The sequence below is a fragment of the Metabacillus sp. 113a genome (assembly GCF_050107635.1).
In the GTDB taxonomy this organism is placed as follows: Bacteria; Bacillota; Bacilli; order Bacillales; family Bacillaceae; genus Metabacillus_B.
This window is the reverse complement of sequence record NZ_JBNILJ010000001.1, coordinates 171,414-227,904: the sequence shown is the minus strand read 5'-3', so window position 1 is coordinate 227,904 and position 56,491 is coordinate 171,414. Positions and strand designations below refer to the sequence as shown.

Below are 56,491 nucleotides of genomic sequence, written 5' to 3'. Positions count from 1 at the left end.
GTGAATCCTGCATGCTCCTTTTTTTGTTCAGCAGATACACGGCAAGCTTTAATGAAAAAGAGATGGAGGCTGCGCTGAGAACAATAAAGCAAGGAATGATCAGCACATTCTGCGGCAGGATGGAGACGAATGAAAGAACAAATCCATTCCAGCCCATTTGGTTCACGAGAAACCCGACAGTAAAGCCTACGACCATGCCTTTAAGAAACAGCATAATTAAAATGATTGGGAGCCCGATAATCGATATGCCGAGGATCCAAATCAACCCGAGATATTTTATATTGTGCATAAAGCTCTGCTGAAACATTTCGCCTGCGTCTGCTACTTTTCCGTCCGTAACCTGGCCAAAAAATCTGCTCAAATAGAAGAAAAGGTCTTCCTTTTGTGAAAAGGTCATACTGTTCACAATAATTGCTCCGAAAATAACTCCCATCATAAAAAGCACACATACAAACAGATAAATGGAAGAATGGTTTTTTATATGGTTTGCCATCATTGCTTTAACCGGCGGCCTTTTCACTGGCATGTCCCTCCCGAAATTCCAATTACTAGATTGTATGCGGGAGAGGACAAGATATTCATTAAAGGTTGATTCTTCAGCTTCCCTTCTCCCGATCCACTCAGGAGTAAGTCAGCGTATGCATTTATTCAGGTCCTATCCTTTTGGACTTTTCCGTATATTCCGCCGCCTCCGCTTGAGACAGGAAGCTTCCCGCTCCTAGCATCTGCGATCATACCGGCCACTTTACCGGAGACGGCTGTTTCCAAATCACTTCTTGAGACCCGGTGCAGAATATCCATCTCCGTTCCGAATCGTTCTTTTAGCTTTTGCAAGGTTATTGGGCCAATTCCCGGAATAAACTGAAGCGGTACCTGATGGATGTATGGCGGCCTTCCCCTCACCCCGTTTTCAGTGTCAGCCAGCTCTCTAAGTCTTTCGCTGACTCCTTTATTTACCCGGTGAGAGCCGCACTCTGAGCACTGCAATGATTTTCCGGCAATTACAGCACCACACTTTTCGCATACCGTTTGGTGATATTTCCCGAGCAGAGGATTTAACCCGTATGTAGTCAGGATTTTTCTCCCTTTCAGGTTATTCAGGGCTAGTACAAGCTCATCAAATGCAGGCTCTTCCAGCCAAAACTTTTGGTATTCCCTCGCAATTTTCCCGGCCGAATGAGCATCCGAATTCGCCAGAAAGGGATAAGGATCCAGTTCCTTTATGGAGGAAGCCATTTCTGTATCTGCACTCAAACCAAGCTCTACTGCATCTATGAGCTCCGGGTCGAAAACTTCCGTTAAAGAACGAAGCACGCCTCTGCCATACAGGCTTTTAAATGGTGTAAAAATGTGAGCGGGAATAAATAGTCCTCCGAGTTCCTTTGTTTTCTTTTGAAGAACTTTCCCCGGTACATATACCCGCTGCGAACTAAGCGTGTTATTTTTCATAAATTGAGCAATCCATTTTGAAAAACGGACCATCGCTTCATAGTGTGGCATGTAGATGAGAACATGGATGGGGCCTGAGCAGTTCCGGTCGAAGACCTCAAGCTCTGAGCCAAGAATCAGTGTTGTTTGATGAACCTTGATCCCGCCTCCATCCAGCTCCCTGCCTCTGCCTGATTGCAGCCATTGTTCCAATTCTTCGAGCACCTCGGGAACGTGGGCATCAATGATTCCAATCATATCCATCCCTTTTTCTTCACTCGCTGCTTTTAGAATGGAAGACAGCGTCAAGGATTTTGAAGCTGTTATTTTGACGGGCTTTCCTGATTTGGCTGAACCGATATGAATATGCAAATCGGCGAAGCATTCGTTCATTTCTTCTTCAGCGCTTTTTGAAGCCTAACATACTGTACCGCATAGGCTGTCTTCGCATCGTAGATCCGTCCGTCCTTAAGCAACGCCTCCGCTTCTTCCAGTGTAACTTCCATCAAGTCAACGAACTCGTCTTCATCAAGGTGTGCTTCGTTTTCAATTGGCGCCAGATCTTCTGTTATGTACAAGTGGACAAGTTCATCTGCAAACCCTGGAGAGGTATAGAACGATACGAGATGGTCGATACTGCGGGCTGTAAAACCTGTTTCTTCTTCCAGCTCCCTGACCGCCGTCTTTTCAGGTTCCTCACCGGGTTCAAGCTTTCCTGCCGGAATCTCAATCAATGTCCGCTCCAGCGCCTTCCTGAACTGCTCCACCATCAGCAGCTTCCCTTCCGGCGTTATGGCAATAACCGCTACGGCTCCAGGATGTTTAATCACTTCACGCTTTGATGTCTTTCCATTGGGAAGCTCTACTTCCTGTACATACAAATCAATGATTTTTCCGGAGTATATTTGCTCAGAAGATAGTTCCTTTTCTTTTAAATGGTCCATGTTATGCCTCCTGTTGTATGATTCACTGTTTCTTCATACATTTTATCATACCCTGTTTAACAATCGGCATTGCAGAGCACCTTGTGTGCCGCAGCTCTTATCCCCGGCTGGCTGCTGAATTTATCCCCATTCTCATTGATCCCTGCCCATTTTATTTTATGAGAGGAGACCTTCTGCATGAAAGTATACAAATTGGAGAAAGGCGTCATTCTCGTCGGAAAAGCCTGGGAAATCAGAATGAAGCTAAAGGAATACAGCAAACAGTTCACGACCGTAAAAGAATGGATTGACAAGGCTTAGGGAGCCTTCTTGTTTGCAAATTCAGCCGCCGTATACTACTGTCAGGTTAGACTAGACGGGAGGGATGGCAGTTGGATAAAAGACAGCTTGGACGATCTGAGTTATTTGTAAGCAAAATGGGACTTGGCTGTATGTCGCTTGGAAAAGAAGAATCCCGCGCCAAATCACTTATTGACGAGGCCATAGAGCTCGGGATCAATTATTTTGATACAGCCGATCTTTATGATTTCGGCTTGAATGAGGAGTTTATCGGAAGAGCGATTCAAAACCGCCGGCAGGAGCTGATCCTTGCCACAAAAGCCGGTAACCGCTGGGAAGAAGGGAAAGACGGCTGGACGTGGGACCCATCCAAGTCCCACATCCATAAAGCGGTAAAAGACAGCCTCCGCAGACTCGGAACAGATTACATTGACCTCTATCAGCTGCACGGGGGGACGATTGAAGACCCAATTGATGAGACAATTGAAGCGTTCGAAGAGCTGAAAAAGGATGGTCTGATCCGGGAGTATGGCATTTCGTCCATCCGCCCCAACGTCATTAAAGAATATCTGGAGAAATCCTCTATCGTCTCCATTATGATGCAGTACAGTCTGGCAGACCGCAGGCCGGAAGAATGGTTTCCACTTGTTGAAGAGCACGGCGTAAGAGTCATTGCCCGGGGGCCGCTTGCAAAAGGGATCCTCTCTGAACGCGGCCTGGACCAGGCAGGAGACAGAATCAAGGAAAAAGGGTACATGAATTATTCCTTTGAGGAGCTTGCTGAGCTTAGGGACTCTATTAAAAATGCGGCACCGGGGCACTCCTATACGGAGGCTGCCCTTCAATACTGTCTCGCCTCCCCTGCAGTAGCAGCCGTTATACCGGGAGCAAGCAAGATTGCACAGCTGCAGCAAAATGCGGAAGCTGTAAACGCTGAACCTTTAAATGAAGGAGAAATAGCTTTGCTGCAGCAAATCAGCAAAGCCGGCCAGTACGAGCAGCACCGGGTATAAGAGGAGACTGAATGCCCCATGAACAGCCTTCTTGGAAACGATGTAATCTCCAAAACCTTTTGGTCATGAAGAACTCTTGTGCACTTCATGCCAGTACCAGCTAATGAAACCAGCTTGCGAAAGGATCGCAGGCTGGTTTTTTATCTGTTCATACAGAAGGTACTTCAAGTGGCTCCAGGCCAGCATTTCATATGGTTCAACCTGGTATAGTCCGCAGAGGTGAGGCATATGTCTAAACCCCATCATTAAATCCCAAAGTAATAAATCGGTTTTTTTACAATAGGCTTTGTTAAAGCATGGTGTTGATTTTTTAATACCTGTTGATTGGAGCGGAAGGCGTGAGACTTCGTGCTGAGAGCAGCTGAACAGGAGAGATCCCGTATTCTCCCAGCAAGAGGAGGATAAGCGAACGCCTGAAGCGGAAATCAACAACTAAGCTGAATGACCTTTACAATAAAAGAGAAAGACTTTAAGGAAATTGCTCATTTATTTCAGGATTAGCAGCCTTTGCTCCAGCAATGCCCGATGCCACTGGATGAGTTACAGGTTGCCGGAGCAGATATACATACGCTCCTGTATTATTCATGTGGTTGAAATCGATTCGTCCTAATGCTTGTCTATGAAACAAGTTCCAGCTCCCCGCTTTTCGAAGTTTACTTCTTCATAAAAATAGGGTATTTATTTGTAAATAACCTTTTGGAGGAACATAACCATGGCTAACAGTTCTGTGAAAAATACGAAGGTTGCGATTGTATCAGGCGGCGGGTCAGGGATTGGGAGAGCAGCGGCACTGCGGTTTGCGCGTGAAGGAATCCGGGTGTGCATCCTTGATTTGGATAAAGAAAGAGCGCTTGAAGTGAAGGATGAGATTAATCATCTCGGCGGAGAAGCGATTGCCATTGAGACGGATATGGCAGATGAAAAAATGGTGAAGGATGCACTTAATGAAGTAAAGAACCACTGGGGTAACTTGGATATCATCTTTAACAATGCGGGAATCAATGGAGTATTCTCCTCCATCGAGGAAATGGAAGCTGCCGATTGGGATAAAACCATTCATACCAATATTCGGAGCACCTTTCTCTTTGTCAAATACAGCATTCCGCTGCTTAAGGAAAACGGAGGCAGCATTATTATTACAAGCTCCATCAATGGAAACAGAACCTTTAAAAACTTTGGCATGTCTGCCTACAGCACGACAAAAGCAGCTCAGGTAGCCTTTATGAAGATGGCCGCCCTTGAACTCTCCCAATTTAAAATCCGTGTGAATGCGATTTGTCCAGGTGCTATCGATACAAATATTGATGACACGACTGAAAAGCAGGAGAACCTGGATGAGGTTGAAATACCGGTTGAATATCCAGAAGGCAATCAGCCGCTGGCGGAAGGATCCGGACAGCCTGAGCAGGTTGCAGACCTCGTCTATTTCCTTGCTTCTGAACAGTCCTCACATATTACGGGAACTGAAATTTACATTGATGGTGCGGAATCCCTTTTATAAAACCAATCGGCGGAACTTAGTTTCCGCTCTTTTTTTATGCCCGAATCCAGCACCTCCACACTTTTACATGGTGAAATAGTCAGCCAAAGTGCCTGTACCGTTCCCGCCGGACTATAGGTCATCCTCTTCATTCAGCCGGATCTGCTTGCGGATTTCCGCAGCCGTTCCTGTTGGATTCACGACCTGAAGGACGATGAACCGGTACTTTGGATGGCCATTCAGCTCCAGGATTAAAAACGGGCCATTCCCGCTGAATGAAAGAAAAAACCACTCATCCCGGTATTTGAAGCTTCCTTCGTAAATATTTAAAAAACTGACTGATGTTCCAGGCATCCTCAGCATGATTCTTGGCGCTTCAAATGTATCGACATATACTTGGCTGATGGTCTCATACGGAACTTCAAGCTTCATTTTAATGGCAAAAAACCAAGTCAGCCCGGTTAGTCTGACAATCGCTTTGTCCTCCCCTAATTCCACCATTCTCCCCATCTTTGACCCCCTTAGAAAATGAAGGGCAGAATCGGCTCACGCCATCCTGCCCCTGCAGACTAGAAGGCTTCCAGTTTAACATCTCCGGACACGATCAATTCCGGCTCTGTACATTGCTGGATATCTTCTGCTGTAAATCCTTTAGCCACCTCTATGAGCTTCAGTCCAAGTTCAGTCACGTCAAGTACAGCCCGGTCCGTAATAATGCGGTTTACAACGGTCTTCCCTGTAAGCGGGAGCGAGCATTCCTTTAAAATTTTCGGTGATCCATTTTTGCTTACATGCTCCATGATGACAATGATCCGCTGAGCCCCATGGACGAGATCCATGGCTCCGCCCATTCCCTTAATCATTTTACCAGGAATCATCCAATTTGCGAGGTCCCCGCTTTCCGAAACTTCCATTCCGCCAAGAATGGCCAGGTTTACATGCCCTCCGCGTATCATTCCGAAAGATTCCGCGCTGTCAAAATAGGATGCTCCTGCAATGGCGGTTACCGTTTCCTTGCCTGCATTGATCAGGTCCGGATCCACTTCGTTTTCTTCAGGATACGGTCCGATTCCAAGGAGGCCATTCTCTGACTGCAGAACAACCTGCTTATTCTCCTGAATAAAATTGGCAACGAGCGTTGGCATGCCAATTCCAAGATTCACATAGTACCCGTCCTGAATCTCCTTTTCTGCCCTTCTCGCTATCTTTTCTCTAACCAGCACTTTGTCTTCTATCATATCCGCTCCTCCTTAGCCTGTTTTCTTCACGGTTCTCCGTTCGATTTTTTTCTGCTGCTCTCCTACAATGAGACGCTGTACGTATATACCGGGCGTATGGATATGGTCTGGATTGATTTGTCCCGTTTCGACTAGCTCCTCTGTCTCCGCAATGGTTACTTTGCCTGCCGCCGCCATCATCGGATTAAAATTCCGGGCGGTTTTGCTGTATACCAGATTTCCCATCTTATCTGCCCGTCTTGCTCTTACCAGACTGAAATCGGCGGTGAGCGCTTCCTCCAGCACGTAATCCTTCCCGTTGAAGTTTCTTGTTTCTTTTCCTTCTGCAACTTCTGTTCCGAAGCCGGCCGGCGTGTAAAAAGCGGGAATTCCCGTTCCTCCCGCACGGATTTTTTCTGCAAGAGTGCCTTGGGGAAGCAATTCCACTTCCAGTTCTCCGGCAAGCACCTGGCGCTCGAACTCCTTATTTTCTCCTACATAAGAGCTGATCATTTTTTTGACCTGCTTATTTTTCAGAAGCAGGCCAAGCCCCCAGTCATCTACTCCGCAATTATTTGAAATCACTGTCAGATCCTTGGCTCCCGATTCAGCCAGTGCGAGAATCAGATTCTCTGGAATTCCGCACAGGCCAAAGCCTCCAACCATCAGCACAGCTCCAACCTGAATGTCCTTTACTGCCTCATTATAAGAGTGATAGACAGACTTCATTCTTTCCCCTCCATTAATCCAGATTTTCTACAACGGTTGCTACTCCCTGGCCTCCGCCAATGCAAAGAGCTGCCAGTCCTTTCTTCGCACCCCTGCGTTTCATTTCGTGGATAAGCGTTACGAGAATTCTTGTGCCGCTTGCGCCAATCGGATGCCCCAGTGCAATCGCTCCTCCGTTCACATTTAGAATTTCTTTATTAAAATGGAGCTCCTTATCCACAGCCAGTGTCTGGGCCGCAAAGGCTTCATTCGCTTCAATCAATTCAATGCCGGAAAGCTCTTCACCGGCACGGTCCAGCGCCTTTTTTATCGCTTTTACAGGTCCGATGCCCATTATGCTGGGATCCACGCCGGCATTTCCGTTTCCAAGGATTCTCATAAGCGGCTTAAGGCCGAGCTCCTCTGCCTTCTCCCTGCTCATCACGACGACAGCCGCAGCTCCATCATTAATGCCGGAAGCATTCCCTGCGGTAACGCTTCCATCTTTTCTGAATGCAGGACGAAGCTTTCCAAGTCCTTCTGCCGTCGTCCCTTCTCTCGGGTACTCGTCTGTATCAAACACAACCGGATCGCCTTTGCGCTGCGGGATGGTGACCGGTACGATTTCTCCCTTGAATGTTCCTTCCTTAACCGCCCGAACCGCCTTCATCTGGCTGTCCGCTGCGAACTGATCCTGCTCTTCTCTTGATATCTCGTATTGATCAGCCAGGTTTTCGGCTGTTACTCCCATATGGTAGTCGTTAAACACACAGGTCAGCCCATCTGAGGTCATGCTGTCAATTAGCTTTTGATCCCCCATCCGGAATCCATCGCGCGCCCCTTTCACTAAAAATGGGGCCCGGCTCATATTTTCCATGCCTCCTGCAACAATGACATCCGCTTCACCGGAAGCAATGGCCTGAAAAGCAAGGTGAACGGCTTTCAGTCCGGAACCGCATACTTTATTAATGGTCATAGAAGGTATGTTATCCGGCAGCCCGGCTTTCATGGCAGCCTGCCTCGCCGGGTTCTGGCCTAATCCAGCCTGAAGTACATTGCCCATAATCACTTCATCGACGTGCTCAGCGGAAACACCTGCTTTTTCCAGCGCCTCCTTAATCACGATGCCTCCGAGCTCCGGGGCAGATACCCCCTTCAGCGCCCCTCCAAAGCTTCCTACTGCGGTCCTTACTGCACTTACAATGACGATTTCTTTTGCATCCACGTTTCTTCATCCCCTTTGAAAAGATTGCAATACTCTGAAAATAGCATTTGCCTTCCCCTTTATTTTCCTATTAAAATAACAATATGTAAACCCTTACAAACAAAAGGCGGTGTGCGGATTGAAACTACCGGAAAAGGCAGTGCTGATAGAGGTTGGACCCCGTGACGGACTTCAAAATGAAAAAAACATTCTGCCAGCGGATCAAAAGCTGCAATTTATACACGATTTAAGCGGGGCCGGGTTTAAGGAAATGGAAATTGCTTCTTTTGTTTCACCAAGATGGGTTCCCCAGATGGCTGATGCTGAAAACATCGTAAAGCATGGCTCCGCAGCGGGCCGAAGCATTGTCCTCACTCCGAATGAAAAGGGCCTTTCTCTTGCACTTGACAGCGGATGCACGGCGGTTGCTTTCTTTGTCGGCGCAAGCAATACATTCAACCTAAGAAACATCAACCGGCCGCTGGAAGAGTCCATGAGGTCACTCCTTCCTCTCATCCGGAGCACGAAGGAACGCGGTTTATTCATCCGGGCCTGTATTTCCACAGCCTTTTATTGTCCTTATGAAGGAAAAATAGCCGAGGGAGCAGTGATGGATATCTGCAGGCAATTTGTGAAGGCTGGAGTAGACGATTTGAGTGTAGCCGATACGGTCGGTATGGCTCTTCCCCACGAGGTGTATTCCCTTTTCAGCCGTTTAAAGCAGGAGTTTAAAGAAACCCTGATAACTGCCCATTTTCATGACACAAGAGGGCTTGGCCTGGCTAATATCCTGGCTGCTCTGCAGGCAGGTGTCGACCGGTTTGATACCTCCGCGGGCGGTCTCGGCGGCTGTCCGTTTGCGCCCGGTGCAAGCGGAAATGCAGCTACCGAAGATGTTCTGTATATGCTTCAGGGCATGAACATTGAAACCGGGCTATCCCTCGAAAAGGTACTTGAAGCTGTGCAAGGAATCGAAGCTTATTTGGATAAACCGATTTCAAGCAGACAATACATCCTTTGGAAAGCAAAACAGGCTGCGAAGGCCTAAAAAAGAGTACTGTCCCATCGGAGGCCGTCCCCTTGCTTGCCTCCCGGTTCAGACGCTGCTGCTCAGCACATTCCGAAGAGCCTTTTATTTCCGTTCCTCATATGTAAGCGGTAGAATTGAGCAAAGGCTTGAATGGGGGGAACGGACATTTTAAAGAAAATTTCAATCGGTTTCGGTGCTGCTCTCTCTTATTTTTTTTCAGCAGGCTTTCTTTTCACTCAGCTGATCATGTATTCGAAGCCAAAGAAAGAAAAAGAGGTTATCGAGCTTGAAACACGGAACGGACATTTTAACCAAAAGGACTTTGACTGTCTTGAAAAAGAGGAGATTGTTATCCCATCATCTTTCGGCTATAGTATTAAAGGGCTTATTGCAGCCCCGCATAAAGAGAAGAAGTTTGTTATCATATGCCACGGAGTTACGATGAACCGTTATAATTCCGTGAAATACATGAATCTGTTTCTTAAACTGGGCTATAATGTACTCCTGTATGATCATAGAAGACACGGGAATTCTGGCGGCAAGACGACGAGCTTCGGCTATTATGAAAAATATGATTTGCACTCAGCCGTTCACTGGCTGAAAGAAAAGTACGGGCATGATGCTACGCTCGGGATTCACGGGGAATCAATGGGAGCAGCTGCTATGCTGCTATATGCAGGCATCCTCGAGGATGGGGCCGACTTCTATATCGCAGACTGTCCGTTTGAAGATATGGAAAAGCTGCTGCTGCATCGCATACAGGCTGAGATCAGAATACCAGGCTGGCTTTTCATACCCATTGGCCGGCTCTTCCTGAAGCTTCGCGATGGCTACAGCATGAACGAGGTCTCTCCAATCCGGGTGATTGACCGTATCCGGAAACCCATCCTTTTCATCCATGGCAGAGATGATCAAACGATTCCTTTTACTTCCTCTCAGCACTTGTTTAAAAAGAAAAAAGGGCCAAAGCAGCTTTTTATACAAGAGCAAACAGGCCACGCCATGTCCTATACGGAAAATCCCGCTCAATATGAAAAAACCGTAGCGGAATTCCTTGTCGGGACACGAAATGAAACTAGCTGACAAAAAGGAGGGACACTTCCTTTTGTCAGCTAGTATTTAATAACTCCCTGCTTTTCTCCCCTCTAAAACTTGAAATGATAGTATACACACAGCAGAACAGCCAGCAAAAAAAAACAGCAAAGACCCATGCTGGAATCCCCCAAAAATAGATTCCTTTGAAAGCAAGAATTGCCATCATCATCGCATCTATAAACCGTTCAAATTTCGCCATAAGCTTCTCCTTTGTTTTTCCCCCCATAACATTACCTTATTTTTACTGAAAAGGGAATCTCAAGAATCAAACCATTTTTTTCTGCATTTCTCAGCCTATGTTGATCTGCCGGTGGATGGTTAGCGGGAAAAGAAAGAACGTTTTGCCCGTTCTCTTTTAAGGTATAGATAGAAGGAAGAATAAAAGGAGGTGCTGGAGTGAAAAAGCTGTGGATGATTCCCGGAATTGCGCTGGCCTATACGGCTCTGGTCGGTTTCTCCCTCACGCAGGGGCTGATGTATCCGAAAAGGCGCTCAGATGAAGAGATTATGGAACAAGAATCGCAGATCGGCCATTTCGATAAAGATGAATTTGACCGGCTGGAAAAGCTGGATGTAACCGTAATGTCAGAATTCGGATACGAAATCAAAGGCCACCTAGCCGCTCCTCATGACACCAAAAAAGTCATGATCATCTGCCACGGCATTTCCATGAGCCGCTACAATTCTGTCAAGTTTATGAACATCTTTTTAAAGCGGGGCTACAATGTTTTTATTTATGATGCCCGCAGACACGGTGAATCCGGCGGGAATACAACGAGCTTCGGACACTATGAAAAATACGATCTCCGCTCAGTCATCCAATGGCTTAAAAACCGGTATGGAGAGGAGATGACCCTGGGCATTCACGGTGAGTCCCTTGGGTCGGCTGCCATGCTTCTGTACGCCGGAATGCTTGAAGACGGAGCCGACTTTTATATCGCTGACTGCCCCTTCGAGGATTTAGAAAAACTTCTTCTGTACCGGATGCAAAAAGAAATTCAAATTCCTGAATTCATGATTATGCCGATAGGGCGGGTCTTTCTTAAAATGCGTGATGGCTATTCCATGAAAGAAGTTTCGCCCATTAATGTGATAGACAAAATTGACAAGCCCATCCTCTTTATCCACAGTAAGAATGATGAGACTATCCCGTCCTCCTTTTCCAGGAACCTGTATGAAAAGAAAAAAGGGTATAAAAAACTATTTATGCCGGAAGCAGGCGGGCATGAAGACACCTATACAAAAAATCAGCACGATTATGAAAAAGCAATAGATGAGTTTCTCGAAGAAATCGGACAGCACAAATCAGACACAGGGAGGAGGCTATAAACCTCCTTTTGTCTGTCCTGCTATAGCAAATCTAAAAATATGCAGCAGGTAAGCTTGACTTTTCATTTCCCATTCTACCTGGTTTTTCCTTTTCTTTCACCGGTCTCAACGCTACAATTAAAGCAAAACCATAGGGAGGAATCGCAGTTGAAAAAAGTCTGGATTGGTCTCGGCATTGCCCTCTCCTACATATTCATTGTCGGCTTCTTTTTCACCAATATGATGATGTACATAAAAAAGCGGTCAGATGAAGAAATTCTTGAGCGCGAAACGCTGGATGGCCATTACGTTCAAAAGGATTTCGATGAACTTAAAAAGGCAGAAGTCAGCATTCCGTCGGATTTCGGCTATGATATAAAAGGATACCTCGTCGCTCCTTATCAATCGGATCAATTCGTCATCATTTGCCATGGAGTTACGGTAAACCGCTACAACTCAGTAAAATATATGAATCTTTTCTTAAAGCGCGGCTATAACGTATTAATCTACGACCACCGCAGGCATGGAGAATCAGGCGGAAAAACAACAAGCTATGGACACTATGAAAAATACGATCTGCGGTCTGTTGTCCATTGGCTGAAAGAGAACTACGGTCAGCACATTACGCTTGGCATTCATGGCGAATCCATGGGGTCCGTCACAATGCTGCTTTACGCCGGCATGCTGGAAGACGGAGCCGACTTTTATATTGCAGACTGTCCGTTTGACAGCCTCGAAAAACAGCTGCTTTTCAGGCTTAAAGAAGAATTCAGGATACCAGGCTTCCTCGTCATGCCCATCGCAAGACCTTTTTTAAAATGGCGGGACGGCTATTCCTTAAAAGATGTATCTCCCATCCATGTCATCGATCAAATCGGCCATCCGGTTTTATTTATACACAGCAGGGACGACGCCTACATTCCCTCGGATTCTTCCAAGCTTCTTTATGAAAAGAAAAACGGGCTGAAGAAGCTTTATTTTGCCGAAAAGGGAGACCATGCCATGTCCTATACAGAGAACCGGGAGGAGTATGAACGGATTGTTGATGAGTTTTTGGGAGAGATCCAAACGACCGAAAGAGCAGGAGCAGCAAATAACACTCTCCAATAATATTCATTCAAAAAAGAGCATCTCATTTTAGTTGCTCTTCTCTTTTCCCTAATACCGTTATGTAAATCGATAGCTGGAAGCGGGCCTTCGTGAATTTGCAAGCGGATAATACGAGGTGTTACCGTACCGGCCGGCCATAGCTGCGAGCGAATCGGGATGAGTGATTTTGCAGCGAACCGGCTCATCCCTGCGGGCATAGACATTTGTTTGCCAGCTGATAGCTGATCAAGAGTTTTGCCAAACGCTCGCTTCTCCCTATTCAGTTTCAGCCAAAATTTATAAAATAGCCTCCCGCACCAATGCTGATAACGAACACTGCCGTCTGAATCCTAAGAATTTTTCTGGATACTCCCATTCTCTTTTGAAGATAAAATATGTACCCATTAGTTAAGATAAAGCCGAATAACCACAAATAATGAGCAGCCTGGGCCTCTGCTGCCGTGTAATAACGAAGCAGCCCCAATCCGAGCAAAATCATTCCAGCCGTCCCCAACGCAAGATTCCAATAGAGTGTCAGATTTTCTTCTTTTTCTTTAATGGCTATTCTCCCCTTTCTTTAAGCCTCTTTAAATGGATTCACATTATTTCCCTTACCCGTTTAACAATCCAGCAAAGCTGTTTTCTGCTCTTTCATCGGAAATCACAGGAAAATTCGTTAAAATAATGAAACAATTTTCTCACCTCTTCCGTTTCACGGGTATACAGCGAATAAAGGGGAGAAAAACATGAAAACATGGAAAAAAATTTCAGCAAGTATTCTGACTGCTTCTGCATTGGTGATCACAGTCCCTCAAGGAGCAAGCGCACACAATCATGTTCCTTATATTTTCACGCTTCCTGATTCCGGAATTGTACAAGAGGGCTCCCGCGGGGAAAATGTAGAAATTATTCAGCGTTCATTGAATAAGGCGGCAGAGGCAAATCTCTCAGTTGACGGAATCTTCGGGCCTAAGACCACAAGCTGGGTGTATCATTATCAAAAAGCGAAAGGCTTAAAAGCCGACGGCATTTACGGACCAAAAACACATGAAGCCCTGTCTATTGAAATAAATTCTTTTGGCCTCCCTAATACTATCCTTAAAATAGGCGACCGGGGAAGTGACGTTTTAAAAGTTCAGCAAGGATTGAATGATCTGAGTTCCGGTCTCGCTGAGGACGGAATCTATGGTCCTAAAACAAAAGCAGCCATCCTTAAGTTTCAGCAGCGGTTTCCAGAACTTGCAAATGACGGCATTTACGGTCCTGAAACGAGAAAGGTTATGGAAAAAGTCCTTAACAGTTAATAAAAGTTTGCAAAAGAACAGCGGCTGCCGCTGTTCTTTTTTCTGTTCCCTGTTATTCTATTCTTACTACCTATTAAATTGGAGGCACTATGGCTAAACATATTCTAATTACAGGAGCTTCGTCCGGCTTCGGCATGCTCGCTGCCCTTGAACTTGGGAAAAAGGGGCATCGGGTGCTGGCTTCCATGCGCAGCCTGGAAAAATCCGATGATCTGATCAGGCTTGCCACAAAAGGCGGTTTTGCTGAGCAAATCAAAGTTTTAAACCTGGACGTCACCTCATCTGATTCCATTGCCGGGATTCAAGGCTTTCTGAAGGAAATAGAAAAGATTGACGTTCTCATAAATAACGCCGGTTATGCTCACGGAGGATTCGGCGAGGAAGTAACCATTCAGGAATACCGCGAACAGTTTGAGACGAACTTTTTTGGAGCGATTGCCGTGACCCAGGCTGTTCTGCCATTTATGCGGTCTGCAAAAAGCGGAACGATCATTAATTTGAGCAGCATCAGCGGCCTGGCCGGGTTCCCGGGAGTGTCTCCTTATGTTTCGTCCAAACATGCGCTGGAAGGATTCAGCGAGAGTCTGCGCCTTGAGCTGCAGCCATTTGGGATTGATGTCGTGCTCGTAGAGCCGGGATCCTACTCTACAAACATATGGACTGCAGGAAAAAAGGTATCAGCTGGTTTAATGGAAGGAGCCTCCCCTTACTCCTCTTATATGAGGAAGATTGAGAAACAGCTCGAGCGCGGAAGCAAACATCACGGCCACCCTCAGGAAGTTGCTGATTTAATTGTAAAGCTATGTGAGAAAGAACGTGTTAAAAAGCTCAGGTATCCTATAGGCAAAGGGGTAAGGCTGACCATCCTGCTAAAAAGAATTCTGCCATGGACTCTATGGGAAAAAATGGTCTTTCGGATCCTTTTCAGGTAAGAATCTCTGCAGAGCAGGACTTTTAGACAGCCCCTTTATTTTTGTAAAGGCTCTTTTCCCCGTTTCCCAGCCTCCCCGCATACCACCGAATACCTCCAACTCCCCCAAGAAAAGGACTGCCTTTCAAAGAGGCTGGGACATATCTAAAATTGATGTCATTAAAGCCGAATATTTCTTTTGAAAAAGCTCTTTAACTCGGCTGTTGATTGCAGTTAGCAGGCATTCGCTTATCCATGGGCGGGCGGTGAGCCTCCTCGCCGCTTTGCGCCTGCGGGGTCTCACCTTTCCCGCTGGTCCCGCAGGAGTCTCATGCCTTCCACTCCAAACAACAGGTGGTAATAAATCAACATCATACATGAACAAAGCCTTTGAAAAAAACATGAAAACTAACAAAACCGAACGATTACGAAGCTCTATATCAGAGTTTCAAATAATAGTTCGGTTTTTTAATTAACCGGGAACCTTTTGTCTCAGCCTCTTTCCGTTATAGCGGGGCCCTCTGATTCTGATAAAGACCGAGAGCTCCATCTATCCATTCGTTGTCCATAAGTCTCTGTCCCGCTCTGTTTGACTGTCTATAATCAGGATTAATGGCGGTAAGGCCAAGGCTCTGCCATCTCTTTACACTTTCTTAATCAGCCTGCTTCCGGTACCGGTACTGCTGCCATTGGAACCGGATAAAGCATCCGATGCAGAAGCCCAGTATGGCAACAAAAGCTGCGAGGAAGACCATGGCGGTAAAGACATAAAAAAGAATCGTCCAGCCCATGGTGTATCCGATCAAACCGCCGCCCAAGCAGATGACGGCGATCTTTTGATTGAACTGCTGCTGATCGAAGTCTTCCGGAATATAGGCGGAAGCCGGTTTTTTCAGAAACGTTCTGGCTATTTTCATGACAGGGTTGACCTTAAACAGCAGACCGGAAAGTCCGGCGGCTAAAGGAAGCAGAAGAATCCAGCCCAGTCCTGTCAGCCATGCAGCCAGCACGGAGAGAACAATAAACCATTGGTTGGTCAGTACGAGAGGTTTAGGTATGGTTTTCATAATTTCCCACCTTGCTTATTGGAATAGATTGATTTTATCTTATAATAGAAGTTTTGTGAACGATTATGCCCCGGCTTTTACGTAAACAGCCGAAGCAGCGGCTGAAAACATTCCGCCTATAATAATAACAGCAGAGGTCCCTAAGCCTTCTGCAATCAGGCCAGCCAGAAAAGCAGCTCCAGGCATGAGTGACCACGTCATCAGCCGGCTCGTTGCCTGCACTCTCCCCATTAGATGATCAGGCGTCACGTTTTGGCGGAGCGTGGCAATGCATGGGTTCATGATGGATGCAGCAGCCGTACCCGCACTATTTAACAGGACAAGGAGCCAGAACGTTCCCGTAAAGCCGAATAATACGATTGATATACCTCCGGTAAAAGAGGAGAAGAACAGCAGTTTCCGGTAGGATGCCCTTTTATTAAAGTAACCAGCCATTAGAGACCCCCCGATTGCCCCAGCCCCGCTAAATGAAAGCAAAATTCCAATTTCAAACACAGAAAGTCTGATCGTATCTTTCAGATGAAAGATCAGGATCGTTAAAAACAGGGTCGTTCCAAAGACGGAAAGCAGCAAGGCCAGATTGGTGTAAAAAAGCGGTTTTGTTTTTAGGACAAAATGAAACCCTTCATTGGCATCCTTCCAGAAGGATTGGCTTCTTTTAGCCACTCCCGCTGCTGGAACAGAAATGCCGGCAACGGCGGCAAAAGCGGCTAAAAAGCTGAGACTGTTTATAATCAGCCCGGCGCCCGGACTGTACAGGGAGATGACCAGTCCCCCTGCCGCTGGCGCCATCAGAACAGACGTATTCAGGATGGCCGAATTAATGGAGTTGACAGCAGCAAGATCCTCTTCATTTACAAGATTTGGAACGTATGCAAATTGTGCAGTCTGATATACCTGGCTGAAGACGCCTATTGAAAAAGCACCGCAGAACAGCACCCAAAGCGGCAAAGCTTCCGCAAGAAAAAGAATCCCCAACAATCCGGTCAGCACAAATCTTCCAAAGTCGCAGATCAGCAGCAGCTTTCTTCTATCCATCCGATCAGCTAAAACCCCTGCAGCCGGCTGCATGAGAACGGGCAGCCGTTCAGCGGCAGCGGCAAGTCCCATCATGATAGCCGATCCCGAAAGAGAGAGCACCATAAGCGGCACAGCAATCAAATAGATTTGATCTCCGAAGAATGAAATAAAATTGCTGCTCAAAAGCTTGTGGATTTCTTTATTTTTCTTTAGCCCTGGTTTTATGCCCCCCATTCGATATGCGTGTTCCCCCATCCTGCTTCACTTCCCTTTCAAAAAATCATCGAGTTCTTCAGAAAGTCCTTGCAGCGAGAATTGTTTCAGCAAGTATCTGGATTCTTTTACCTCTACCAGCCTTGCCCCTTTAAGTGTTTTTAGATGATGATGGACCGTCGTCTTCCCCATCCCGAGTTCATTGTTTATTTCCTGCAAAGTCCGGCCTTTTACGGAAAGCATTTTGATGATTTTCAGCCTGGTTTCATCTCCAAGCGCTTTATGTTTTTGAATGAGGGGGGCAGGCGGAATAAATGGATCATCCGGATAAAGACTTTCATTGGATGCCGGATAATAAAATACTTTCGTGTCCGGCAAATCCGCTTCAATGTTCCACGGACGGTAAATGGTGTGGGGGATGAGCAGAACGTGGTGAATACTCGGCTCAGGGGAATACGTCCTCCCCTCTGTCGCCCATTCTACAAATGGCTCAGGCTTCATTTTCTCGGCCATCCTCTTTTTCGATTCAACCTCTCTTTTCAGGATGCCGGCAAGTCTTTCTTCATCAGGCTTTACTGCCGCCTCATACCAGCCGGCAAGCGTTTCAATTAGATGCTTTTTCAGCCATTCCGTATCTTCAGTGCAGATCAGGTCAATATAAGCTGGAAAAAACGGATTCCAGCCGGCCGCATTTTTCAGCTTTTCCATTGCAGCTTCCTCTCCACTCGCCGCTTTTAGTCTCGTATTCTGCAAGCGGGATCCAAGGAATGGGAGACAAGTGAAGGTGAAGGCTTCTTTTGACAGGGAATGGACATAGGCTGTGAACGTTGAAAGATTCTCAAAGCTCTCTTCATGCAGCAGCTGAAGAAGAGCCTTCCATGTGTTGTTTTTTTCTGTGTATTCCAGATGACGCATCATCTCTTCCGTAAGAGAGTCTTTTATTCGCTCCCACTCCTCCTCTGGCTTCTCGAGTGTTTTAAGAAGCGGAGTGTTCGTAATGGCTGCAATGCCAAGGGCGGCCTCCCACAGTAATGAATAGCGGACTTCAACCTCATAGGTTTCCCGTTCTCTTCCTGTTTCAAATATGAATTCCATTTTCAGCACCTCCTTATATATTCTATATTTTTAGAATTATTAATTCAATAATTATAGAACTATTCTTGCAAAATAATCCAAACGGCAGGATTATTAAGCCTTTAGGCGAAAGTAGAATAAAACGATAGAAAGCAGGCGAAGAGATGATCGATTGCATTCAGCTCCCAATGAATGTTTTTCAGCAGGAGCGAACGATCCGCATATACCAGCCTCCCTCCTCCATCAGCACTAAAAGATATCCTGTTCTCTATTTACATGATGGACAGAATGTTTTTACAGATGAATCGGCGGTTGGCGGCGTTTCTCTTGACTTGGCAAATGTATTAGAAAAAAAACAATATGAAATTATCATTGCGGCCATTGATTTAAATCCTGCAGGGGAAGAGCGAATCAACGAGTTATGTCCTTGGGTCAGCGGCCTGTATTCGGAAAAGCTGCTTGGCGGAAAAAGCACGGCTGGAGGGAAAGGATCCGCTTATCTTGATTTTATCGTTCAAGAGCTGAAGCCCTTTATCGATGATTCTTACCGCACCCTCCCACATGAAAACTATATGGCCGGCATTTCATTAGGCGGCGCCATTTCAGTTTATGCAGCTTGTATATATCCCCAAATTTTCACGAGAGTAGCAGGGCTTTCATCCGCGTTTTACCGCAATCAGGAAGAAATGGAGAGGCTTTTGAAGGATACTGACTTGTCCTTCCTTAACCGGCTTTATTTGGATTGCGGGACAGATGAGAGCAGCGGGCATCAAACCGTAAGCCAGGAGTTCCTGCGATCCAATCAAAGGATCTTTGGGATTGTGAGTAACAAAGTGAAGGAAGCTCGATTTGAAGTTATTGATCACGGATGTCATCACTATTCGGATTTCAAGAAACGGTTTCCCAAGGTTTTGGACTATTTGCTGAACCCTTTACAAAAATAAGCCCGCCCCCTTTTATAAACGAATTGCGTTGTCCAAAGGATGCCATCGCCGCATCCTTTTTTGTGCGCTCCGGGGCTGGAAATCAGAACTGAGATTTTCCTTTTCCGCCCATTGACATATTCTCCCTAAGCTTATATAGTTAGTTACATAAGTAATTAACCAACATACTATAAAGGAGGTCTTGCTCATTTGATTGATGACAGCCGGCCAATTTATGTACAAATTGCTGAAAGGATTGAGAATGACATCATTGAAGGCGGTCTGCCGGAAGAAACTCAAGTTCCCTCAACCAATCAGTTCGCCGCTTTTTACCAGATCAATCCGGCTACTGCCGGGAAAGGAGTCAATTTGTTAGTGGATCAGGGAATTCTTTATAAGAAAAGAGGGGTTGGCATGTTTGTCGCGGCAGGAGCTCTTGAAAAGTTAATGGAGAAAAGGAAAAAACAGTTTTACGATCAATATATTGTTACCATGCTTCATGAGGCTGAAAAGATAGGGATTACTGCTGTGCAGCTGCAGGAAATGATTCAAAAAGGGGCGAAAATACGATGAATCCTATTCTAGAGGTAAACGGACTTACAAAGACTTACGGTGATACAGCAGCGGTGAAAAACATCAGCTTTTCACTGGAGCCTAATAAAATTTATGGCCTGCTGGGAAGGAACGGTGCAGGCAAAACCACCATCATGAATATGATTACAGCCCGGCTTTTCCCGTCTGAGGGAGACATTAAGGTGTTTGGAGAAGCCCCATTTGAAAATCAAGCGGTTCTGAGCCAGGTTTGCTTCATTAAAGAGAGTCAGAAATACCCTGATATCATCCATATTGCTGATTTGCTGGATATTTGCTCTGCGATCTTCCCAAATTGGGACCAGAAATACGCTGATTCCTTAATTAAAGACTTTACCCTTCCTCTCAACCGCAAGATGAAAAAACTGTCCCGCGGGATGCTCTCCTCTGCAGGGATTGTCATCGGTCTTGCAAGCAGAGCGCCCTTAACTATATTTGATGAACCTTACCTTGGCCTTGATGCTGTGGCCAGAAACATTTTCTATGATCACCTGATTGAGGATTACAGCCAACACCCTCGAACCATTATTCTATCGACACACCTGATTGACGAGGTCAGCAAAATTCTGGAGCATGTACTGGTCATTGACAATGGGAATCTGATTATTAATGAAGACGCCGAGGACATTCGCGGAAAAGCCTTTACTGTGGTGGGCCCTGCTTTAAAAGTCACTGAATATATAAAAGGGAAAGAAGCACTGAAGCGGGAAGCGTTTGGAGGACTTATTTCGGCTACAGTCCTGGGGCATTTAAGCCCATCCGATAAACTGCTTGCAGATCAATCAGGCCTGGAAATTGCCCCGGTCTCCATGCAGCAGCTGATTATCCATTTAACAAGCGCTTCAGCCAATTTAAAGGAGGCAAAAGCTCAATGAATTCAATGACTGCAGTCATGAAAATGCATGTGAAATACAAATTCACTCTTTTATACCTTCCTTGGATCATCACCTTGTCAAGCCTTGCGATTAACTATCTGATTGCTTTTATCATTCAAACGGAAGAGGGATTTTATACGGGCGGAATCATGACCATATTTGTATTTATGTTTGTCTCAGGCATCGTTCTCACTTCTCAAATATTCCCTTTTTCTCTCGACTTGAGCCTGCGGCGGAAGGATTACTTTAAAGGAACGATGGCTGTTTTTATTATAACCAGTATAGCAACCGCTCTGCTTCTTTCTGTCTTTTCCATTCTCGAAAGCCGGGTGACCGGAGGCTGGGGCTTTCAAATCCATTATTTCAGCCTGCTGAACGTCTTTAATCAAAACCCGCTCTGGCAGTTCTGGATCTTCTTCGTTCTATTAATCTACAACTTTATGTTCGGATTTTTAATAGCGAGCCTGTATCAGCGATTTGGCAAAAACGGTCTTTATATTTTCTTCTCTGTTCTTGGACTTCTGGTGACAGGATTAAGCTTTGTTTTTACCTATTTTCAATGGTGGGCTCCTTTCTTTCAATTTTTTGCAGACCATCCGGACAATGCCGCATTATCCATTCTTTTCATCAGCCTGGCTTGCCCTTTCTTCTCTTACTTGCTTCTCCGCAAAGCATCTATTTAATCTTCATGCAGGGATCGCTCTTGCGCATCCCTGTTTTTTACGCGTTTTGTCTGACAAACATGAAACCCACGCGTTGTCTGACAAGTTTATCTGACATCCACCTGAACACACCCTTTTTCCGCTGCCAAACCGGCTCTTCGCCGCGTAAAAAAAGAGAGGCGCTTCAGCGCCTCTCTTCTTATAGTACATCCGTTACATCTTCCATATTTTCGCGCATCCAGGCAATTGCATCATCAATCGTCGGAAATTCCTGGGCCTGGAACGTCATTTCGTCCTGCAGGAGCCAGACGTTCTTTTGCTCGTCATGGATTCCTCCGATTGACCAGTGCATCAGACTGAATGGATGATTGTTGTTTAAGAATGATACCCATGTCTTGTCCTGGGCAATGTTTTTCATCGATTGGAATTTGTCTTTTTTCATGATGTCTTCCTCACTTAACGACTAAACTCATGCGCGGATTGAGCATTTGTGACGGGCTTTTCAGCGCAAAGGTGTTGGCGGATTCAAGAAAATCTACGGTCATGTTTTCATCTAAAAAGACCATTTTTGTCTTTTCCAGATAGACCGGCTGAAAATTGGTTTCAATCTTCAGATCATCCTCATCTGTTTCCTTCACAAGCCACAGTGCTGCGACCCCTGATACGACACAGCCGCAACCCTCTGTATCATATTTCAGCTTTAGATAAGCTTCCGGGTTTTCAGTTAAACTTGGCTCAATTCGTTCTATTGCTTTTTCTGTAAATGTTACCTTCATGTCCTGCACCTTCTTTTAGATGATGTATGGACAGTGTATCACATTCTTATGCGCAATGCCTGGATGATGCAAGGGACCGTTGCTTTTTCAATTGGTTCAGATTAACATTAGAGTATCTTTTTTCTGGAAAGGAGGACTCTTGTGTCTAAAGTTCAGATCAAAATATTGGATAATGGCCCTTTCCGTGTGACTGGCGATGTGGAGCTGATTGACGCAGATGGAAATGTGTATCCGGCGAAGCCCGCTTTCTCGTTATGCCGCTGCGGCCAGTCTCAAAAAATGCCTTACTGTGACGCTACACATAAAGGCAAATTTGACTCATGCGTGCGTGCTGAAAAAGAACTGGATTAATTTCATTGGGGGGTGGGAATATGAAGGTCCGCGTGTTAAAGCCTGTTTTTGCTGATTCAGCCAGCCAGCTCGTTCATACAGCTAACCAGTTTGAAGAAAGAATCCTGATTCAAAAAGAGCATTGGGTCATTGATGCGAAGAGCCTTTTAGGGGTACTGGCCCTTTCCCTTCAGCCTGGGGATGCAGTTGAAATTGCGGCGGAAGGAAGTGCTTCGGCAGAGGAAGCATTTCTCGGTCTGGGACTTTTTGAAAAGGAATAATTTCAAGAAAGACCAATTGGGTGATGCCAATTGGTCTTTCCCGTTTACTCCCCGTGCTCCTCAATCCTGACAATCTGTGTGATTGGAATCGTGCGGCGCTTTCCCGCTGCATCGACTACCCGAATCGCCTGTGCCGTCTGGTCGAGAAAATGAATGTGCCCGGTATAAGGAACAAGCTGTTCGTGCTCGTGAATGGTGAAGCGGAGCGGCTGATGATGTTCCATTGCTATGCAGATGATTTCGTTAAACTCTTCCAGCTGCTGTTCGTCGATTTCCGGCTTCGCTGTATGCCGCTCTTCCTCTTTCCATTGCCGCAGCAGCTTGACATGCTCCGGCAGCATCATGGAGGTCCATTTGATGTTTCCCCGATCGCGTATCATACGTTTCCGTTTCCCCCTTTCTTAAGCCTTATGCCCGCCGACGAGTGTTGCACGGTGTCTCGCGGTTCCCGCCTTCGTATAGGAAACGGCGCGGAGCAGGGAGTCAGAGCCGTATTTGCTTCGGATAGAATCCATGACATACCCGAGAGTCCGGTGCTTCTCCCGGTCGGGCTGAAACAGGTTAAGCTGGCTTTCCGCGTCCTCTTCAATATTGGAAAGAGCAATTGAAATTTTGCGGACCGTTTTTCCATCATAAAATTCATCAAACAGCTCAAGACACGTGCGGTAGAGGTCCATCGTAATATTGGTCGGCTCCTCCATCGTCCGCGAGCGGTAAAAACCTCCGCCGAGCTCATCCTTGCTGTATCCGACTCCGAAGCTGACCGTTCGGCCGGCCCGGTAGTGATGGCGGGCCCTCCGAGCTACTTCCTCGCACATTTCAAGGATCACATGCCTGATTTCCTTTGGATCGGTATAATCGCGCATCAGAATCTGGCTTTTGCCGAAGCTGATCTGCCCCTGCAAAATCGGTTCGCCAATATCAGAGAGATCCACCCCCCATGCATGATAATAAAGCTGATTTCCCATGATGCCGAATTTTTTCTCCAGCCGCTCAAGCGGGTAGCGGGCGAGCTGGCCGATGCTGAAAATCCCCATCCGGTTCAGGTTTTTTTCCATTCTGCCGCCAATGCCCCACATTTGGCTCAAAGGCTTTAGATTCCAAAGCTTCGTTTCTACGTCATCATAGGTCCATTCCGCCACACCGGTCTTTTTCGCCTCGATGTCAAGGCAAACCTTGGACAGCAGCATATTCGGACCGATGCCGATTGCACATGGAAGCTGGAATTCCCGCTCCATTTCACTTCTGATTTTCCAGGCGATTGTGGTCGCATCCCCCCAAAGGTGCTCCACCCCGTCTACTTGAATAAAGCTTTCATCGACGCTGTAAATGTGGATTGCCTCCCGCGGAACATACCGGTGAAACATTTTGGAAAGCTCCGTTGAAATCCGGATAAACATCGCCATCTTCGGATTTACCACATGAATCCGGGGATCGTCCGGAATTTCAAACTTTCTTGATCCTGTTTTAATATTGAAATCCTTTTTCAGCCGGGGAGATGCGGCCAGCACCACGCTTCCCTGCCGTTCGGTATCACCGACTACAGCAAGATAGCACGTGTGCGGATCAAGCCCCATCAGAACCGCCGCGCAGCTCGCATAAAAGCTTTTCATATCAATGCAAAGAATTTTCTTTTTGGGAAGCTGGTCATACTCCATCTCACTTACCCCTCCAACAAGAATGTGTGTTCGTAGTTCTATTATACCGCTAATCATAATCGAATAAACGTTCGTGTTCAATGGTAGTTTTTGGCGAACAGTGAAAAACTGCATGATAGCAGGCAAAAAGAAAGCCTTCCTGGGGGGAAATCTTTTTTCAGGCAGAAGGAATGGCTTTATAACAGGGGAAATAGCAAGCAGCTGTGACGTTGCAAAAAGCACCGCTGGAGAATAGGCTGATCTGTTCATTCAACCATTATGGACGGAACTTTGGGAAGATGAAGAACCGGCGCAGGAGTATTAAGAGTGTAAATCCATCATTAATGGAATATAATGGTATAAAGGGTGAGGAGGGATAATATGGCAAATTCCGTTAGAAATGGGATTGTTTATTTCGTATTTTTACTTGTGGCGGGATGGTTCTTATATAGCGGTGTGCGATTCGGAATGGTGTTAGAAAAGGAAGCGAAAGAAATTTATGACCTTAGAACATTTTCAGCGTTTCAATATCTCTTCCCGGTTGCAGCCGGGATGCTGTTTGCAGCTCCAGAGCTGATACTGGACATCTGGCGGGAAGGGCGCTGGAAAATCGGGTGGCTAAAGCTCCTGATCATTGGCCTGCCGCTTGCATACTTGACCGGAGCAAACCTTCAATTTCTTACCGGCGAGCACCTCCTGCCTTTTCCAGGTTTTCTCACAGGAGGCTATGGGACATTGCAAAATCTCATGATCAGCTCGATCTGCGGAACGGCTTTCGGATATATTCTCCTTTCAAGTGTAAGAAAGCAGCCCCGATAAGAGCTGCTTTCTCTGCAATCATTTTCCTGCCCAAACGTCTTTCGCAACACGGCCCTGCTGCTGCAGATCAGCGAGCCACTCGGCCGCTTCTTCTTCGGATGAATCTCTTTCGGCCTGGTAGATTTCTTTCATTGCCGCTTCCACATCCGGTGCCATTTTGCTGCCATCCCCGCAAATGTATAGATGTGCATGCTGGTCAAAAAGCGATATCACTTGAGATGCATGTTTTTTCATAAGATGCTGCACATACGTTTTCGCTTTCCCATCCTCCCGGGAGAAAGCGGTATGAAGGATTACGAGCCCATCCCGTTCTGCTTCTTTCAGTTCCTCTTCGTAAAGAAAGTCGTGTTTCCGTGTTCTGCAGCCAAAGTACAAGTGAGCTTCCCCAAGACTGTATCCCTGCTCCTGAAGAATCCTCCGTCTCTGCAGAAAACCTCTGAATGGGGCAATTCCAGTGCCAGGCCCGACCATAATAATAGGTGTCGCAGGGTTCGAAGGCATTTCAAAGCCGGCTTGGGGCTCTTTAATAAAACACGTAACTTGAGCTCCCGGCAGCAGGCGGGCAAGATAGCATGAAGCAATCCCATGGTATTCTCCTGATCCGCTCCATGCCTGTTCCTTAAGCACACTTACGGTTAAGCTCACCTTTCCAGTAGAACGCTGAGGAGAGCTGGAGACGGAGTAGTAACGCGGCTTGAGGGGCGGCAGCAGGCTAATATACCGTTCAAAATTCAGCTCACAGGCCAAATAGTTTTCCAAAAGTGCAAGCATGGAAATCCGCTTAGGCAGAATATCTTCCTCATACCTTTTCAGCATTGCTTCCAGTTCAAATCTGTGAGGAGGACAGACCGTGGCTTCTGCGAGTATTTTCAGCTGGGTCTTTGTAACAGGATCCTGCAGCTCCACGTACTCGGTAAGCAGTCTGCGAACTTCGATGGTTTCCCCCTTTGGAAGATGTGCAGTCTTTGCTCCTTCTCCCCTCAGAACAACCCTTTCCCTGCCGCTGAGCCCAAAGCGCAGCAGGACGCGATTCACTAACTCTTCACGATTATGAGGCAGGATGCCAATATGCCCCCCTTCTCTGTAGGTCACATCTTTTGGCAGGGACAATTCAAGATAGCGGGTGCTCCGTGCGCTGGCAGCCGATTGAAGCTCTTTGTTCACTGTCACTTCAGCGATGAACGCCTGATGCTTCAGGGCAGCAGGAGCCATTGGTTCACTGCTGACAAATTCAATGGATAAGGTCTCATCCTCTTCTGGGCTGGCAGCGGCATCATCCAGCTCAAAGCGAGCAGCAAGCGCTCTCCACATCTCGTGCTCCCAAGCTTTAAAACTGCCGAAAAAATCACCATCTGCATCGCCTTCGCCCCGGACACACAATCGAAAAGCACCTTTCTCCTCCAGCTTTTGGTCCATATCTGCAGGAACTCGCTGATAGGTCGCAGACCAGCTTCGATCGCCGCATCCGAACACGGTGTACGTCACCCCTTCCAGTTCATTTCTGCCAGCTTTACCGAGCCAGTGAAAAAATTTCACGGCGTTATCCGGGGGATTTCCATTGTAGGAGGAGGTAATAATGAGTACGGCACCCTTTTTCGGCAGCTTGCCGGAAAAATCATCCAAAGCTCCCGTTTTTGCTTGAAACCCAAGCCGGCCCGCTGTCCCCGCAAGCTCCATTGCCAGTTCCTCCGAGGTTCCCATATTAGACCCGTAAAGAATGAGGAGCGGTGTCCGATGAGCATCTTCAGCAGGTTCCTGAAGCGAATTCCTTATAGATGAGGCTGCTGATGGATGTTCAGCGATCATTGCTGATCCCGTCCATTTTTTCCTGGATACAGCTTTTAGTGTAAAACTGTGCGGCTTCCAGCTCAGCGTTTCTTTTATTGCCAGCTGATAATTCGCGTCATCTGCGAAGTCAAAATGCTTTAGCAGAAGCCCGAGTGCAAGGGTTGCCTCATGCAGGGCAAACTGCTGGCCGATACAGGCTCGCTGCCCGTTCCCAAAAGGCTTGTAGGCATGAGGGGGAATGGTGCTCATATCTTCAAATCTCCCGGGTTTGAACACGTCAGCATCCTTCCCCCATACAGCAGGATCGCGGTGAAGCCGGGGAAGAAGAACGGTTACCTCCTGTCCCTTCTGAAGGGCAAATTCACCGCCGATTATTTCATCATTTTTTGCATAGAGCGAAATGGCCGGAACGGTGGGCCAAAGACGGAGTGCTTCGTTTACAATCATCTGAATATATTTCAGCTTTTTCACTTCTTTGTACGAAGGCACGGGAGAAGTAAGGACACGGTCGGCTTCTTCCTGTGCTTTTTTCAGGACAGCCGGATTTTTGCAGAGCTCGTACATGGTAAAGGAGAGCAACCCGCTTGTTGTCTCATGGCCCGCGATTAAAAACGTAATCATCTGATAGCGGATGTTTTCATCGTTCAGCATTTCCCCGGTTTCGGGGTCCCTGCTGCGAAGCATGTGTGAAAGCAGATCCCCGGGCCACCGGTTTTCCGGCTGTTTCCTGCGGCTCGCTATAAGCTGGTCGACGAGTCCGAACATGATTCCGATATCGGCGTGAAAAGCGTCCAGCTCTTTCTTGTATAATGCCTCCTCTTTATGGGACCTCGTCAGCTGGCTCATTGCCTCAAGAAGGGCGGCATTCATGCTTTCCACAAATGGATGGAATCCTGTCCTGTAAAAGCTGTTGAAACGATAGTTAAAGCCGCAAAGACCGATTGTATCGAGCGTAAGCTTTGTCATATCTTCCGGGATATGGATGGATTCCCCTTCATTCATGCGCTCCCATTTCTGGACAAGCTGGACTGCAATATCCGCCATCATCATGTGATAGCCTTTCATTGCTTTCTGGCTGAAGCTTGGCATAAGAATTCCATGAGCTTTTTTCCAGTTGGGCTCATGAGTCCAGCTTGTAAATAGCCCATCTCCGGAAAACGGGCGGAGGTTTTGCAAAGCAGCGCCCACACTTTTATCAAACCGCGCCTCATCGAATACTTCTGCTGCGAATTTATGGCTTGAAAGAAAAACAGCTCCATTCCGGGGTCTGTCGAACCTGAATATGGGACCGGCTTTTTTAGAGATTTCGATAAGGGACTGAATGATATTTCCAGGGTCCAGAATAGACTTGCCCCCATCCGGCTCTTTCACATGCAGCTCCGGGATTTGTCTTAAAGACGTCATATAGCATTTCCCTCTTTCAGTTATGATTCTGTTTCATTCGCTCAAGATGAAAAGTTCTGCCGTTCCGCAAAAACTTATGAATGCTATATAAATATGCTGTTTTTGCACATTTGGCTGGACAAAACATCGAATTCCTGCAAAAAAACTGATTTTAAAGCCCTGATTCGCCAAAGGAAAAAGCAGCCTTCGCCAGGCTGCTTTCCTTTGTGCTGAAATATTATTTCCCTGCCCATACATCTTTTGCAAAGCGTCCCTGCATTTGAAGATTGGCAAGCCAGGAGGCCGCTTCTTCTTCTGATGCATTTTTTTCAGACTGATAGCTTTCTTTTATGACATTTTCTACATCAGGCGCCATTTTGCTGCCGTCGCCGCAAATGTAAAGGCGGCCGTTCTGTTCCAGCAACCGAATGAGTGAGGAAGCCTCTTTTTTAATCAGGTGCTGAACATAGGTTTTTGCCTTGCCTTCTTCCCGCGAAAAAGCTGTGTGAAGGGTCACTAAACCATCCCGTTCCGCTTCCTTCAATTCCTTTTCATACAAATAATCGTGCTCACGGGCTCTGCAGCCAAAATAGAGATGGGCTTCTCCAAGCTTTGCCCCTTTCTCTTTCAGGACACGCCGGCCTTGCAGAAAGCCTCTGAATGGAGCAACTCCCGTACCGGGGCCGACCATGATCAGGGGAATTTCCGGGTCTTCCGGCCTTTCAAAGCCGTCCTGCGGTCCTTTTATAAAGCAGGAGACGCGTTCTCCCGGCATAATACGGGCGAGGTAGCCCGAAGCCACTCCATTGTATTCTCCGGCACCGCTCCACGCAGAATCCTTTAAAACACTGACGGTCAGGCTGACTCTGCCGGGGGATGCATCCGGAGAGCTGGAAATCGAATAATAGCGCGGTTTAAGCGGCGGAAGCAGGCTTAGGAACCGTTCAAATGAAAGCTCGCATGCCATGTACTTTTCCAGCAGCTCAAGCATTGTAACCCGCTTGGAGAGAACCTCCTCCTGATAGCGGTCCAGCATGGATTCTAGCTCCATCCGGTGCGGCGGACACACATTAACGTAAGCTAAGACCTTCAGCTGTGTCCTCGTAACCGGCTCCTGCAGCTCTGCATAGGCGGAAAGCAGCTCCCGCACACCAATTGGCTGTTCTTTTGGCAGGTGAGACGTACTGGCCCCTTCTCCATGCAGCAGAAGCTGTTCTTCTCCGCTCAGCTGAAAGCGGCGGAGAACCCGGCTGATAAGCTCCGGGCTGTTCTTGGGAAAGATACCGATATGTCCGCCCTCCTTGTACGTTTTGTCAGCCGGCAGGATCAGCTCCACGTGGCGGGTGCTCCGTCCGCTCGCCTCGGCTTGAAGCTCTGCTGATACGGCAGCCTCGGCTGAAAATGCCTTATAAGCTTCCCCAAGAGGGGTCACCTGCACACCCGGCACGAACTCTGCCGTAAGAGAAGCACCTTCCCCGGCTCCGGATGGAAGTTCTGCATCAAAATGGGAAGCAGCCTCTGTCCAGAACCCTTCTTGCCACAGTTCAAAATCCGCTTCAAAATCTGTATCTGCATCTCCCTCGCCGCGGCTTGCAATTTTAATCGCGCCTTTCTCCTCCATCGTCCGGTCAATGAGCTGAGGAATACGCTGTGATACGTGCTCGACCAATTCCGGTCTCCGCATCCGAATACGGTATACTGAACCCCTTTCAGTTCTTCCGGACCGGCCGACTCCAGCCAATGCACAAACGCTTGTGCATTATCAGGCGGATTTCCGTTATAGGAGGCCGTGAGAATAACAACGGCTCCTTTTTTAGGAAGCTTTCCTGCAAAGTCATCAAGCGGCGCAGCCTCTGCTTTGAATCCCAGCTGCACACCTTTTTCAGCCAGCTCCTTTGCTAAACCTTCAGCTGTGCCCATATTGGAGCCGAAAAGGACAAGCATCGGTGTCTGATGGGCGTCCTCGTCGGGCTCACCGGCAGCAGCACGCTGTTCTTTTTTTACCGGCTGCTCTGCTGAAACCGCAAAGCCCATCCATCTTTTCCTGGATTTAACCTTCATCGTAAACTCATTCGGCTTAAGAGTAAGAGTCTCTTTAACATTCAGTTCATAATTGGTATGGTCGTCAAAATCAAAATGCTTCAGAAGCAGGCCGAGGACTAATGTTGCTTCATGCAGGGCAAACTGCTGGCCGATACAGGCCCGCTGCCCATTCCCGAACGGCTTGAATGCATGCGGCGGAATCCCGCTCATGTCCTCAAACCTTTCCGGCTTAAATTGTGAGGGATTCTCCCCCCAAACTTCCGGATCGCGGTGCAGCTGCGGAAGCAGAACAGTGACTTCCTCCCCTTTGGCAATGGCGAATTCTCCGCCGATTATTTCATCTTCTTTGGCATATAGGGAAAAAGCAGGAGCGGTCGGCCAGAGTCGCAGGGTTTCATTTAAGATCATTTGCACGTATTTAAGCTTTTTGACCTCTTTGTAGCCCGGAACCGGTTCTGTCAAAACACGGTCCGCCTCCTCTTGAGCTTTTTTCAAAACATCCTTGTTTTTCAGTAAATAATAGAGGGCAAACGAGAGAAGGCCGCTTGTTGTCTCATGGCCGGCAATTAAAAAGGTGATAATCTGAAAACGGATGTTTTCATCATCGAGACCTTCCCCTGTTTCCGGATCTTTGCTTCTCAGCATGTGAGAAAGCAAGTCGTCCGCCCATTCCTCCACCTTCATTTGTCTGCGCTCCGCAATCAGCTCGTCAACCAGGCTGAACATAGACTGAATATTCTCCTGAAAGGCTTCCTCCTTTTTCTTTAGGAAGGCTTCGTCTGTTTCGGTGCGCTGCAGCTTGCTCATCGCTTCCCCGAGTGCCCCGTTCATACTCTCAATAAATGGATGGAATTTCTCGCGGTAATAGCTGTTGAACCTGAAGTTAAATCCACAAAGTCCGATCGTATCAAGAGTCAGCCTTGTCATATCCTCTGAGACATCCACCGTATCCCCGGCATTAAGGCGCTCCCATTTCTGCACCAGCTGAATCGCGATGTCGGCCATCATGCTGTGGTATCCTTTCATGGCCTTCTGACTGAAGCTCGGCAGCAGAATATTATGTGCTTTTTTCCAGTTTGGCTCATGCGTCCAGCTCGTAAACAAGCCGTCACCAGAAAAAGCGCGGACATTTTTCAGCGCCTGGCTTACACTTTTATCAAACCTTGATTCATCTGATACCTCTGCTGTCAGCGCCCGCCCCGACAGATAGACAGTGGATTGAGTTTGTTTCTGAAATTGAAAGATTGGTCCCATCTGCTCCGCAATCTTCATAAGTGACTGAACCGGCTTTTCCGGATTCAGCAGCGGCACTTGCAAATTCTCTCCATGAAGCTCCGGCTGTGGAATTTTGCTCATTAGCGTCATACAGCATTCCTTCTTTCTTATTGATGAATTCTTACAGCATCCCAGCAGCTTTCTTCGATTCCGCTTAACAGCTCCGCCGTCTCTTCCAGGTGTCCGGCACGAATAAGGCGGTGAAGCTCCAAGAAAGCTCCGAATAAAATCGCGATCAAGCCGTTGGAGGGCAAATTCCGGATCATCCGCTTCTTTTTTCCTTCTTCAAAAAAATCATAGAGGCCGGACAGGGCCTGTATAAATTGATCCGTGCTCTTTTGATTCAAAAAGTGCGCATGGGCGTGATTCCTTATGAAGCACAGAGCATGCTCATGTTTATTGGTAAAAGTGACCATTCCATAGAAAAAGTGCCGAAACTGCTCCCTCAGATCCACCGCATCTCGGGGACCATGTGACAGCGCAGCTTCAAGCTGTCTTGAACATTGCTGAAAAAGTACGTTGCCGAGCGTTTCTTTATTGTCAAAATAACGGTAAATGGTGCCCGCCCCTACTCCAGCCTTATCAGCTATTGCAGGTACGGCCGTCGCATCAAATCCGCGTCCGGCAAACAAGATGAGCCCGGCCTCTAAGATCTGATTTTCTTTCCCTCCTGCAATGACGGTCATTCAAATCCCCCTTCTAAACGGAATGAACATTCATTCCGTTTAGATTAGTGTAACGCTGAAAGCTTAACAGATGAATAGAACAGAAGAATGAAAAAGCTTCTAAGCAAAAGAACCCGGATTGTACGTCAATTCTGACTTTTCTATCAAATAATGGAACCCGATGCCATAGCAAAACCCGCCGTGTGAGGCAGACAAATCCTCAAGCGGCGGGCTTATGCTGCAGACCGTTCCGTTATTTCTTATTGAAAGCATTCCCGGCAAGCTTTTCAATCAGCCCCGGGGCCATCTGATACAGCGTGCTCCCTGCATTCATCCAGCGCGGCAGATTGATTTCCCGTTTATACCGGACCATGGAGCGTACGACTTTCTCTGCAACAAAATCAGGAGTGAGCATCCAGCGCTCTACATTCTTTGTATAGTCGCCGCTCTCATCAGCGGTTTCAAAAAAATCTGTTCTAATGGGACCCGGATTCACAGTGGTCACCTTGATTCCTGTACCGGTGCACTCCATTCGCAAGCTGTTGGAGAACCCGAGCACGGCATGCTTCGTTGCAGCGTAAAGGCTTGATTTAGGCGTTGCAATTTTTCCGGCTTGGGAGGCAATGTTGATGATCTGTCCGCCCCCCTGCTTTTTCATTGCGGGAAGCACAGCCTTCGTGCAGGCAATCAGCCCGAATACATTTACCTCAAACATCCTTTTCATTTCCTCGAGAGCAGATTCCTCAACGGTTTTGAACACACCAAATCCCGCATTGTTAACGAGGACATCCACGCGGCCTGTCTTTGCGGCCAGCTGCTGAAAAACAGAGGCTATTTCTTTCGTATCTGAAACATCCAGTTTTGCGTAAAACACTTCTGCACCATATGTTTGCTTCAGCTCGAGAGCGAGTGATTTGAGCCGGTCTTCTCTGCGTGCCATCAGGACTGGAACCGCTCCTGCAGCAGCGCTTTTCCGCGCCATTGCTTCTCCGATTCCGCCTGATGCACCGGTGATAAACACCACTTTATTCTTTAAATCCATGCTCCACCATCCTAAGTAAAATACATTCGGTTTTCCTTTGAACCATTTGATGTTATTTTACCTAGGTTCTCTAAATAATCCAACTGGGCAACGCTTTCCGACATGGTCAGCATCAGCTCTTTATGAAAAACGGTCGGAAACAGCTCCGTACAGACTTGAAAGGCCGTCATGGGCTTTTCCGCAAGCATCCGGCGCACTTCCTCTGCACGGTCGCCCTGCCGCTTTTGCCTGTAGGCAATCAGTTCATGTGCGTTTTCGATCACTTCTCCATGCCCTGAATACACCTTCGTAATCCGTAAGCCGAGCAGTTGTTCAAACGTTTCGTTAAACTGAAGCTGGGGCTTAGGGCGTTCCAATCCTTCCATTGGCGGCTCAAGCAGCGGGTTGGCGGAAATTTTTTTCAGCAGGACATCTCCGCCAAATAAGACTCCATCCTTTTCCCGGTACAGGGCAATATGAGACTGGGCGTGCCCTGGTGTTTCCAAAACCTTGAATCCGGGCATTCCTGGAACCGGATCCCCGCTCCGAATGGATTGACTGAGCGAAACGGTACAAGAAAAGGCAAGGGACCGCTCTAAGTTTTTAATATATTTAAGAAAGACAGGATCCACACCGAACTCCAGCAGCAGTCCGTGGAAAAATCCCTTCTGGTTTTCAAGAAATTCCGGATCGCGGGAAAGCCATGGTTCATTATAGGGGTGCCCGATGATTTGCGCCCCCTTCAGCTCATCCAGCAATCCGACATGGTCAGGATGATGGTGGGTAACAATGACCTGTTCAATATCCCCGAGCCCGTATCCGCACTCTCCTAAATGATCTTTGAGTGCATCCAGGGCCTCTTCTGTTTTAGGTCCTGCGTCAATCAGTGTAAGGGAGTCGCCTTTATACAGGTACGCATTGATATCCCCTACCGGAAAAGGAGTCGGGATAGGGAGCGCTTTGATCGCTTCCCGGTCAGTGATTGGATTCATTTTTTTCCCCCATTTATTATTTTTGCATACAAAATTTGATCTCCTGGAATATGTACAAACCAATTTTACCCTTATTCGTTAATTTTGTCATTATATTCAAATAATTCAGCTAAAAAAAGGTTATTTCCCTTATTGACATTAGCTTGTCCACCCTTGCATAATGGAGTACAAATATAAACAAGATATCGGAATCGGCGATGATCAGGACCAGTACATCCATCAATGGCGAAAGAGAGCACAGTTCACCGGCTGAAAAACTGTGCAGCCCGCTTGAGGATCGAACCTACCCTGCCAGCTGTTAGGCAAACCTAAACGCAGCCCGCGTTACAGGCACATTGAGCTGGGTGCAGAACGCTTGCGCCAACTAAGGTGGTACCGCGGAGACCCTTCCGTCCTTTTCTGTATAAGGATGGAAGGGTTTTTTTATGCTGCACAAATTCAGTTTTTTTAAAAAGGAAGGATGAGAAGGATGAACATTGGCTTGATCGGAGCCGGCTCGATGGCAGAAGCGATGATTTCGGGATTGATTAACGGAAATGTCGTAAGACCGGATCAAATCTCAGTGTGCAACCGCAGCGACCGCAGCAAGCTCCTTTATTTGCAGGATCAGTATGGGATTGAAATAACGAAAACGAAAGCCGAGCTCCTCGCCCAATCAGATGTAATCATTTTAGCGATGAAACCGAAGGACGCTGAAGAGGCGATTCTTTCTATCAGACCTTTTGTAAAAAATCAGCTGTTCCTTTCTGTCCTCGCAGGCGTTACGATCCAAAGCATCCAAAAACTTCTTGGCAAACAAGCACCCGTAATCCGCGCGATGCCAAACACCTCGGCGGCCATCCGCATGTCCGCCACCGCTATTTCACCAAGCGAAGAAGTGACCATGCATCAGGTTAAAATGGCAAAGCATCTGCTGGAGACGATTGGGCTGGTTACGGTTGTAGAAGAACATCATCTCGACGCGGTAACAGCACTTTCCGGAAGCGGTCCCGCTTACGTGTATTATTTTATCGAAGCAATGGAAAACGCAGCTGCGGAAGTCGGGCTGCAAGGCGACACTGCCAAAAGTCTAATCCTTCAAACCCTTGCAGGCGCTTCGGAAATGCTGATGCAGTCCGATAAACAGGCCTCCCTCCTGCGCAAGGAAGTGACCAGTCCGGGAGGAACGACAGAAGCCGGTATTGAAGCTCTCAAAGGGTATCAATTTAACGAAGCCATTATTGCATGTGTGAAAAGAGCCGCAGAGAGGTCTGCAGAATTAGAGGCGCTAATCGCCGACGGCGGACTGAAAAAGATTCGAAAAGCCTGACAGGGAGCCCGCACATAGCGGACTCCCTGTTTTTTTCGGTTACCTTACATCGAGCAGGATTTTCCCTGTACTCAGCCTGCTTTCCATTAACTCATGAGCGGCGGCCGCTTCCTCCAGGGGGAAACGGCTCCCAACTTGGATGGAAAGCTTCCCTTCCTGATGCAAAGCGAACACTTTTTCCGCTGTTTTCTGAAGGGTCTCTGGCCGCTTTTTACGCGTTGTTCCAAAGCTGAAGCCTAAAATAGAACGGCAGCCGGCATGAAGATCCGAGGTTTTAAACCGTCCCGGCTCTCCTCCTGCATTCCCGAAGTGAACGAGCCTCCCAAATGAAGCCAGGCAGGTGAGGCTTTTCTCTGAAACCTCTCCTGAAATGGAATCCAAAATCACATCCGCTCCCAGGCCATTCGTTGACTCCATCACAACCGGAGGAAAATCTTCGCTCTCAAGGCAGATAACATGATCCGCCCCAGCCTGATAGGCCGCTTTGATTTTCTCTACTTTTCCGACGGTGCCGATGACTTGAACAGCACCCATCCGCTTGGCAAGCTGGATAGCAGTCGTTCCAATCCCCCCGGCAGCGGCATGGATCAGAACCGTCTCCCCAGGCTGGACCCTCGCAACATCAGCCAAAAGCTGATACGCAGTGAAGGAAACAAGGGGAAAAGCAGCAGCCGCACTCCAATCCATCGAATCCGGTATCGCAAATGTGAGCCGCTGATCTGCTACCGCATACTCTGTGTAAGAACCTCCTGAAGGAAATGCGATTACCCGCTGTCCAGGCTGAAATCCCGTCACCTCTTCTCCGATTCCAATAACCGTTCCTGTTAAGTCAAGACCTGGAATATATGGTGTTTTCGCAGCCTTTTTTCCATATCTCCCTTTCACATCGGCAAAGTTTACACTTGTTTTTTCAACCTGGATCAATACCTCCTGTGCATCCGGTTCAGGAACGTCGACATCTATGTACTTCATATGCTCCGAACTGCCAAACTCCTCAACGACAATTGCCTTCATAGCCTTTCCCCCTTTGCTTATCCCATAATCTTATTCTATTTCCTTTTAAAGTAAAATAATAGAGGAATATTTGGGGACAGAAAAAGTTCGCGGCCTGCTTTCTAAATAAAATACTGGCTCCTGCATAGAGGTTCGCTGTGATAGGAGAACTGGTATATTTTAGATAATGCCTATTTGTTTTATTGGATTTGTTAAAGTGTGGTGTTGATTTTTCACACCTGTTGATTGGAGCGGAAGGCGTGAGACTCCGAGCTAAGAACAGCGGGACAGGTGAGACCCTGCAGCCGCGAAGCGAGGAGGAGGCTCACCGCCAGCCCAAGGATAAGCGAACGCCTGCAGCGGAAATCAACAGCCTAGTTTAACAGAGCTATTTTATTAAGGAGAGAAAACCTATGAATAAAGCATCGCAAATGTACTTGGAGAAGTTTTGGAAATCTCAAGGCCAGGAAAAACCAAAACAAGTAAAGTCCTCTCAATTCGGAGCCGATCCAGACCAATTAGCTCAATTAGTAATAGATGGCGTAAAATCGGCCACTTGTTCAGGACTGGTTTTCTACGAAATTGAACACGAGCCGCTCCCTTCTGCTGAAGATTACAGCATCATTTAAATAGTAAAGATGAACCTATGGCGATTATCAAAACAACAGCTGTAGAAATCATGCCCATGAATGAGGTTGCTGAGGAATATGCAGCCGGAGAAGGCGACCGAACATACCGATATTGGAAAGAAGTCCACGAAGAATTTTTCATGAAAGAGCTACAGGCGCTAGGACTGCAATATTCGGAAGATATGATGCTGGTCTGTGAGCGTTTTGAGTTAGTAAACAGCAAATCACCTAAAAAAAAATGAAACCCGGAGCGCCTGCCTGGCATTCCGGGTTTTTTTACCGCCTGTTTACCCGAAGGCATTGTTTTTCAATTCTCCTTTCCGGTCCATCTGAAAAATTCATGGATGCTTTTTTCCAGAATGGCAGGCAGCTGTCCGAAAGAATAGGGCAGATAGAGACGCTCTGTCCATTGATGGGCGTCTCGCCCCATAGGACCAATGTTGATGACCGGCAAACTGAGATCTTTTATTTCCTTAGCCGGAAGGGAGTAGCCTCTTCCATACACGGGCATGCTTCCAGTCAATTTTTCCAGAGATTCTTCTGTATCATTCAGCTGCAGGAAGCTCAGATCAGAGAGGCCTTGAAAATACACCTGGCGTTTTAAATTGATGCCGTGGTCCTCTTTGGCCAAATTTGAGACATAATCAGCTATATGGGTAATCATTGGATCTTCGTTTGATGAAACTGCCGGATAAAATGGCGGTCCGTAGAAAAGGACAATCATGGGGGACTGCTCCTTGCACAGCCCGGCCAATTCAGCAACAATGCGGATGGCTTGCTGACGGCTGTCCAATTCACCGGCTGCGGCTGTCTCTAAATTCGCAATTCTTCGCTCGACCTCCTGGAGCCCTGCTTTTTCAACTGCATGCCTGAACAGTTCATCATAGCTGACAGTTTTAACAGAGAAAGGTTCCGGCTTGTAGTGTACTTTTTCCGAAAACACACGCGCTCTCTCCATATAGTGCTCTTCGATCTCTTTAGCGGCTGCCTCAGCTGAAGCCATAAGCATCTGATGCAGCTTTTCAAGCGGCCGCCGCATCGTCAGCACATTAAACAGCGCGACAGAAATGTGCGGGATTTGAACGGAGTATTCCTCCTTCAGATCCTTTTGCATAAGACTTGTGGGCGGAGGGGTCGTTTCCCCCTCTAATGTCTCACAAAAATCGGTGTTCAACTCAAGCTGTTCACTGATTTTTGACACCATCAGATTGGCGTTTAATCCGGAAAAAGGCTCTCCTACATGGGTTTCCTTTCCATAGCAAAGAAACCCTGCGAGTACTTTTCCTATTGAACCTGTATATAAGTAATAATCTGGATCATTCGGGTATTTCGTAAACATGGGCTCAGAATTAATACAGGCTGTGTAGTCGAGAGAATGTTGCTTTTTCAGTTCGTTCAAAGCATGAACGGCCTCAAGCATTCCTTCTGAATTGACCTCTTCGTCCGGCACGGTAAGAAGCAGCAGGTTTCCTTTGAACTCTCCGTTCATTGCCTTTTCAAGAACCCCCATCTGAACCGCCAGACCAGCCTTCATATCCATCGTTCCTCTGCCGAAAAGCCAATCACCGCTTGCTAAATCCTGCTGAACCGCATCAGGAAGCCATTCCTGCTTTTCCTTTAACGTATCTGTCAGCTCATACGGCCTGAAAGCGAGGTGGCGAAGCTCCCCGTAATCAATAACATCCACCGTGTCAAAGTGGCTGAGCAATACAAGCGTATGATTGGATGACCCTTTTACAAGAGCTGATAAAAAACGCCTGCCGTCTTTAAGAGGATGAAGAGTTAAAAAATCTGGATTACGGGTGAAATATTCCGTCTGATTCAGCAAATACTGAACATATTCCGGAAACGAAGCTTCTCCAGGGGTACCGGTTACACTATCGTATTCCACTAATTTTGCCAGCAGTTCGGTCAGCTGTTCTTTTGATTGCCATAATGATTTCATGCAGTCCCCTCCAATCCCCATTTGAATCCATTGTATAGAAATCCCCGAATCTTTCAATACACTGCAGAAGAAAATCTTCCAGAGGGCAGATTGGGTGACTTGCTGATTGTACGCTGGTATACTTTTTTTGAATTTATTTAACGGAGGCGAAAATCTTGAATCGAAAATTATTCGAGCCATATAGAATAAAAAATGTAGAGCTGAAGAACCGGATTGTGATGTCTCCAATGTGCATGTATTCTTCCATGAATGAAGATGGCAAACTTGAAAGCTTTCACCGGACTCACTATGTAAGCAGAGCGGCCGGACAAACCGGACTGATCATGCTCGAAGCATCAGCCGTAACTCCTCAGGGCCGAATTTCTCCAAATGATTTAGGAATTTGGAGCGATGACCATATAGCAGATCTTAAAAGCCTTGTAAAGGAAATCAAAAGCTACGGATCTGCGGCTGCCATCCAGCTTGCCCATGCAGGCCGGAAAGCGGTCCTGAAAGAAGAGATCACAGCACCGACCGCTCTCGCTTTTAATGAAAATTCAAAAAAACCAGTCGCTATGACAAAAGAAAAAATCAGCGAAACCATTCAGGCTTTTCGTGAAGGAGCACGCCGTTCGAAAGAAGCAGGCTTTGATATTATCGAGCTGCACGGCGCTCACGGCTATTTGATCAATCAATTTTTATCTCCGCTTTCCAACCATCGGGATGATGAGTATGGCGGGTCTGCTGAAAACCGCTACCGCTTTTTAAGAGAAGTGATTGAAACGGTAAAAGAAGTCTGGACAGGGCCGATATTTGTACGGATTTCAGCGACGGATTATCATCCGGACGGCTTAACCCCGGATGATCATGTTGAGTTCGCAAAATGGATGCGGGAGCAGGGAGTTGACCTGATTGATGTAAGCTCCGGAGCACTTGTACCGGCGGATATTCCTGTTTATCCCGGCTATCAGGTCCCTTTCGCAGACAAAATCCGCAGCGAAGCAGGCATTCCGACAGGTGCGGTCGGGATGATCACACACGGATTACAGGCTGAAGAAATTCTTAGAAGCGAGCGTGCTGATTTGATTTTTGTAGCCCGCGAGCTTCTCCGGGATCCATATTGGCCGCGAACTGCAGCGAAGCAGCTGGGAACGTCTATTGAGCCACCGGTGCAATATGAGCGGGGCTGGAAATAACGAGGAGCCATCCCGTTGAACAAGGGGCAAACGATACGGCATAACTGCAAGGCTAATTAACCTGCAAACAGGCTTGGAGAACAATCTCCAAGCCTGTTTTCGATTCTGCTTAAATAAGCTTTCGGTTCAAGAAAGGGGGCACAGCTGCCCCTTGGTCTTCGTGATACAGGTTTATTTGCGATTTGTACAGCCTATCTTCGATTTTTCAGTTTTAAGGGCGATTCTCAATTGTATCGCCGACTTCCTGCATCCATGATCATTCCGGCGGCAATTTTCCCCTTCAGGCGGCATAGGCAATTCAGCAACCATTTTTCCAGTCGATCTATTTACCTGACAGCACCTCTGCGTGTACATCCTGAAGAGCAGGGCTTGTTTGTTAACCTGTAAGAGCTAATTGGCAAAAAGGGCGCTCCATGTTTTCGGGCCGACTATTCCATCCGAAGACAGCCCCTTCATCTGCTGAAACGTCCTGACTGCCCTCTCTGTTTTCGAGCCAAAAACCCCGTCTTCCGCTAATTTGAACTTGTGCATGTTCAACTGCTTTTGAACCTGCTGGACGAGAACTCCCTTGGAGCCTTTTTTTATTAGCTCTCCGGGATATGGATTGACGGCAGAAGGCGGCGGCGGGGACTCGCTCATCCGGTCATATTTGGAAAGACCGTTTCTTTCGATGATGCCGATCAGTTTATTGGCATAGTTTGGATCACTTGCATACCCTGCCTGCTGAAGCGCAGCACAGGCTTTTTTATAGTCCGTTTCGGCAAAGATCGGCGCGTATCTAGTCCCTCTTTTATAAAATTCGACCAAATCTTTAAATGACTCATACCAGGACGGATAGCGCTTAAAGGATGAAGAAACCACACGTTCTTCTCCTTCTATATATTCAATCGTTCTCACAACGAGGGACTGACCTTTATAAGAGCCTTTAATACCAAATAAGTTAAAGGCGGTTTTGGCTAAATAGCTTTCGCCCCAGCCGGTTTCCAAAATTGATTGGGCAAGGAGCACAGAGGCAGCAATGTTTTCTTCTTTTTGCACTTTCAGTACATAAGGAAGCACGAGGTCGATAAAGTTTTCCACAAACGGTTCTCCTTTCAGAATAAAAAAAGATACTACATCATAAGCACATTTGCGGAAATGGTATGGATACTTGTACGGGGAAATCAAAAAGAGGCCATGCCCTTTTTATGGCAAGCCTCTTACTTAGAATTATTTGGTTTCTCTGTGCAGCGTGACGCGTTTTAATCTCGGGCAGTACTTTTTCATTTCAATTCTGTCCGGATTGTTTCGCTTGTTTTTCGTTGTGATATAATTTCTGTCGCCCGATTCAGTGCAGGCCAGCGTAATGTTTACTCGCATGATAGTCCCTCCAGTGTTCAAATATATAAAACGTAATAATTACGATTTATTTATATTCTACCTGCAAGTCGAGAGACTGTCAATCATGTTTGCCCCGCATAATGGCTTTTTTAAGTAACAGATCATCAGATTTCAATTCTCAATAAATCCTCAGCAAGCCGCGTATCCGGAAAGACTTTCTGAGCTTCATTCAGAAGCATGTCCACTTGCTCTCCCTGATACCTCGCGCTAATGTGCGTCAAAATGAGCTGCTTCACTCTATTTTCCCTGGCAAGCTCTGCTGCCTGAATCGTAGTGGAGTGGTAGTATTCATAGGCGAGCCTTTCATCGTCCCCGCTGAAAGTGGCCTCATGAATGAGAACATCTGCATCTTCAGCGAGGGCTGTGAGCTGAGGGCAGCTTCTTGTGTCTCCTGCGATCGCTATTACCCTTCCTTTCTTGGGAGCTCCCAAATAATCAGCTCCGCGAATAAGGGTGCCGTCCTCGAGTTTAATCGTGCCGCCTTCCTTAAGGGCCTGGTAAGCAGGGCCTGGTTTAATTCCCGCTGCCATTAGGCGATCTGCCATGAGCGTGCCTGGTTTATCTTTTTCAATAATTCTGTAGCCGTAGCTTGACAGCCCGTGCTCAAGCAGGATGGCTTCAACAATAAACTGGCCGTCTTCGAAAACTGTTCCCCCTTCTCCTTCGATCACTTCAATCGGGTAGCGGAGATTGGTTTGGCTGTGGGAAAGTGCAGCCTTTACAAATTGAGCAATTCCCTTAGGTCCATAAATTTTTAGCGGATCCTCTCCACCTTGAAAGGACCGGCTGCCAAGAAGACCCGGAAGGCCAAATATGTGATCCCCGTGCATATGGGTTATGAAGATTTTTTCGATTTTGCGGGGCTTTAACGTCGTGTGCAGGATTTGATGCTGGGTCCCTTCTCCGCAGTCAAACAGCCACACCGTTCCCCGCTCTTCCAGCAGCTCCAGTGCGGTGGAAGAGACATTTCTCTGCTTGGACGGTACGCCTGCACCTGTTCCTAAGAATAATACGTTCACCGTGTAATCCTCCTATTTGTAATGCTCTCTTCTTAGAATACATGAAAAAAAGAAGCATGCACAACCGGCTATGCATGCTCCTCTTCTTTATTCCTGCATTTTCAGCACTTCCTGCAGGGAGACCCGCTTCAGTTTTCTCTTCGAAAACTGAAGCGAAATCCAATAGGTCAGCAGGATGATTGCAAGACTGCCTGCAATCATGAAGGGACTCGCTGCCACCGGCAGAGCAAATCCAGCTGAATCGGCCGCGGACTTCATAATAGAATCAATCGACAGGACCGCTGCCGGCACTCCAAGGGCATAACCAAGCACGACAACAGGTATATAGATGTCCAGGAGCATCGAGGATATCTCTTTATCCTCATACCCCATCACTTTTAATAGCGAAATGGTTTGAGCGCTTTCGTCCACCATGAGACCGGTGATAAGGCTGATCATGATAAAGCCAATGATGAACGCAAATATACTGATAATCCCTGCTGAATATTGAGTGGGACCAAGCAGGGTTTCAAAGCTTTTCTGCGACATCTGCTTATCATCGATCCTCAAAATGGATTTATCCTTCTCATCCGGCGCTTTCATCGTCCATTCGCCGGTGTAGGAGGATCCCGGAAGACCCATTATCTGATTAGCATCGGCTTTGTTCATATAAATGGATTCTCCAATGTACAATTCTGCAACACCGGCAACAGAATACGTGATGTTTTCTGAAGCCCCCTCCGGTGAAAATGTCAATTTATCCCCGGGCTTTGCATCAAGGGACATAGCGAGTGCTTTGGAAAGGATAATTCCATCTTCAAGGCTTGTGTTAAGCTTCACTCCCGCTTCATCCTCAAGGTTCATCCGTTCGCTCTCCGGTTCCATCCCAACTATCTGAATCGGCTTGCCATTGATTTTTTCACCGTTTACTGCCTCTGCATCAGCTCCAAAAAGGGAAAAGTTTTCTTTAGAGGGCTGGTCTGACTGCGGAGCCGCATAGTACACGGTGTAGTTAAAGCGGTATGCTTCCTGATAGGTTTTGCCGATAAGATCAGAAGCTGAGTTCATCATGAGAAACCCATAGGATACAAGGATAGCTGAAGACATAATGCCCAATAGCATAATGACAGCCTTTGAAGGGTTTCGTGTAAGCATCTTGAAACGGAATCTCGTTTTAAACGGTGCTTTCTTGAGGGTGATCCGCCCCCTTGCTTTTTTGGTGCCTGAAAAAGGCTTGAGCAGAGTCAGCGGTCTGGCAGACACGGTCTTCCAAATGGTCCAAAATCCGCCTGCGCTCAATAGGAAAACCGGCAGCACACAAGCAAGAACAAATTGGACAGGACCCAGCCGGACAGCCTCCAAAATCGGCAAATTAAAATATTCCGTGTAATAGCCGGTAAGCGGCACAGCAAGCGCCCACCCTGCCGCTCCTCCTGCTGCTGTTCCAGCGAGTCCGGCCAGGACCGGGAACAGCATATAAGCACCGGCTACTTCTCTGCGGTAATATCCTAACGCCATCAGAGTACCTATTTGTTTACGCTGAAGCTCCAGCCTTCTTTTTACGACAAGCATGACCATTGCCATCGCCAGAATAAGAATAAATACCGGAACCACCCCGGTTATGGATGCTGCAGACTCCATCTTTGATTCCAAAAACGCAATCCTCGGGTTTTCATCTCGGGTCAGCCACTTTATAAGCGGAGCTTCAGCGGTGATGGCTTTCTTCAGCTGTTTTTCATTTAACGGTTCTTCGCCGTATACCGCAGTGTAATAGATTGGAGGGCTTGAGGACTGAGCAGAAATTGCCTCCTCAGAAACAATTGCAGCACCAAAAGATTCAGGATCCTGAATGATATCCGACTCTGATTTCAAAGGGTAAATATAATCTGGAAGAAAAACGGTGCCGGTGACGTGATAACTGGTGCCACCCGCTTCAACAATATCACCAGGCTTAATGGAATGCGCATCAGCAAATTGCTTGGCAAGAGCAATTTCCTCATCCGTCTTGGGAAGGTCTCCTTCTGCGGCGTACGGACGGTTTATAGACCGGGTCAATGAAAGAAGCCGTAATGTCACGCCCTCCTTAACCTGAATGTCCAAATAGCTCCGCTTATTCACTTCTATCTTATAGGTTTGTTCCAGTTTCTTTACCGCTTCCGCACTCAAAGGTTCGGCTGTCTGAAATTGCAGATCCTCCTGATTGTACTCCTCCTGAAAACGGGCTGCGCTCTCAGAAACGGCCGTCATTGAGGCAGAAAGCATGACATATAGCATAATCGCCAGGGCTGCCAGTGCAACCGTACCTGCCAGCTCCAAAGCGCTGCTTTTCAAGGTTCTCCAAACATTTTTAATTAGTTTCATACCCATTTTACCTTTTCGGCTGCAATCGGCTGATCGTTTTGAGTGATATCGGCAATCTTCCCGCTTTTCATCTTAATGACCTTATCTGCCATGTCAGCAATACCGGGGTTATGGGTGATGATAAAAACGGTAGTCCCGTACTTTTGATTGATTTCCTGCAGCAAACCAAGAATCTTTTTGCCGGTTCCTTCATCCAGAGCTCCTGTCGGTTCATCGCAGAACAGCAGCTTTGGATTTTTCACGAGAGCCCTTGCAATTGCGGTTCTCTGCTGCTCCCCCCCGCTCAGCTGATGAGGAAGCTTGTTTCTCTTATCCAGCATCCCCGTACGCTCCAGGATCTCATCTATAGATAACGGGTTTTTGCTGATTTCTTTTCCGATTTCTACATTTTCCTCAACCGTAAGAGCAGGGAGAAGGTTATAGGACTGAAAAATAAAACCCGCCATTTCTCTGCGGTAAGAGGTCAGCTGCTTCTCATTCAGCGTATGGAGGTTAAAGACACCCGCCATGACTTCCCCGCTGTCAGACGTGTCAATTCCTCCCGCAACATTTAATAGAGTTGATTTTCCGGAGCCTGAAGGCCCCAATATGACTGCAAGCTCACCCTCCTGGACCTCTAAAGAGACGTTCTGAAGCGCAAACACGGTATGATCCCCTGAGATATAGGTTTTCTGAACATTTTTAAAGACGATACTCATGTGTAACCCCCCTAATTTATGAACTATTTGGATGTTTTTATTTCAATATGTATTATACTCCTTCAAGGAAATTTATGAAATGATTTAATATATATATTTCATATTTTTATAAATAAATCTTTTATGGAAAAAAAAGGTGAAACAAGATCAGGATTAATGTTTTTTCCCAGGGTGTCTATACTAATGAAAGGAAACCTGGCTCAAATGTTTGCTTTAACCGGAATGAAGCTTTAAAATTAAGAATCTGTACGGGACCTTTTTTTAGAGCATCTGCATGCTTATTCGGAATCGTGACAAAGCCAAAGAACTGGCACTTGACTATATGAAAAGTGAGGTCTTTAACGTGAATACAGAATTTAACCCAAAAGCCGTAATTGTTATTTTTGGAGCGACGGGCGACCTGGCTAAGCGCAAACTTTATCCTTCCATCTACCGTCTTTTAAAAAGCGGCCGGATCGGCAATGAATTCGCCGTGGTCGGAGTTGGCCGGAGACCATGGTCGAATGAAGAATTCCGCCAGAATGTTAATGCCTCCATTGAGAGCAATGTTCCGGAGCATGAAGGCATGGAGGAATTTCTTACTCATTTTCACTACCATCCTTTCGACGTAACCAACCCGGGGTCCTACACAGAATTAAAAGGACTGCTTGAAAAACTTGATCATACATACGATATACCGGGCAACCGGATGTTCTATATGGCCATGGCGCCTGAATTTTTCGGCACTATTGCCATGAACCTGAAAAACGAAGGGCTCACCTCCACTGAGGGATGGAGCCGTCTTGTTATAGAAAAACCATTCGGAACCGACCTTCCGAGTGCCCAAAAGCTGAACAATGAAATCCGCGCCGCTTTTTCCGAAGATCAGATTTACCGCATCGATCACTACCTTGGGAAGGCCATGGTCCAGAATATCGAAGTAATCCGGTTCGCGAATGCTATTTTTGAACCGCTTTGGAACAACCGCTATATCGCCAATATTCAGATTACATCCAGCGAATGGCTTGGAGTAGAAGACCGCGGACGTTATTATGAGTCCTCCGGTGCTCTTAAGGATATGGTGCAGAACCATATTCTTCAGATGGTTGCATTATTGGCAATGGAACCGCCGATCAAATTGACCGATGAAGAGATCCGCAGCGAAAAGGTAAAGGTTCTTCGCGCTCTTCGTCCGCTGAACGAAAATGAAGTATCTGACTACTTTGTACGCGGCCAATATGGAAAAGGCAGCATCCGGAACGAAAATGTACCAGGCTACCGAGAGGAAAGCAATGTCGATCCGAATTCAAATACCGAAACCTTTGTTGCAGGAAAACTGACGATTGATAATTTCCGCTGGGCAGGAACGCCGATTTATATCCGGACTGGGAAACGCATGCCGGCTAAATCAACAAAGATTGTCGTCCAGTTTAAAGATATTCCAATGAATCTCTACTATAACAATGGAGACAGCATGCACCCGAATCTTCTCGTTATCAACATTCAGCCGGACGAGGGCATCACGCTGCATCTAAATGCGAAGAAAACGGGCGACGGATCTTACGCCCGTCCAATCAAGCTTGATTACTGCAACAATTGCATCGACGGCATTAATACTCCGGAAGCTTATGAAAAACTGTTTGATGACTGCCTGCATGGGGACGCGACCAACTTTACCCATTGGGATGAAGTCGCTTTGACTTGGAGCTATGTCGATACAATCGCCAAAGCCTGGTCAAAGGTGGCAGCAGAATTCCCGAATTACGCATCCGGCACAATGGGGCCTGACGCATCGGACGAACTGCTTGCCAAAGACGGCTTCCACTGGTGGCCTGTTACCGATACCGAATAATCCAGATTCAGCGCCCTGTTCTGCAGGGCGTTTTATCCAATACTAAAGGGGGAACCTGCACGATGAAAATGTATGACGTTTCGGCACCGATTTTTGAAGGGATGCCGGTTTACAAAAACAAGGAAGAAAAGCAGCCTGTGTTAAACACAGCCACAAATGGCTACGTAACAGAAACGCGGATCGCCATGGACCTCCATACCGGCACCCATGTCGACTCCCCTCTTCACATGATTGTTGAAGGAGAGACAATGGAATCCATTTCTCTTAACGATTTAGTAGGAGAAGCAAAAGTGTTCGACCTTACAGGGGCAGAAGACCGGATCCGCAAAGAGGACATTGAACACCTTGATATAAAAAAGGGAGACTTTGTCCTGTTCAAAACAAAAAACTCCCTTGAAGACGAGTTCAATTTTGATTTTATTTTTGTAGCTGAATGTGCAGCCAGGCACTTAGCGGAAACAGGCGTAAGAGGGGTTGGAATCGACGCATTAGGTGTCGAGCGCAGCCAGGAAGGCCATCCTACACACAAAACACTTTTCAAGCATGAAGTGATTATTATCGAGGGACTTCGTTTAAAAGAAGTCCCCGAGGGCAGTTACTTTATGGTGGCAGCTCCGCTTAAAATTTTAGGGAAAGACGCAGCACCTGCAAGAATCATGCTGTTTGAAGGTTTGAAGGCGGAATAAGAGAGAGGGTGCCGGTTTTTAATCGGCACCTTCTTTTTTCAGGTTCTTGCTCACGTGTTCTTCCGCGCTAAATTAAAGTCTGCTTGGATGTGATAGAACGGTCTGGCATTAAGCAGATTTATAAGCGATGCATAATGGTGCTCAATGGATTTTCACTTTCCGGGGTTCATCAGATCCATTCAGCTTTTACGGTCCGCACAAGACTCGTGCGCCTCCGGTCCCTGTTGCGGTAAAGCGCCGGGGGCGGGAGGAAGTGACTTCTTATCCTTACTCCCCCAACTCCTTTGATGCCATGGGGACGCAGGAAAACCAGCAGACATAATCAGGGTCGGAGGCAGCCTCCGACCCCTTTTTGCGGCTATATCGGGGACGGAGAGAAGACTCTCTCATCCCTTGCCCTGCATGGTGTCAGACAGGAAGGGGACAGAGGTTAATGCTTTAGCTCAGTGAAGGCCGGAGGCAAAGCTGCGCTTTCCGCTTCCAGCCCTAAAATAAAAAAAGTGCTCAGAGCCTCTCTGAACACTTTTTTATTAACGCTAAAGCTTACCCTTTTCCTGCCTGAAAGCTTGGATAGTTTGACATCCCTCCATCGATATAAAGCGTCGTACCTGTCACGTAGCTTGCCTCTTTAGAAGCGAGCCAAACTGCAGCGGCTGCTACTTCCTCCGGCTCACCGATCTTGCCGAGAGGAATCATTTTCAGCACTTCCTCTTTCGCAGCGGGATCGCTGAATTTTTCTTTATTAATCGGTGTATTGATGGCTCCTGGAGCGAGACAGTTCACACGGATCCCATGTGGTGCAAATTCGAGTGCCAAGGTTTCGCTCAGCATTTTAATTCCGCCTTTGGATGCAGCATAATGAGCAAAATGCGGCCAGGGAATGATCTGGTGCACGGAAGACATATTGATAATGCTTCCCTTGATATTGTTTTCAAGCATGTAGTCAATGGCTTCCCTGCAGCCCACAAAGATTCCTGTAAGGTTCGTGGATATCACTTTATTCCAATCCTCAATGGATAAGTCTTCTGTTGGAACTTCGTTTTGGATGCCCGCATTATTAACCAGAACATCCAAAGTTCCGTAGGTGTCAATGGCAAATTGGATGATTTTCTTAACATCCTCTTCCTTTGACACATCTCCCTGGACCTTGACTGCTTCTCCGCCTGCTTCCTTAATTTCGCCGATCAGTTCATCTGATTTGCCTTCGCTTTTGTAATAGTTAATGACCACTTTGGCCTTTTCTTCGCCAAACCGTTTGGCAATGGCACGTCCAAGACCTGAGCTTGCTCCGGTTACTACGACCACTTTTCCTTCTAAATCTTTAAACATAGCTCTTCAGCTCCATTCTTTAGCTTTTCGTGTATCCAAGCAATACGCCGCCCGCGATAATAAGCAGACAGCCAATGATGACAAAGACAATCTGTTTTTTTGTTGATTTTTCTTTAAGCAGGAAAAGTCCTCCCAATGTAGAGATGACGATTCCGGTTTGAGAAAGAGAGAAGCTTGTGGCTACTCCGATCAGCGGGAGGGAAAGAAGAAGTCCGAGGTTACCTGCTGACCACCATACACCTGTCAGGATGTTCCGGACTGCGTACTTATTAAATGGCTTGCTTTTAAACGTGAGGACAAGCGCCCCCGCCACCATTCCAATTCCCTGCGGAAGGATTGCAGCCCACCCGTCGATATTAAACTGACGGATGATAACGACATATCCAATATAGCCAAGTGAAGAAATCAGCAGGATGAGAAGCCCCCGTTTTAAGTGCTTTTTGTCTTCTTCATCCTCTGCTTTTTGTCCGACCGAAGTCAGAATCACTCCGGCAATGATGGAGGCTACGGCGATTGATCCAAGAACAATCGCTGTTTGGGTATCCCACTCTTTGAAAATCAGCACTCCAAAAAGGGTCGTGCCCATCAGCTGAAGCCCTGTTGAAATCGGTACCGTCTTTGCAACCCCTATGTATTTCACACTGGATAGCTGTCCGAATTGGCCGATGGCCCACATGATACCGGAGACAATCCCGATTCCCCATGCCAGACCTGAAATGTCAGGGAAGGTAATAAAATATGTAACGATAGCGAAAATCAAGGCCCCGACTGTAATGCCAAGTGTCTGGCTTTTTGCGTCTCCGCCAAGCTTTACACTGATTAATACTAAACTGCCCCATGTTATTGCCGGGATTAATGCCAATAAAATTCCTGCCATGCTCATCGACTCCTATTATGACGAAACTGTGTTGGTTAATTGTGCTTTTTTATAATTCCTCAATTCGTGAATTGGTAAACATACTAGACAGCTTAGACTGGCGTTGATGTTAGTTTGCTGCAATCGCCTGCTTTTATGTTCAGAGTTTTCCCGAGTATAATTGAAAAAAAGGGCTGGCTATAAAAGCCAGTCCCATGATTATTATTTGCTCATCCAGTCTGTATGGAAGACCCCTTCTTTATCAATGCGCTGATACGTATGCGCACCGAAATAGTCGCGCTGTGCCTGAATAAGATTGGCAGGAAGGACTTCTGTGCGGTAGCTGTCAAAGTAAGCAAGTGCACTTGAGAATCCAGGCACGGCTACTCCGCGCTCAATCGCCACAGCAAGAGTTTTTCTCAGAGATACTTGATACGTTTCAACAATCTCTTTGAAGTAAGGATCAAGCATCAGGTTGGAGAGATTGGCATCCCGGTCGAACGCTTCCTTGATCTGCTGAAGGAATGCGGCGCGGATGATGCATCCTCCTCTGAAAATCATGGCAATTTCGCCATACTTCAGGTCCCAGCCATATTCTTCTGAAGCAGCTTTCATTTGGGCGAAGCCTTGGGCATAGGAGCAGATTTTACTCATAAACAACGCCTGGCGGACTGCCTCAATCAGCTCTTCTTTATCTCCGCTGTATTCCCCTGCTTCAGGTCCGGATAGGACACGGCTCGCTTTAACACGTTCTTCTTTCATGGCAGAGATAAAGCGTGAGAATACAGATTCTGTAATGATAGGCAGTGGAACACCCAAGTCCAGAGCATTGCTGCTCGTCCATTTTCCGGTTCCTTTTTGGCCGGCAGTGTCAAGAATCACATCTACCAGCGGTTTACCGGTATCGTCATCTTTCTTTGTGAAGATGTCTGCAGTGATTTCGATCAGATAGCTGTCAAGCTCTCCCTTGTTCCACTCCGCAAACACTTCATGAAACTCTTCTGCTGATAGTCCAAGTACGTTTTTTAACAGGAAATAGGCTTCTGAAATCAGCTGCATATCGCCATACTCGATTCCGTTATGAACCATTTTAACATAGTGCCCTGCCCCATCGGGACCAATGTAGGTTGTACAAGCTTCTCCATCTACTTTGGCTGAAATGGCTTCAAGAATCGGTTTTACGAGATCATGAGCTTCTTTTTGTCCTCCAGGCATGATGGAAGGTCCTTTAAGAGCTCCCTCTTCACCGCCGGAAACCCCGGTGCCGATGAAATGGATTCCGCTCTCAGCAAGCTCGGTATTTCTGCGCTGTGTATCCTTGAAAAACGTGTTGCCACCGTCAATGAGAATATCGCCTTTGTCTAAATAAGGAAGAAGGGTTTCAATGGTAGCATCCGTCGCAGGACCTGCTTTTACCATAAGGAGAATCTTTCTGGGAGTTTCCAGCGACTGTACAAACTCCTCTATGCTGTATGTACCTGTTACCTTTTTGCCTTCGGATTCTTTGACAAAATCCTCTGTCTTTTCTGAAGAACGGTTATAAACGGAAACGGAATATCCGCGGCTTTCAATGTTTAATGCAAGGTTTTTGCCCATTACGGCAAGACCGATGACTCCTATTTGCTGTTTTGACATGTCAAAACGTCCTTTCCTGTGCGATTGGTTCATTACATTCATGAAAATATCATACTTTCTCTAAAGCTTTCAAGCAAAGCGGCCTGGGAGGAGAAAAAGGGCGGGGGGAACAAATTTCCTATTGGTCTCTCAGGAAGTCCTTATTAAAGCTTGTCCCACTTGTGTTTTCTTCTTTAAAGCTGCCTTTCATCCCTCGCTTGATGGTGTTCTGTCCAAATTTTCCATTGATCTGATCAAGCACGTTCCATAAAGGCTCCTCTTTTGCATCTTCTTCATAAGAAAATAGGTCAAGCTGTTTCACTGCTTCTTCTTTATCCAGAAGATCCATTCCGGTTATGCCGAGGAGGCGTATGGGATCACCCGACCAGTGCTTGTAAAATATCCTTTTCGCTTCCTTTTCAATGTCATCTGCAGCGGAAACCGGATTTTTCAGCTTTGCTGTTCTTGTATAGGTCTGACGGTTCCCGTAGCGGATCATCACTGATAATCTGGAAGCAAGGACATTCTTCCTGTTCATTCTCCTGCTGACGGATTCTGAAAGCGCTATAATCAGTTTGTCCAGTTCCCTTGGGTTTGATGAATCCTTCGGCAATGTAGAAGAATTGCCAATGCTTTTAAAATCATAGATCGATTCAGGATCCACCGGGCGGTCATCGATGCCGGCTGCTCTTTTTTTTAGTCTTCCCCCATTAATCCCGAGCAGCTCCTTCAGTATTCCTTCCTCTGTCTGAACAAGATCATACACGGTTTTGATTCCGATGCTGTTCAGCTTTTCTGCCGTCTTTTCACCAATTCCATGCATCGCACCTACCGGAAGCGGCCATAAGTGCTGATCAAGCTCTCTCTTGCGGAGCACCGTTATACCAAGAGGCTTTTTCATATTGGACGCCATTTTCGCTAAAAATTTGTTTGGGGCAATGCCGATGCTTGATGGCAGCATCAGCTCCTCCAGAAGCCGGGCCTGCAATTCTTCTGCCATTTTAACAGGATTTCGACCGCGGGCTTGGTCTGTGATGTCCATGTATCCTTCATCAATACTGACCGGCTCTACAAGTGGAGTATATTCCCTAAGCACCTCGAACATCGCTTTTGAAGACTGGCGGTAACGGTCAAAATTAGGTTTTCTTACAATCAGACCCGGACACAGCCTTTTTGCCTGCCATAGCTGCATCGTTGTTTTCACTCCGTATTTTCTTGCTTCGTAGGAGCATGTCACAATGATTCCTTTCCGTTCCTCTGCGTTTCCGGCGATCGCAACAGGCTTTCCTCTCAGCTCAGGGTCATAGGCCATTTCAACTGATGCATAAAAACTATTCATATCGATGTGAAAAATAATCCTGTTTTTTTTCACTTCCGCTTGCATTCCGTTCACTTCCCCTATTAAGGTCCTTCTTTTATTTTATCACAGACACGATTCTTTCATTAATTGCGAAACTTATAAGGAATAAAAAAGGAACAGAGAGGGAAAACTAGAATATTGACTGGTAAAGAAACTTTGACCGGAGGAATCCATGTGAAAGGCTTCATCTTATCCTGCTCCATACTAAGCACACTTTTATTATTTGGATGCAGCATGCCAAGCAAACCGGCTCCATATGGAGAAGAGGCGGCAATGTTTGCCCGGAAATTATCCGCACAGGCAGAGAACACTTCTACCCTGTTCATAGATGCAGCTGAGAGCGAGACAGCGAGAATGGAGCTCGAAACCATTCTGATCAGCATGAAGCAGCAAATCGAAGAATTTAATAAGATGAGAGCACCCGAGCAGCTGATGGCACACCGTCAGGAGCTGGTCAGCAAAAACCGCCGGGCACTCAGCAGTATCGACGAATACTTAACAGCGATTGAAAACGACGCGTATACAGAAGATATGAAAAGCAATACGGATTTGTCAAAACAAATCGAAGGAATACAAAGTATGGCCGGGGAGATAAACCGTTCTGAGGAGAAAAAATAAAAGCATCCACTTAAAGGGAATGCTTCAGGGTGAAGGCTTGGAGCCTGTCTGCCGGAATTGGCATCTTTGTCGTATGCTGCCGAAAAATCGATATATGCCTCATTTCGGTCGATAAAATCAAAAAATAGCCGATATATTGGAGAAATAGCCGATATCCAGCAGAAATAGCCGATATAAGTAAAAAATAGCCGATATAAGTGAAAAGCTGCGATCATCACGTCTTAAATACACGAAATAAATGGCTTGGACCAGTAATCGACGCTTAATTCCATGAAAAAAACCCCTGTGGCGCTGTAAAAGAGAGCCATAGTATCCGCCAGACAAAAAAGCCTCTAATCATGTTCAAAGCCTTCAGTTTATAAACAAAAGGCATCCCGATGTCTCTATCCGGATGCCTTTTTGTGTATTTTTAAGTATTTTTTCGCTTTACAGACCTTTCCCTTGGATGCTATTATGCCATTTTTCCAGATACCCGCGTCCAAGTTGCCATCTTCTTTAAGTTCATGGCAGCAAAAGTAAGCATCGCTTGCACTCTCAATGTTGTCCATCGCATACCATGCTTTTCTTTCGCATCAGCAAAAATCCGTTTAATGGTTTCTTTTCGTTTTGCATAGATGCTTTTATTCTCGTCTGTATGACGAAGATGTTCGACTTCCTCAAGAAGCATCCTCTTAAAGGGATGCTTTTTCTTCATTTCTTACATTTTCCAATTCTGCCTTAATATCATCCAATCCTTCCAGTGTCCCGATAAACGAGTCCGGATTAACAATCGTAATCAGTCTGTTTTCTTCCATGGCAATAGAGGAGAACCATTTAGAAGAATCTCCCGCCCCGATCGGCAGCGGCTTTAACGTGTTCTCTTCCAGTTCAAGGATTTCCTTTGCTTCTCCTACTAAAAGACCCGCTGTAAATTCTTCAGCCTGGACCGTAATGACCTTCGCCTCGTCCAGGTCCGTTATTTCTTTTTTTGTAAATAAATAAGCTACATCCATAATCGGAACAAGTTCATCTCTGATTGGCATTATGCCTTTCACGAAGTCGGGAAGGTTCGGAATCGGTTTTAAATCCTGTACCTTTTCTATGGAGACGACATAGTCAATCGGGATTCCAAAATCTTCATTCTGAATTTGAAAAATAACGGCTTTCATTATCGGGTAGCTCCTTCCAAAGTTCGTCCTTCCTTATCATACTATGGATCTGTTTTTTGGAAAAGCTTTCCGCTGAAACTAAATTTCTCTTCGGTTGAGGCTAAAAGATAGGGGGAATTTTTAAAAAATTACCCGGCGACCGCATACCTCCAGCCATCTCCATGGCTAAAGGCTGGCAGAGCAAAAAACAAGTAAGCTCTGAAGTAAAGAAAAGCAGTGACTCCAACCATCCGGAGTTCACTGCTTTCCATCGTTTATTTTGCCGCTTCTTTAATGACTGCTACAACCATTTCAGCCGTCTTAACCAATTCTTCAACCGGCATTTTTTCATTAGTTGTATGAATATCTTCATATCCGACAGCAAGATTTACGGTCGGAATCCCGTTTCCTGCAATAACATTGGCATCACTGCCGCCACCGCTTGTGAGCAATCGGCTTTCCCGGCCAATTGCCGCCGCCGCACGCTTTGCCACTTCAACGACATGGTCGCCTTCGCCGAATTTAAATCCTGGGTACATTACCTGGATCTCAACCTCAGCCTCTCCGCCAAGCTCTTTTGCTGCTTCTTCAAATGCAGCTTTCATTTTTTCGGTCTGTGCTTCCATTTTTTCAGGAACTAAGGACCTTGCTTCTGCAAGAATATCAACATGGTCGCACACAATGTTTGTCTGTGTGCCTCCTTCGAAGCGTCCGATGTTGGCTGTTGTCTCCTTATCAAGACGGCCAAGCGGCATTTTAGAGATTGCTTTTGCTGCAATCGTAATAGCGGAAACCCCTTTTTCAGGAGCAACCCCTGCATGAGCGGTTTTGCCCTTGATGGTGGCCTTCACTTTCGCCTGAGTCGGAGCTGCGACGATGATGTCCCCTACTTTGCCGTCACTGTCCAAAGCATAGCCATACTTAGCCGTCATCCATTCAGGATCCAGAGCTTTTGCACCGACCAGCCCGGACTCCTCACCTGCCGTTATCACAAATTCGATTTTTCCGTGCCCGATGTTTTTTTCCTTTAGAATACGGATCGCCTCAAGCATGGCAGCAAGACCTGCTTTGTCATCCGCACCAAGAATTGTCGTTCCATCGGTTACAATATAGCCGTCTTTAATGGAAGGCTTAATGT

Annotated in this window: 54 protein-coding genes and 3 pseudogenes (2 of these 57 only partly in view); 22 read left to right on the top strand and 35 right to left on the bottom strand. The window is 46.8% G+C overall.

The window, feature by feature from the left end:
• The 3 genes from spoIIM to ACQCVE_RS01175 form a co-directional block, all read right to left on the bottom strand.
• A protein-coding gene (spoIIM, locus tag ACQCVE_RS01185) for a stage II sporulation protein M (RefSeq protein WP_426861759.1) crosses the window boundary here: on the bottom strand, positions 1-496 show its 5' portion. It extends 131 nt beyond the left edge of the window; the window shows 496 of its 627 coding nt (coding positions 1-496); its start codon is at positions 494-496; the stop codon falls past the left edge of the window.
• 152 nt (positions 497-648) lie between these two features.
• Positions 649-1,821 carry an endonuclease Q family protein gene (locus ACQCVE_RS01180; RefSeq protein WP_426861333.1) on the bottom strand — a complete coding sequence of 391 codons (1,173 nt, stop codon included), beginning with the start codon at positions 1,819-1,821 and terminating at the stop codon, positions 649-651.
• Positions 1,818-2,372: an NUDIX hydrolase gene (locus ACQCVE_RS01175; RefSeq protein ID WP_426843917.1), complete on the bottom strand. Its 555-nt coding sequence runs from the start codon at positions 2,370-2,372 to the stop codon at positions 1,818-1,820. Before ACQCVE_RS01175 ends, ACQCVE_RS01180 begins: the two co-directional genes overlap by 4 nt.
• 177 nt (positions 2,373-2,549) lie before the next feature.
• Between ACQCVE_RS01175 and mciZ the strand changes: the two genes are divergently transcribed.
• From mciZ to ACQCVE_RS01160, 3 genes are all read left to right on the top strand, one after another.
• Positions 2,550-2,672 carry a Z-ring formation inhibitor MciZ gene (gene mciZ / locus ACQCVE_RS01170; RefSeq protein WP_426861331.1) on the top strand — a complete coding sequence of 41 codons (123 nt, stop codon included), beginning with the start codon at positions 2,550-2,552 and terminating at the stop codon, positions 2,670-2,672.
• A gap of 71 nt (positions 2,673-2,743) precedes the next feature.
• Positions 2,744-3,664: an aldo/keto reductase gene (locus ACQCVE_RS01165; RefSeq protein WP_426861329.1), complete on the top strand. Its 921-nt coding sequence runs from the start codon at positions 2,744-2,746 to the stop codon at positions 3,662-3,664.
• Between the two features lie 712 nt (positions 3,665-4,376).
• Complete coding sequence (locus ACQCVE_RS01160; protein ID WP_426861327.1) at positions 4,377-5,165, top strand: SDR family oxidoreductase; 789 nt, start codon at positions 4,377-4,379, stop codon at positions 5,163-5,165.
• Between the two features lie 111 nt (positions 5,166-5,276).
• Here the strand turns inward: ACQCVE_RS01160 and ACQCVE_RS01155 are convergent, their stop codons facing one another.
• Genes ACQCVE_RS01155 through ACQCVE_RS01140 form a run of 4 tightly spaced genes read right to left on the bottom strand, consistent with a single transcriptional unit; the run spans position 5,277 to position 8,294 of the window.
• The gene (locus ACQCVE_RS01155) at positions 5,277-5,654 is read right to left on the bottom strand and encodes a hypothetical protein (protein ID WP_426861325.1); all 378 of its coding nucleotides are present in this window, start codon (positions 5,652-5,654) and stop codon (positions 5,277-5,279) included.
• Between the two features lie 59 nt (positions 5,655-5,713).
• Positions 5,714-6,382 carry a CoA transferase subunit B gene (locus ACQCVE_RS01150; RefSeq protein ID WP_426843911.1) on the bottom strand — a complete coding sequence of 223 codons (669 nt, stop codon included), beginning with the start codon at positions 6,380-6,382 and terminating at the stop codon, positions 5,714-5,716.
• A 12-nt stretch (positions 6,383-6,394) separates the two neighbouring features.
• Positions 6,395-7,090, bottom strand: a complete 696-nt coding sequence (locus ACQCVE_RS01145; RefSeq protein ID WP_426861323.1) for a CoA transferase subunit A — start codon at positions 7,088-7,090, stop codon at positions 6,395-6,397.
• A 13-nt stretch (positions 7,091-7,103) separates the two neighbouring features.
• Positions 7,104-8,294, bottom strand: coding sequence for an acetyl-CoA C-acetyltransferase (locus ACQCVE_RS01140; RefSeq protein WP_426861321.1), 1,191 nt, complete (start codon positions 8,292-8,294; stop codon positions 7,104-7,106).
• 118 nt (positions 8,295-8,412) lie between these two features.
• On the opposite strand from ACQCVE_RS01140, the gene ACQCVE_RS01135 reads away from it, so the two are divergent.
• Together ACQCVE_RS01135 and ACQCVE_RS01130 are read left to right on the top strand one after the other, a co-directional pair.
• Positions 8,413-9,321 carry a hydroxymethylglutaryl-CoA lyase gene (locus tag ACQCVE_RS01135; protein ID WP_426861320.1) on the top strand — a complete coding sequence of 303 codons (909 nt, stop codon included), beginning with the start codon at positions 8,413-8,415 and terminating at the stop codon, positions 9,319-9,321.
• A gap of 132 nt (positions 9,322-9,453) precedes the next feature.
• Positions 9,454-10,386, top strand: coding sequence for an alpha/beta hydrolase (locus tag ACQCVE_RS01130; RefSeq protein ID WP_426843907.1), 933 nt, complete (start codon positions 9,454-9,456; stop codon positions 10,384-10,386).
• A 25-nt stretch (positions 10,387-10,411) separates the two neighbouring features.
• On the opposite strand, the gene ACQCVE_RS01125 is transcribed toward ACQCVE_RS01130, so the two are convergent.
• Positions 10,412-10,597: a hypothetical protein gene (locus ACQCVE_RS01125; protein ID WP_426843906.1), complete on the bottom strand. Its 186-nt coding sequence runs from the start codon at positions 10,595-10,597 to the stop codon at positions 10,412-10,414.
• 212 nt (positions 10,598-10,809) lie between these two features.
• Here ACQCVE_RS01125 and ACQCVE_RS01120 point away from each other — a divergent pair, with 212 nt between their 5' ends.
• Together ACQCVE_RS01120 and ACQCVE_RS01115 are read left to right on the top strand one after the other, a co-directional pair.
• Positions 10,810-11,727, top strand: a complete 918-nt coding sequence (locus ACQCVE_RS01120; protein ID WP_426861757.1) for an alpha/beta hydrolase — start codon at positions 10,810-10,812, stop codon at positions 11,725-11,727.
• Positions 11,728-11,874: 147 nt separating this feature from the next.
• Positions 11,875-12,816 (top strand): alpha/beta hydrolase, encoded by a 942-nt coding sequence (locus ACQCVE_RS01115; protein ID WP_426843905.1) that lies wholly within the window; start codon positions 11,875-11,877, stop codon positions 12,814-12,816.
• A 265-nt stretch (positions 12,817-13,081) separates the two neighbouring features.
• On the opposite strand, the gene ACQCVE_RS01110 is transcribed toward ACQCVE_RS01115, so the two are convergent.
• Positions 13,082-13,294 (bottom strand): hypothetical protein, encoded by a 213-nt coding sequence (locus ACQCVE_RS01110; protein ID WP_426861318.1) that lies wholly within the window; start codon positions 13,292-13,294, stop codon positions 13,082-13,084.
• A gap of 247 nt (positions 13,295-13,541) precedes the next feature.
• On the opposite strand from ACQCVE_RS01110, the gene ACQCVE_RS01105 reads away from it, so the two are divergent.
• Positions 13,542-14,099 (top strand): peptidoglycan-binding domain-containing protein, encoded by a 558-nt coding sequence (locus tag ACQCVE_RS01105; RefSeq protein ID WP_426843904.1) that lies wholly within the window; start codon positions 13,542-13,544, stop codon positions 14,097-14,099.
• Between the two features lie 89 nt (positions 14,100-14,188).
• The gene (locus tag ACQCVE_RS01100; RefSeq protein WP_426861316.1) at positions 14,189-15,031 is read left to right on the top strand and encodes an SDR family oxidoreductase; all 843 of its coding nucleotides are present in this window, start codon (positions 14,189-14,191) and stop codon (positions 15,029-15,031) included.
• Positions 15,032-15,662: 631 nt separating this feature from the next.
• On the opposite strand, the gene ACQCVE_RS01095 is transcribed toward ACQCVE_RS01100, so the two are convergent.
• The 3 genes from ACQCVE_RS01095 to ACQCVE_RS01085 all read right to left on the bottom strand — a co-directional run bounded on the left by ACQCVE_RS01095 (position 15,663) and on the right by ACQCVE_RS01085 (position 18,404).
• Positions 15,663-16,076 carry a DUF4395 domain-containing protein gene (locus ACQCVE_RS01095; protein WP_426843902.1) on the bottom strand — a complete coding sequence of 138 codons (414 nt, stop codon included), beginning with the start codon at positions 16,074-16,076 and terminating at the stop codon, positions 15,663-15,665.
• Between the two features lie 63 nt (positions 16,077-16,139).
• Positions 16,140-17,351 (bottom strand): MFS transporter, encoded by a 1,212-nt coding sequence (locus ACQCVE_RS01090; RefSeq protein ID WP_426861314.1) that lies wholly within the window; start codon positions 17,349-17,351, stop codon positions 16,140-16,142.
• Positions 17,352-17,357: 6 nt separating this feature from the next.
• Positions 17,358-18,404 (bottom strand): ArsR/SmtB family transcription factor, encoded by a 1,047-nt coding sequence (locus tag ACQCVE_RS01085; RefSeq protein ID WP_426861312.1) that lies wholly within the window; start codon positions 18,402-18,404, stop codon positions 17,358-17,360.
• A gap of 143 nt (positions 18,405-18,547) precedes the next feature.
• On the opposite strand from ACQCVE_RS01085, the gene ACQCVE_RS01080 reads away from it, so the two are divergent.
• The 4 genes from ACQCVE_RS01080 to ACQCVE_RS01065 all read left to right on the top strand — a co-directional run bounded on the left by ACQCVE_RS01080 (position 18,548) and on the right by ACQCVE_RS01065 (position 21,455).
• Positions 18,548-19,327 carry an alpha/beta hydrolase gene (locus tag ACQCVE_RS01080; protein WP_426861310.1) on the top strand — a complete coding sequence of 260 codons (780 nt, stop codon included), beginning with the start codon at positions 18,548-18,550 and terminating at the stop codon, positions 19,325-19,327.
• 192 nt (positions 19,328-19,519) lie between these two features.
• Complete coding sequence (locus ACQCVE_RS01075; protein WP_426861755.1) at positions 19,520-19,879, top strand: GntR family transcriptional regulator; 360 nt, start codon at positions 19,520-19,522, stop codon at positions 19,877-19,879.
• The gene (locus tag ACQCVE_RS01070; RefSeq protein WP_426843898.1) at positions 19,876-20,772 is read left to right on the top strand and encodes an ABC transporter ATP-binding protein; all 897 of its coding nucleotides are present in this window, start codon (positions 19,876-19,878) and stop codon (positions 20,770-20,772) included. The genes ACQCVE_RS01075 and ACQCVE_RS01070 overlap by 4 nt, the downstream gene beginning before the upstream one ends.
• The gene (locus tag ACQCVE_RS01065; RefSeq protein WP_426843897.1) at positions 20,769-21,455 is read left to right on the top strand and encodes a hypothetical protein; all 687 of its coding nucleotides are present in this window, start codon (positions 20,769-20,771) and stop codon (positions 21,453-21,455) included. The genes ACQCVE_RS01070 and ACQCVE_RS01065 overlap by 4 nt, the downstream gene beginning before the upstream one ends.
• A gap of 178 nt (positions 21,456-21,633) precedes the next feature.
• Here ACQCVE_RS01065 and ACQCVE_RS01060 read toward each other — a convergent pair whose 3' ends face one another.
• Both ACQCVE_RS01060 and ACQCVE_RS01055 read right to left on the bottom strand, forming a co-directional pair.
• Positions 21,634-21,876 carry a DUF2552 family protein gene (locus ACQCVE_RS01060; RefSeq protein WP_123917490.1) on the bottom strand — a complete coding sequence of 81 codons (243 nt, stop codon included), beginning with the start codon at positions 21,874-21,876 and terminating at the stop codon, positions 21,634-21,636.
• A 10-nt stretch (positions 21,877-21,886) separates the two neighbouring features.
• Positions 21,887-22,210, bottom strand: a complete 324-nt coding sequence (locus ACQCVE_RS01055; protein WP_426843896.1) for an iron-sulfur cluster biosynthesis family protein — start codon at positions 22,208-22,210, stop codon at positions 21,887-21,889.
• 141 nt (positions 22,211-22,351) lie between these two features.
• Here ACQCVE_RS01055 and ACQCVE_RS01050 point away from each other — a divergent pair, with 141 nt between their 5' ends.
• Positions 22,352-22,561, top strand: coding sequence for a CDGSH iron-sulfur domain-containing protein (locus tag ACQCVE_RS01050; protein ID WP_426843895.1), 210 nt, complete (start codon positions 22,352-22,354; stop codon positions 22,559-22,561).
• 20 nt (positions 22,562-22,581) lie between these two features.
• A complete protein-coding gene (locus ACQCVE_RS01045; RefSeq protein WP_426843894.1) occupies positions 22,582-22,821 on the top strand; it encodes an HPr family phosphocarrier protein in 240 nt (79 codons plus the stop codon).
• A 44-nt stretch (positions 22,822-22,865) separates the two neighbouring features.
• Here ACQCVE_RS01045 and ACQCVE_RS01040 read toward each other — a convergent pair whose 3' ends face one another.
• Both ACQCVE_RS01040 and ACQCVE_RS01035 read right to left on the bottom strand, forming a co-directional pair.
• Complete coding sequence (locus ACQCVE_RS01040; protein WP_426843893.1) at positions 22,866-23,201, bottom strand: YolD-like family protein; 336 nt, start codon at positions 23,199-23,201, stop codon at positions 22,866-22,868.
• 21 nt (positions 23,202-23,222) lie between these two features.
• Positions 23,223-24,479, bottom strand: coding sequence for a DNA polymerase thumb domain-containing protein (locus ACQCVE_RS01035; RefSeq protein WP_426861754.1), 1,257 nt, complete (start codon positions 24,477-24,479; stop codon positions 23,223-23,225).
• A gap of 360 nt (positions 24,480-24,839) precedes the next feature.
• On the opposite strand from ACQCVE_RS01035, the gene ACQCVE_RS01030 reads away from it, so the two are divergent.
• Positions 24,840-25,277, top strand: a complete 438-nt coding sequence (locus ACQCVE_RS01030; protein ID WP_426861308.1) for a hypothetical protein — start codon at positions 24,840-24,842, stop codon at positions 25,275-25,277.
• Between the two features lie 18 nt (positions 25,278-25,295).
• Here the strand turns inward: ACQCVE_RS01030 and ACQCVE_RS01025 are convergent, their stop codons facing one another.
• From ACQCVE_RS01025 to ACQCVE_RS01005, 5 genes and pseudogenes are all read right to left on the bottom strand, one after another.
• A complete protein-coding gene (locus ACQCVE_RS01025) occupies positions 25,296-28,469 on the bottom strand; it encodes a bifunctional cytochrome P450/NADPH--P450 reductase (protein WP_426861306.1) in 3,174 nt (1,057 codons plus the stop codon).
• 217 nt (positions 28,470-28,686) lie between these two features.
• Positions 28,687-31,856: pseudogene (locus tag ACQCVE_RS01020) on the bottom strand (bifunctional cytochrome P450/NADPH--P450 reductase).
• Positions 31,857-31,873: 17 nt separating this feature from the next.
• Positions 31,874-32,452 (bottom strand): TetR/AcrR family transcriptional regulator, encoded by a 579-nt coding sequence (locus ACQCVE_RS01015; protein ID WP_426861304.1) that lies wholly within the window; start codon positions 32,450-32,452, stop codon positions 31,874-31,876.
• A 232-nt stretch (positions 32,453-32,684) separates the two neighbouring features.
• Complete coding sequence (locus ACQCVE_RS01010; RefSeq protein ID WP_426843888.1) at positions 32,685-33,473, bottom strand: SDR family NAD(P)-dependent oxidoreductase; 789 nt, start codon at positions 33,471-33,473, stop codon at positions 32,685-32,687.
• An 11-nt stretch (positions 33,474-33,484) separates the two neighbouring features.
• Positions 33,485-34,444 carry an MBL fold metallo-hydrolase gene (locus ACQCVE_RS01005; protein ID WP_426843887.1) on the bottom strand — a complete coding sequence of 320 codons (960 nt, stop codon included), beginning with the start codon at positions 34,442-34,444 and terminating at the stop codon, positions 33,485-33,487.
• Positions 34,445-34,904: 460 nt separating this feature from the next.
• On the opposite strand from ACQCVE_RS01005, the gene proC reads away from it, so the two are divergent.
• A complete protein-coding gene (gene proC / locus ACQCVE_RS01000) occupies positions 34,905-35,753 on the top strand; it encodes a pyrroline-5-carboxylate reductase (protein ID WP_426843886.1) in 849 nt (282 codons plus the stop codon).
• A gap of 39 nt (positions 35,754-35,792) precedes the next feature.
• On the opposite strand, the gene ACQCVE_RS00995 is transcribed toward proC, so the two are convergent.
• On the bottom strand, positions 35,793-36,767 hold the full coding sequence (locus ACQCVE_RS00995) for a quinone oxidoreductase family protein (RefSeq protein ID WP_426843885.1): 975 nt from the start codon (positions 36,765-36,767) through the stop codon (positions 35,793-35,795).
• Between the two features lie 392 nt (positions 36,768-37,159).
• Between ACQCVE_RS00995 and ACQCVE_RS00990 the strand changes: the two are divergent.
• Positions 37,160-37,617, top strand: a pseudogene (locus tag ACQCVE_RS00990) (ASCH domain-containing protein).
• 65 nt (positions 37,618-37,682) lie between these two features.
• On the opposite strand, the gene ACQCVE_RS00985 reads toward ACQCVE_RS00990, so the two are convergent.
• Complete coding sequence (locus tag ACQCVE_RS00985; protein WP_426843884.1) at positions 37,683-39,320, bottom strand: M20/M25/M40 family metallo-hydrolase; 1,638 nt, start codon at positions 39,318-39,320, stop codon at positions 37,683-37,685.
• A gap of 155 nt (positions 39,321-39,475) precedes the next feature.
• On the opposite strand from ACQCVE_RS00985, the gene namA reads away from it, so the two are divergent.
• Positions 39,476-40,495: an NADPH dehydrogenase NamA gene (gene namA / locus ACQCVE_RS00980; protein WP_426861303.1), complete on the top strand. Its 1,020-nt coding sequence runs from the start codon at positions 39,476-39,478 to the stop codon at positions 40,493-40,495.
• Positions 40,496-40,885: 390 nt separating this feature from the next.
• On the opposite strand, the gene ACQCVE_RS00975 is transcribed toward namA, so the two are convergent.
• The 5 genes from ACQCVE_RS00975 to ACQCVE_RS00955 form a co-directional block, all read right to left on the bottom strand.
• Positions 40,886-41,575: a glucosaminidase domain-containing protein gene (locus ACQCVE_RS00975; RefSeq protein ID WP_426843882.1), complete on the bottom strand. Its 690-nt coding sequence runs from the start codon at positions 41,573-41,575 to the stop codon at positions 40,886-40,888.
• 129 nt (positions 41,576-41,704) lie between these two features.
• Positions 41,705-41,854 (bottom strand): 50S ribosomal protein L33, encoded by a 150-nt coding sequence (gene rpmG / locus ACQCVE_RS00970; protein WP_426843881.1) that lies wholly within the window; start codon positions 41,852-41,854, stop codon positions 41,705-41,707.
• A 125-nt stretch (positions 41,855-41,979) separates the two neighbouring features.
• Positions 41,980-42,894 carry a ribonuclease Z gene (rnz, locus tag ACQCVE_RS00965; protein ID WP_426861301.1) on the bottom strand — a complete coding sequence of 305 codons (915 nt, stop codon included), beginning with the start codon at positions 42,892-42,894 and terminating at the stop codon, positions 41,980-41,982.
• Between the two features lie 87 nt (positions 42,895-42,981).
• Positions 42,982-45,234 carry an FtsX-like permease family protein gene (locus ACQCVE_RS00960; RefSeq protein WP_426843879.1) on the bottom strand — a complete coding sequence of 751 codons (2,253 nt, stop codon included), beginning with the start codon at positions 45,232-45,234 and terminating at the stop codon, positions 42,982-42,984.
• On the bottom strand, positions 45,231-45,932 hold the full coding sequence (locus ACQCVE_RS00955; RefSeq protein WP_426861299.1) for an ABC transporter ATP-binding protein: 702 nt from the start codon (positions 45,930-45,932) through the stop codon (positions 45,231-45,233). The genes ACQCVE_RS00960 and ACQCVE_RS00955 overlap by 4 nt, the downstream gene beginning before the upstream one ends.
• A gap of 322 nt (positions 45,933-46,254) precedes the next feature.
• Here ACQCVE_RS00955 and zwf point away from each other — a divergent pair, with 322 nt between their 5' ends.
• Complete coding sequence (zwf, locus tag ACQCVE_RS00950; RefSeq protein WP_426844240.1) at positions 46,255-47,763, top strand: glucose-6-phosphate dehydrogenase; 1,509 nt, start codon at positions 46,255-46,257, stop codon at positions 47,761-47,763.
• Positions 47,764-47,825: 62 nt separating this feature from the next.
• Positions 47,826-48,449, top strand: a complete 624-nt coding sequence (locus ACQCVE_RS00945; RefSeq protein ID WP_426843877.1) for a cyclase family protein — start codon at positions 47,826-47,828, stop codon at positions 48,447-48,449.
• A gap of 543 nt (positions 48,450-48,992) precedes the next feature.
• Here ACQCVE_RS00945 and ACQCVE_RS00940 read toward each other — a convergent pair.
• From ACQCVE_RS00940 to ACQCVE_RS00925, 4 genes are all read right to left on the bottom strand, one after another.
• Positions 48,993-49,778: a glucose-1-dehydrogenase gene (locus ACQCVE_RS00940; protein WP_426843876.1), complete on the bottom strand. Its 786-nt coding sequence runs from the start codon at positions 49,776-49,778 to the stop codon at positions 48,993-48,995.
• Positions 49,779-49,797: 19 nt separating this feature from the next.
• Positions 49,798-50,655, bottom strand: a complete 858-nt coding sequence (locus ACQCVE_RS00935) for a GRP family sugar transporter (protein WP_426843875.1) — start codon at positions 50,653-50,655, stop codon at positions 49,798-49,800.
• Between the two features lie 201 nt (positions 50,656-50,856).
• On the bottom strand, positions 50,857-52,269 hold the full coding sequence (gene gndA, locus ACQCVE_RS00930; RefSeq protein ID WP_426843874.1) for an NADP-dependent phosphogluconate dehydrogenase: 1,413 nt from the start codon (positions 52,267-52,269) through the stop codon (positions 50,857-50,859).
• 118 nt (positions 52,270-52,387) lie between these two features.
• A complete protein-coding gene (locus ACQCVE_RS00925) occupies positions 52,388-53,632 on the bottom strand; it encodes a DNA polymerase IV (protein ID WP_426843873.1) in 1,245 nt (414 codons plus the stop codon).
• Between the two features lie 150 nt (positions 53,633-53,782).
• Between ACQCVE_RS00925 and ACQCVE_RS00920 the strand changes: the two genes are divergently transcribed.
• Positions 53,783-54,226 (top strand): DUF6376 family protein, encoded by a 444-nt coding sequence (locus tag ACQCVE_RS00920; protein WP_426861298.1) that lies wholly within the window; start codon positions 53,783-53,785, stop codon positions 54,224-54,226.
• Positions 54,227-54,677: 451 nt separating this feature from the next.
• On the opposite strand, the pseudogene ACQCVE_RS00915 reads toward ACQCVE_RS00920, so the two are convergent.
• From ACQCVE_RS00915 to ACQCVE_RS00905, 3 genes and pseudogenes are all read right to left on the bottom strand, one after another.
• Positions 54,678-54,887 (bottom strand): annotated as a pseudogene (locus ACQCVE_RS00915) (transposase); the annotation flags it as partial.
• Between the two features lie 10 nt (positions 54,888-54,897).
• Positions 54,898-55,374 (bottom strand): chemotaxis protein CheW, encoded by a 477-nt coding sequence (locus ACQCVE_RS00910; RefSeq protein ID WP_426861296.1) that lies wholly within the window; start codon positions 55,372-55,374, stop codon positions 54,898-54,900.
• A 254-nt stretch (positions 55,375-55,628) separates the two neighbouring features.
• Positions 55,629-56,491 carry the 3' portion of a tripeptidase T gene (locus tag ACQCVE_RS00905; protein WP_426843870.1) on the bottom strand. The gene runs 256 nt beyond the window's last position, so the window shows 863 of its 1,119 coding nt (coding positions 257-1,119); the start codon falls outside the window, past its right edge; it ends in the stop codon at positions 55,629-55,631.

Coding starts and splice junctions, on each gene's coding strand:
- ACQCVE_RS01180 (WP_426861333.1), bottom strand. CDS start 1,821: ATGAACGAATGCTTCGCCGATTTGCATATTCATATCGGTTCAGCCAAA.
- ACQCVE_RS01175 (WP_426843917.1), bottom strand. CDS start 2,372: ATGGACCATTTAAAAGAAAAGGAACTATCTTCTGAGCAAATATACTCC.
- mciZ (WP_426861331.1), top strand. CDS start 2,550: ATGAAAGTATACAAATTGGAGAAAGGCGTCATTCTCGTCGGAAAAGCC.
- ACQCVE_RS01160 (WP_426861327.1), top strand. CDS start 4,377: ATGGCTAACAGTTCTGTGAAAAATACGAAGGTTGCGATTGTATCAGGC.
- ACQCVE_RS01155 (WP_426861325.1), bottom strand. CDS start 5,654: ATGGGGAGAATGGTGGAATTAGGGGAGGACAAAGCGATTGTCAGACTA.
- ACQCVE_RS01150 (WP_426843911.1), bottom strand. CDS start 6,382: ATGATAGAAGACAAAGTGCTGGTTAGAGAAAAGATAGCGAGAAGGGCA.
- ACQCVE_RS01145 (WP_426861323.1), bottom strand. CDS start 7,090: ATGAAGTCTGTCTATCACTCTTATAATGAGGCAGTAAAGGACATTCAG.
- ACQCVE_RS01130 (WP_426843907.1), top strand. CDS start 9,454: ATGGGGGGAACGGACATTTTAAAGAAAATTTCAATCGGTTTCGGTGCT.
- ACQCVE_RS01125 (WP_426843906.1), bottom strand. CDS start 10,597: ATGGCGAAATTTGAACGGTTTATAGATGCGATGATGATGGCAATTCTT.
- ACQCVE_RS01120 (WP_426861757.1), top strand. CDS start 10,810: ATGATTCCCGGAATTGCGCTGGCCTATACGGCTCTGGTCGGTTTCTCC.
- ACQCVE_RS01110 (WP_426861318.1), bottom strand. CDS start 13,294: ATGATTTTGCTCGGATTGGGGCTGCTTCGTTATTACACGGCAGCAGAG.
- ACQCVE_RS01105 (WP_426843904.1), top strand. CDS start 13,542: ATGAAAACATGGAAAAAAATTTCAGCAAGTATTCTGACTGCTTCTGCA.
- ACQCVE_RS01100 (WP_426861316.1), top strand. CDS start 14,189: ATGGCTAAACATATTCTAATTACAGGAGCTTCGTCCGGCTTCGGCATG.
- ACQCVE_RS01095 (WP_426843902.1), bottom strand. CDS start 16,076: ATGAAAACCATACCTAAACCTCTCGTACTGACCAACCAATGGTTTATT.
- ACQCVE_RS01090 (WP_426861314.1), bottom strand. CDS start 17,351: ATGGGGGAACACGCATATCGAATGGGGGGCATAAAACCAGGGCTAAAG.
- ACQCVE_RS01085 (WP_426861312.1), bottom strand. CDS start 18,404: ATGGAATTCATATTTGAAACAGGAAGAGAACGGGAAACCTATGAGGTT.
- ACQCVE_RS01080 (WP_426861310.1), top strand. CDS start 18,548: ATGATCGATTGCATTCAGCTCCCAATGAATGTTTTTCAGCAGGAGCGA.
- ACQCVE_RS01070 (WP_426843898.1), top strand. CDS start 19,876: ATGAATCCTATTCTAGAGGTAAACGGACTTACAAAGACTTACGGTGAT.
- ACQCVE_RS01065 (WP_426843897.1), top strand. CDS start 20,769: ATGAATTCAATGACTGCAGTCATGAAAATGCATGTGAAATACAAATTC.
- ACQCVE_RS01060 (WP_123917490.1), bottom strand. CDS start 21,876: ATGAAAAAAGACAAATTCCAATCGATGAAAAACATTGCCCAGGACAAG.
- ACQCVE_RS01055 (WP_426843896.1), bottom strand. CDS start 22,210: ATGAAGGTAACATTTACAGAAAAAGCAATAGAACGAATTGAGCCAAGT.
- ACQCVE_RS01045 (WP_426843894.1), top strand. CDS start 22,582: ATGAAGGTCCGCGTGTTAAAGCCTGTTTTTGCTGATTCAGCCAGCCAG.
- ACQCVE_RS01040 (WP_426843893.1), bottom strand. CDS start 23,201: ATGATACGCGATCGGGGAAACATCAAATGGACCTCCATGATGCTGCCG.
- ACQCVE_RS01035 (WP_426861754.1), bottom strand. CDS start 24,479: ATGGAGTATGACCAGCTTCCCAAAAAGAAAATTCTTTGCATTGATATG.
- ACQCVE_RS01030 (WP_426861308.1), top strand. CDS start 24,840: ATGGCAAATTCCGTTAGAAATGGGATTGTTTATTTCGTATTTTTACTT.
- ACQCVE_RS01025 (WP_426861306.1), bottom strand. CDS start 28,469: ATGACGTCTTTAAGACAAATCCCGGAGCTGCATGTGAAAGAGCCGGAT.
- ACQCVE_RS01015 (WP_426861304.1), bottom strand. CDS start 32,452: ATGACCGTCATTGCAGGAGGGAAAGAAAATCAGATCTTAGAGGCCGGG.
- ACQCVE_RS01010 (WP_426843888.1), bottom strand. CDS start 33,473: ATGGATTTAAAGAATAAAGTGGTGTTTATCACCGGTGCATCAGGCGGA.
- ACQCVE_RS01005 (WP_426843887.1), bottom strand. CDS start 34,444: ATGAATCCAATCACTGACCGGGAAGCGATCAAAGCGCTCCCTATCCCG.
- proC (WP_426843886.1), top strand. CDS start 34,905: ATGAGAAGGATGAACATTGGCTTGATCGGAGCCGGCTCGATGGCAGAA.
- ACQCVE_RS00995 (WP_426843885.1), bottom strand. CDS start 36,767: ATGAAGGCAATTGTCGTTGAGGAGTTTGGCAGTTCGGAGCATATGAAG.
- ACQCVE_RS00985 (WP_426843884.1), bottom strand. CDS start 39,320: ATGAAATCATTATGGCAATCAAAAGAACAGCTGACCGAACTGCTGGCA.
- rpmG (WP_426843881.1), bottom strand. CDS start 41,854: ATGCGAGTAAACATTACGCTGGCCTGCACTGAATCGGGCGACAGAAAT.
- ACQCVE_RS00960 (WP_426843879.1), bottom strand. CDS start 45,234: ATGAAACTAATTAAAAATGTTTGGAGAACCTTGAAAAGCAGCGCTTTG.
- ACQCVE_RS00955 (WP_426861299.1), bottom strand. CDS start 45,932: ATGAGTATCGTCTTTAAAAATGTTCAGAAAACCTATATCTCAGGGGAT.
- zwf (WP_426844240.1), top strand. CDS start 46,255: ATGAAAAGTGAGGTCTTTAACGTGAATACAGAATTTAACCCAAAAGCC.
- ACQCVE_RS00945 (WP_426843877.1), top strand. CDS start 47,826: ATGAAAATGTATGACGTTTCGGCACCGATTTTTGAAGGGATGCCGGTT.
- ACQCVE_RS00940 (WP_426843876.1), bottom strand. CDS start 49,778: ATGTTTAAAGATTTAGAAGGAAAAGTGGTCGTAGTAACCGGAGCAAGC.
- ACQCVE_RS00935 (WP_426843875.1), bottom strand. CDS start 50,655: ATGGCAGGAATTTTATTGGCATTAATCCCGGCAATAACATGGGGCAGT.
- gndA (WP_426843874.1), bottom strand. CDS start 52,269: ATGTCAAAACAGCAAATAGGAGTCATCGGTCTTGCCGTAATGGGCAAA.
- ACQCVE_RS00925 (WP_426843873.1), bottom strand. CDS start 53,632: ATGCAAGCGGAAGTGAAAAAAAACAGGATTATTTTTCACATCGATATG.
- ACQCVE_RS00910 (WP_426861296.1), bottom strand. CDS start 55,374: ATGAAAGCCGTTATTTTTCAAATTCAGAATGAAGATTTTGGAATCCCG.